52 protein-coding genes and 1 riboswitch (2 of these 53 only partly in view) are annotated in these 56,524 nt (G+C 57.8%); of the genes, 27 read left to right on the top strand and 25 right to left on the bottom strand.

The window, feature by feature from the left end; all coding sequences use genetic code 11:
• Together dkgA and MKZ79_RS09800 are read left to right on the top strand one after the other, a co-directional pair.
• Window positions 1-163, top strand: partial view of a 2,5-didehydrogluconate reductase DkgA gene (gene dkgA, locus MKZ79_RS09805; protein WP_336141598.1) — the final stretch only. 662 nt of this gene lie to the left of the window's left edge; 163 of the gene's 825 nt are visible here — the last part of the coding sequence; the start codon falls outside the window, past its left edge; the stop codon is at window positions 161-163.
• Between the two features lie 410 nt (window positions 164-573).
• On the top strand, window positions 574-843 hold the full coding sequence (locus MKZ79_RS09800; protein ID WP_125287220.1) for a DUF1471 domain-containing protein: 270 nt from the start codon (window positions 574-576) through the stop codon (window positions 841-843).
• A 117-nt stretch (window positions 844-960) separates the two neighbouring features.
• Here the strand turns inward: MKZ79_RS09800 and ftsP are convergent, their stop codons facing one another.
• From ftsP to parC, 3 genes are all read right to left on the bottom strand, one after another.
• Window positions 961-2,376, bottom strand: a complete 1,416-nt coding sequence (gene ftsP, locus MKZ79_RS09795) for a cell division protein FtsP (RefSeq protein WP_336141595.1) — start codon at window positions 2,374-2,376, stop codon at window positions 961-963.
• Between the two features lie 88 nt (window positions 2,377-2,464).
• Window positions 2,465-3,202 (bottom strand): 1-acylglycerol-3-phosphate O-acyltransferase, encoded by a 738-nt coding sequence (locus MKZ79_RS09790; RefSeq protein ID WP_336141592.1) that lies wholly within the window; start codon window positions 3,200-3,202, stop codon window positions 2,465-2,467.
• Between the two features lie 142 nt (window positions 3,203-3,344).
• Window positions 3,345-5,618: a DNA topoisomerase IV subunit A gene (gene parC / locus MKZ79_RS09785; protein ID WP_336141591.1), complete on the bottom strand. Its 2,274-nt coding sequence runs from the start codon at window positions 5,616-5,618 to the stop codon at window positions 3,345-3,347.
• A gap of 228 nt (window positions 5,619-5,846) precedes the next feature.
• On the opposite strand from parC, the gene MKZ79_RS09780 reads away from it, so the two are divergent.
• The 3 genes from MKZ79_RS09780 (at window position 5,847) to MKZ79_RS09770 (ending at window position 7,794) form a co-directional block, all read left to right on the top strand.
• A complete protein-coding gene (locus MKZ79_RS09780; protein WP_336141588.1) occupies window positions 5,847-6,425 on the top strand; it encodes an NAD(P)H-dependent oxidoreductase in 579 nt (192 codons plus the stop codon).
• Between the two features lie 32 nt (window positions 6,426-6,457).
• Window positions 6,458-6,772 carry a putative quinol monooxygenase gene (locus MKZ79_RS09775; protein ID WP_336141586.1) on the top strand — a complete coding sequence of 105 codons (315 nt, stop codon included), beginning with the start codon at window positions 6,458-6,460 and terminating at the stop codon, window positions 6,770-6,772.
• Window positions 6,773-6,873: 101 nt separating this feature from the next.
• Entirely contained in the window at window positions 6,874-7,794 is a 921-nt protein-coding gene (locus MKZ79_RS09770) for a nucleoside hydrolase (RefSeq protein ID WP_336141584.1), read from the top strand.
• On the opposite strand, the gene MKZ79_RS09765 is transcribed toward MKZ79_RS09770, so the two are convergent.
• On the bottom strand, window positions 7,791-8,687 hold the full coding sequence (locus MKZ79_RS09765) for a LysR substrate-binding domain-containing protein (RefSeq protein WP_336141583.1): 897 nt from the start codon (window positions 8,685-8,687) through the stop codon (window positions 7,791-7,793). The genes MKZ79_RS09770 and MKZ79_RS09765 overlap by 4 nt on opposite strands.
• Window positions 8,688-8,871: 184 nt before the next feature.
• On the opposite strand from MKZ79_RS09765, the gene MKZ79_RS09760 reads away from it, so the two are divergent.
• The 4 genes from MKZ79_RS09760 to MKZ79_RS09745 are packed head-to-tail and all read left to right on the top strand — an operon-like array spanning window position 8,872 to window position 12,807.
• A complete protein-coding gene (locus MKZ79_RS09760; protein WP_336141582.1) occupies window positions 8,872-9,621 on the top strand; it encodes an SDR family NAD(P)-dependent oxidoreductase in 750 nt (249 codons plus the stop codon).
• 29 nt (window positions 9,622-9,650) lie between these two features.
• The gene (locus tag MKZ79_RS09755; protein ID WP_336141581.1) at window positions 9,651-10,952 is read left to right on the top strand and encodes an MFS transporter; all 1,302 of its coding nucleotides are present in this window, start codon (window positions 9,651-9,653) and stop codon (window positions 10,950-10,952) included.
• A gap of 12 nt (window positions 10,953-10,964) precedes the next feature.
• A complete protein-coding gene (locus MKZ79_RS09750; protein ID WP_336141580.1) occupies window positions 10,965-11,798 on the top strand; it encodes a transketolase in 834 nt (277 codons plus the stop codon).
• A 1-nt stretch (window position 11,799) separates the two neighbouring features.
• On the top strand, window positions 11,800-12,807 hold the full coding sequence (locus tag MKZ79_RS09745) for a transketolase family protein (RefSeq protein ID WP_336141579.1): 1,008 nt from the start codon (window positions 11,800-11,802) through the stop codon (window positions 12,805-12,807).
• A 43-nt stretch (window positions 12,808-12,850) separates the two neighbouring features.
• Here the strand turns inward: MKZ79_RS09745 and parE are convergent, their stop codons facing one another.
• The 5 genes from parE to nudF are packed head-to-tail and all read right to left on the bottom strand — an operon-like array spanning window position 12,851 to window position 17,288.
• Window positions 12,851-14,746, bottom strand: a complete 1,896-nt coding sequence (parE, locus tag MKZ79_RS09740; RefSeq protein WP_336141578.1) for a DNA topoisomerase IV subunit B — start codon at window positions 14,744-14,746, stop codon at window positions 12,851-12,853.
• A 44-nt stretch (window positions 14,747-14,790) separates the two neighbouring features.
• The gene (yqiA, locus tag MKZ79_RS09735; RefSeq protein ID WP_336141577.1) at window positions 14,791-15,369 is read right to left on the bottom strand and encodes an esterase YqiA; all 579 of its coding nucleotides are present in this window, start codon (window positions 15,367-15,369) and stop codon (window positions 14,791-14,793) included.
• Window positions 15,369-16,193 (bottom strand): 3',5'-cyclic-AMP phosphodiesterase, encoded by an 825-nt coding sequence (cpdA, locus tag MKZ79_RS09730; RefSeq protein ID WP_336141576.1) that lies wholly within the window; start codon window positions 16,191-16,193, stop codon window positions 15,369-15,371. The genes yqiA and cpdA overlap by 1 nt, the downstream gene beginning before the upstream one ends.
• Before the next feature lie 37 nt (window positions 16,194-16,230).
• Complete coding sequence (locus tag MKZ79_RS09725) at window positions 16,231-16,656, bottom strand: DUF1249 family protein (protein WP_336141575.1); 426 nt, start codon at window positions 16,654-16,656, stop codon at window positions 16,231-16,233.
• Entirely contained in the window at window positions 16,653-17,288 is a 636-nt protein-coding gene (gene nudF, locus MKZ79_RS09720; protein ID WP_336141574.1) for an ADP-ribose diphosphatase, read from the bottom strand. Before nudF ends, MKZ79_RS09725 begins: the two co-directional genes overlap by 4 nt.
• A 210-nt stretch (window positions 17,289-17,498) precedes the next feature.
• Here nudF and tolC point away from each other — a divergent pair, with 210 nt between their 5' ends.
• The 3 genes from tolC to MKZ79_RS09705 all read left to right on the top strand — a co-directional run bounded on the left by tolC (window position 17,499) and on the right by MKZ79_RS09705 (window position 20,958).
• The gene (gene tolC / locus MKZ79_RS09715) at window positions 17,499-18,983 is read left to right on the top strand and encodes an outer membrane channel protein TolC (RefSeq protein WP_336141573.1); all 1,485 of its coding nucleotides are present in this window, start codon (window positions 17,499-17,501) and stop codon (window positions 18,981-18,983) included.
• A 143-nt stretch (window positions 18,984-19,126) separates the two neighbouring features.
• Window positions 19,127-19,795, top strand: a complete 669-nt coding sequence (locus tag MKZ79_RS09710; RefSeq protein ID WP_336141572.1) for a DUF1190 family protein — start codon at window positions 19,127-19,129, stop codon at window positions 19,793-19,795.
• 2 nt (window positions 19,796-19,797) lie between these two features.
• Complete coding sequence (locus tag MKZ79_RS09705) at window positions 19,798-20,958, top strand: glutathionylspermidine synthase family protein (RefSeq protein WP_336141571.1); 1,161 nt, start codon at window positions 19,798-19,800, stop codon at window positions 20,956-20,958.
• Window positions 20,959-20,969: 11 nt separating this feature from the next.
• Here the strand turns inward: MKZ79_RS09705 and ygiD are convergent, their stop codons facing one another.
• On the bottom strand, window positions 20,970-21,752 hold the full coding sequence (ygiD, locus tag MKZ79_RS09700) for a 4,5-DOPA dioxygenase extradiol (RefSeq protein ID WP_336141570.1): 783 nt from the start codon (window positions 21,750-21,752) through the stop codon (window positions 20,970-20,972).
• 192 nt (window positions 21,753-21,944) lie between these two features.
• Between ygiD and zupT the strand changes: the two genes are divergently transcribed.
• Window positions 21,945-22,709 carry a zinc transporter ZupT gene (gene zupT, locus MKZ79_RS09695; RefSeq protein WP_336141569.1) on the top strand — a complete coding sequence of 255 codons (765 nt, stop codon included), beginning with the start codon at window positions 21,945-21,947 and terminating at the stop codon, window positions 22,707-22,709.
• A gap of 84 nt (window positions 22,710-22,793) precedes the next feature.
• Here the strand turns inward: zupT and ribB are convergent, their stop codons facing one another.
• Window positions 22,794-23,450 (bottom strand): 3,4-dihydroxy-2-butanone-4-phosphate synthase, encoded by a 657-nt coding sequence (gene ribB, locus MKZ79_RS09690; RefSeq protein WP_336141568.1) that lies wholly within the window; start codon window positions 23,448-23,450, stop codon window positions 22,794-22,796.
• Window positions 23,451-23,557: 107 nt separating this feature from the next.
• Window positions 23,558-23,710: riboswitch (FMN riboswitch) on the bottom strand.
• A gap of 147 nt (window positions 23,711-23,857) precedes the next feature.
• Here ribB and ubiK point away from each other — a divergent pair.
• Window positions 23,858-24,145, top strand: coding sequence for a ubiquinone biosynthesis accessory factor UbiK (gene ubiK, locus MKZ79_RS09685; protein ID WP_336141567.1), 288 nt, complete (start codon window positions 23,858-23,860; stop codon window positions 24,143-24,145).
• A gap of 69 nt (window positions 24,146-24,214) precedes the next feature.
• Here the strand turns inward: ubiK and hldE are convergent, their stop codons facing one another.
• The 3 genes from hldE to MKZ79_RS09670 all read right to left on the bottom strand — a co-directional run bounded on the left by hldE (window position 24,215) and on the right by MKZ79_RS09670 (window position 29,878).
• The gene (gene hldE, locus MKZ79_RS09680) at window positions 24,215-25,642 is read right to left on the bottom strand and encodes a bifunctional D-glycero-beta-D-manno-heptose-7-phosphate kinase/D-glycero-beta-D-manno-heptose 1-phosphate adenylyltransferase HldE (protein WP_336141566.1); all 1,428 of its coding nucleotides are present in this window, start codon (window positions 25,640-25,642) and stop codon (window positions 24,215-24,217) included.
• 84 nt (window positions 25,643-25,726) lie between these two features.
• The gene (gene glnE, locus MKZ79_RS09675) at window positions 25,727-28,540 is read right to left on the bottom strand and encodes a bifunctional [glutamate--ammonia ligase]-adenylyl-L-tyrosine phosphorylase/[glutamate--ammonia-ligase] adenylyltransferase (RefSeq protein ID WP_336141565.1); all 2,814 of its coding nucleotides are present in this window, start codon (window positions 28,538-28,540) and stop codon (window positions 25,727-25,729) included.
• Window positions 28,541-28,576: 36 nt separating this feature from the next.
• Complete coding sequence (locus MKZ79_RS09670) at window positions 28,577-29,878, bottom strand: CYTH domain-containing protein (RefSeq protein WP_336141564.1); 1,302 nt, start codon at window positions 29,876-29,878, stop codon at window positions 28,577-28,579.
• Window positions 29,879-30,148: 270 nt separating this feature from the next.
• Here MKZ79_RS09670 and MKZ79_RS09665 point away from each other — a divergent pair, with 270 nt between their 5' ends.
• Both MKZ79_RS09665 and MKZ79_RS09660 read left to right on the top strand, forming a co-directional pair.
• Complete coding sequence (locus MKZ79_RS09665) at window positions 30,149-30,769, top strand: TIGR04211 family SH3 domain-containing protein (protein WP_336141563.1); 621 nt, start codon at window positions 30,149-30,151, stop codon at window positions 30,767-30,769.
• Between the two features lie 125 nt (window positions 30,770-30,894).
• Window positions 30,895-32,118, top strand: a complete 1,224-nt coding sequence (locus MKZ79_RS09660; RefSeq protein WP_336141562.1) for a multifunctional CCA addition/repair protein — start codon at window positions 30,895-30,897, stop codon at window positions 32,116-32,118.
• Between the two features lie 35 nt (window positions 32,119-32,153).
• Here the strand turns inward: MKZ79_RS09660 and bacA are convergent, their stop codons facing one another.
• Window positions 32,154-32,972, bottom strand: coding sequence for an undecaprenyl-diphosphate phosphatase (bacA, locus tag MKZ79_RS09655; protein ID WP_336141560.1), 819 nt, complete (start codon window positions 32,970-32,972; stop codon window positions 32,154-32,156).
• 144 nt (window positions 32,973-33,116) lie between these two features.
• Window positions 33,117-33,476 (bottom strand): bifunctional dihydroneopterin aldolase/7,8-dihydroneopterin epimerase, encoded by a 360-nt coding sequence (gene folB, locus MKZ79_RS09650; RefSeq protein WP_336141559.1) that lies wholly within the window; start codon window positions 33,474-33,476, stop codon window positions 33,117-33,119.
• 107 nt (window positions 33,477-33,583) lie between these two features.
• Between folB and plsY the strand changes: the two genes are divergently transcribed.
• On the top strand, window positions 33,584-34,180 hold the full coding sequence (gene plsY / locus MKZ79_RS09645; protein ID WP_336141558.1) for a glycerol-3-phosphate 1-O-acyltransferase PlsY: 597 nt from the start codon (window positions 33,584-33,586) through the stop codon (window positions 34,178-34,180).
• 129 nt (window positions 34,181-34,309) lie between these two features.
• A complete protein-coding gene (locus MKZ79_RS09640; protein WP_336141557.1) occupies window positions 34,310-34,597 on the top strand; it encodes a hypothetical protein in 288 nt (95 codons plus the stop codon).
• Between the two features lie 45 nt (window positions 34,598-34,642).
• Here the strand turns inward: MKZ79_RS09640 and tsaD are convergent, their stop codons facing one another.
• Window positions 34,643-35,665 (bottom strand): tRNA (adenosine(37)-N6)-threonylcarbamoyltransferase complex transferase subunit TsaD, encoded by a 1,023-nt coding sequence (tsaD, locus tag MKZ79_RS09635; protein WP_336141556.1) that lies wholly within the window; start codon window positions 35,663-35,665, stop codon window positions 34,643-34,645.
• Between the two features lie 303 nt (window positions 35,666-35,968).
• Here tsaD and rpsU point away from each other — a divergent pair, with 303 nt between their 5' ends.
• From rpsU to rpoD, 3 genes are all read left to right on the top strand, one after another.
• Window positions 35,969-36,184 carry a 30S ribosomal protein S21 gene (gene rpsU, locus MKZ79_RS09630; RefSeq protein ID WP_001144069.1) on the top strand — a complete coding sequence of 72 codons (216 nt, stop codon included), beginning with the start codon at window positions 35,969-35,971 and terminating at the stop codon, window positions 36,182-36,184.
• 105 nt (window positions 36,185-36,289) lie between these two features.
• A complete protein-coding gene (dnaG, locus tag MKZ79_RS09625) occupies window positions 36,290-38,035 on the top strand; it encodes a DNA primase (protein WP_336141555.1) in 1,746 nt (581 codons plus the stop codon).
• Window positions 38,036-38,253: 218 nt separating this feature from the next.
• Window positions 38,254-40,098 carry an RNA polymerase sigma factor RpoD gene (gene rpoD / locus MKZ79_RS09620; protein WP_336141554.1) on the top strand — a complete coding sequence of 615 codons (1,845 nt, stop codon included), beginning with the start codon at window positions 38,254-38,256 and terminating at the stop codon, window positions 40,096-40,098.
• A 134-nt stretch (window positions 40,099-40,232) separates the two neighbouring features.
• Here rpoD and MKZ79_RS09615 read toward each other — a convergent pair whose 3' ends face one another.
• The 3 genes from MKZ79_RS09615 to MKZ79_RS09605 all read right to left on the bottom strand — a co-directional run bounded on the left by MKZ79_RS09615 (window position 40,233) and on the right by MKZ79_RS09605 (window position 42,122).
• Window positions 40,233-40,385 carry a Hok/Gef family protein gene (locus MKZ79_RS09615; RefSeq protein WP_336141553.1) on the bottom strand — a complete coding sequence of 51 codons (153 nt, stop codon included), beginning with the start codon at window positions 40,383-40,385 and terminating at the stop codon, window positions 40,233-40,235.
• Window positions 40,386-40,625: 240 nt separating this feature from the next.
• Complete coding sequence (mug, locus tag MKZ79_RS09610) at window positions 40,626-41,150, bottom strand: G/U mismatch-specific DNA glycosylase (protein WP_336141552.1); 525 nt, start codon at window positions 41,148-41,150, stop codon at window positions 40,626-40,628.
• A gap of 54 nt (window positions 41,151-41,204) precedes the next feature.
• On the bottom strand, window positions 41,205-42,122 hold the full coding sequence (locus MKZ79_RS09605) for a LysR substrate-binding domain-containing protein (protein WP_336141551.1): 918 nt from the start codon (window positions 42,120-42,122) through the stop codon (window positions 41,205-41,207).
• A 130-nt stretch (window positions 42,123-42,252) separates the two neighbouring features.
• On the opposite strand from MKZ79_RS09605, the gene MKZ79_RS09600 reads away from it, so the two are divergent.
• Window positions 42,253-42,642, top strand: coding sequence for a tautomerase family protein (locus MKZ79_RS09600; protein WP_336141550.1), 390 nt, complete (start codon window positions 42,253-42,255; stop codon window positions 42,640-42,642).
• Between the two features lie 53 nt (window positions 42,643-42,695).
• On the opposite strand, the gene MKZ79_RS09595 is transcribed toward MKZ79_RS09600, so the two are convergent.
• On the bottom strand, window positions 42,696-43,847 hold the full coding sequence (locus MKZ79_RS09595) for a porin (protein WP_336141549.1): 1,152 nt from the start codon (window positions 43,845-43,847) through the stop codon (window positions 42,696-42,698).
• Window positions 43,848-44,344: 497 nt separating this feature from the next.
• Here MKZ79_RS09595 and opgB point away from each other — a divergent pair, with 497 nt between their 5' ends.
• The 5 genes from opgB to MKZ79_RS09570 all read left to right on the top strand — a co-directional run bounded on the left by opgB (window position 44,345) and on the right by MKZ79_RS09570 (window position 52,838).
• Window positions 44,345-46,636, top strand: a complete 2,292-nt coding sequence (opgB, locus tag MKZ79_RS09590) for a phosphatidylglycerol--membrane-oligosaccharide glycerophosphotransferase (RefSeq protein WP_336141548.1) — start codon at window positions 44,345-44,347, stop codon at window positions 46,634-46,636.
• Between the two features lie 182 nt (window positions 46,637-46,818).
• Window positions 46,819-48,381, top strand: coding sequence for a methyl-accepting chemotaxis protein (locus MKZ79_RS09585; RefSeq protein WP_336141547.1), 1,563 nt, complete (start codon window positions 46,819-46,821; stop codon window positions 48,379-48,381).
• An 88-nt stretch (window positions 48,382-48,469) separates the two neighbouring features.
• Complete coding sequence (gene ampH / locus MKZ79_RS09580) at window positions 48,470-49,657, top strand: D-alanyl-D-alanine-carboxypeptidase/endopeptidase AmpH (protein ID WP_336141546.1); 1,188 nt, start codon at window positions 48,470-48,472, stop codon at window positions 49,655-49,657.
• Between the two features lie 570 nt (window positions 49,658-50,227).
• The gene (gene fucO, locus MKZ79_RS09575; RefSeq protein ID WP_336142171.1) at window positions 50,228-51,379 is read left to right on the top strand and encodes a lactaldehyde reductase; all 1,152 of its coding nucleotides are present in this window, start codon (window positions 50,228-50,230) and stop codon (window positions 51,377-51,379) included.
• A 154-nt stretch (window positions 51,380-51,533) separates the two neighbouring features.
• Window positions 51,534-52,838, top strand: a complete 1,305-nt coding sequence (locus tag MKZ79_RS09570; protein ID WP_336141545.1) for an NAD(P)/FAD-dependent oxidoreductase — start codon at window positions 51,534-51,536, stop codon at window positions 52,836-52,838.
• Window positions 52,839-52,971: 133 nt separating this feature from the next.
• Here MKZ79_RS09570 and MKZ79_RS09565 read toward each other — a convergent pair whose 3' ends face one another.
• The 4 genes in view from MKZ79_RS09565 to MKZ79_RS09550 are tightly spaced (at most 35 nt apart) and all read right to left on the bottom strand, a layout consistent with a single transcriptional unit that may run on beyond the window.
• Complete coding sequence (locus tag MKZ79_RS09565; RefSeq protein ID WP_442897143.1) at window positions 52,972-54,198, bottom strand: amino acid deaminase; 1,227 nt, start codon at window positions 54,196-54,198, stop codon at window positions 52,972-52,974.
• Window positions 54,195-55,658: a sodium:solute symporter family protein gene (locus MKZ79_RS09560; protein WP_336141544.1), complete on the bottom strand. Its 1,464-nt coding sequence runs from the start codon at window positions 55,656-55,658 to the stop codon at window positions 54,195-54,197. The genes MKZ79_RS09565 and MKZ79_RS09560 overlap by 4 nt, the downstream gene beginning before the upstream one ends.
• 35 nt (window positions 55,659-55,693) lie before the next feature.
• Window positions 55,694-56,089, bottom strand: coding sequence for a RidA family protein (locus MKZ79_RS09555; protein WP_336141543.1), 396 nt, complete (start codon window positions 56,087-56,089; stop codon window positions 55,694-55,696).
• Window positions 56,090-56,097: 8 nt separating this feature from the next.
• Window positions 56,098-56,524: the final stretch of an N-acyl-D-amino-acid deacylase family protein gene (locus tag MKZ79_RS09550; RefSeq protein WP_336141542.1), read on the bottom strand. It continues 1,007 nt past the right edge of the window; only the last 427 of its 1,434 coding nucleotides appear in the window; the start codon falls outside the window, past its right edge; it ends in the stop codon at window positions 56,098-56,100.

The following is a 56,524-nucleotide window of genomic DNA, read 5'->3' as shown; positions in this document are numbered from 1 at the left end:
TCTGGACAGCGGCCTGGTAGTGATCCCGAAATCGGTCACGCCTTCGCGCATCGAAGAGAACTTTAAAGTGTTCGACTTCCGCCTGGAGAAACCGGAGATCAGCGAAATCGCCGCGCTGGATTCCGGCAACCGCCTGGGCCCGAATCCTGACGAACTGAACTAAAAAGGGTTGTCCGCCAGCGTTGAGCTGGCAGGACGCTCTGGCGCGCCGTAGCCCTTTCCGGCGCGCCTTTTATCGCTTCGCACCTTTTTTCTTTACCAGATGCCATATTAATTTAAACCTCGGGTAAACCGCCTTCATTATTATTTCTAAATAATGTTAATAACAATAATTAATTAACCTAAAAGCGAAGAATTTGTAAGACGCAGAAAGACGAACAAATACAGCCATATAAAATAAATATGATAATAAAACTTTACGCCTATTTTAAAAAATGACCTGACAATGACAATAACAATAGGTTTTGCTAATCAAAAAATCATTTCTTATTATCAAGAGCAGAATTACATCAGAGGGAAAATCAGTATACTAAGCCCGGTAATATTTCTGGTTAAAGCCAATGGAGAAGCATAATGAAAAAGATTATTTCAGCCGCGCTGCTGTTACTGATGACGGGTTCCGCTTTTGCTGCCCAGATTGTTCCCCGCAACGAGCTGGATAATTACGTGAAAAAAGAGCGCGTCTCTATTTCCAACGTAATGGGCGGCAAAGCCAAAGCGCTTGAGGCGCTGCGTGCGGAAGTGGATAAAAAAGGCGGCGAGTATATGTATATTACCTCGCTGGATCGTCCGGGTGATTCCAGCCACTGGCGCGGCACCGCTATCGTTCTTGAAAAGAAATAATCCCGCCTGAATAGTTTTTAAAACCGCATCTTACCTCTGCATTAATAAGCATCCGAATTCATTCTTATCGGATGCTTATTATTCCCAAAACCCTGGCCGCAAGACCAGGGTTTACCGCTATGGCGCCGGCTGCACCTGAAGCTGCCCTGCCGTACCGCGATCGGCCATCTCCAGCGTCTGGCTGTAGTAAACAAACGGAAAGTGATCCGAAGAAGCCTGCGTAAAGGAGACAAACAGCTCCACGCTGCCGTCCACCCATACCGTATCTTTCCAGCCGCGATCCTCCGCCATCGGCTGCGCGCCGTTGACGTTTTTAATCAGAAACATAACGCCCTGAATATGAAACGCCTGCGGCGTGTCAGCATGGATAATCCAGCGTTCAAAGCTGCCCTGCTGCGCCTGTACGTCAATGCGTCCCATATCCCACAGCGCGCCGTTGATGCCTGGCTCAGCGTCGCCCAGGCGGAATTCACGCGTGCGGCTTACGCCGCCCTCAATCACCTGATCGGCCAGCAGGCGCATCGGCAGCGTGTCGGTCACCAGCGGCAGCAGGCCGGTCGGCCGCAGCGTCAGTACCAGCGTCGAAGTCAGGATACTGGACGGTTCGAACAGCCCGCGCAGGCGATCGATAATGCCCGCCGCCTGGCCCGCCGTGATCGAGACTTCGTCGCCCTGGCTCATATCCACCAGCACTTCCCGCCGCTCGCCCGGCGCTAACGAGAGCTGCTGTACGGCGACGGGCGCAGGCAGAAAGCCCTGATCGCTGGCGATAACGTTGAAAGGGCGGTTGTCGCTCATCGCCAGCTGATAGCGGCGCGAGTTAGAGGCGTTAAGCAGTCGCAGCCGTACCCAGCCGCGTGACACCTCTATCCAGGGATTCTGCACGCCGTTCACCAGCAGCGTGTCGCCGACAAAGCCGCCGCTCGCTGGCGGACTGTAGTCCGGCGCGCCGAAGTTATCGATGCGTTTATCCTGAATAATCAGCGGAAAATCATCCACGCCGTAGTGGTTCGGCAGCGGCAACTTTTTGCTGACCTCATCTTCGACCAGCCACATGCCCGCCAGGCCGTTATAGACGTGCGGCGCCATGCGGTTCGGCGTATTGGCGTGATACCAGCAGGTCGCCGCTGCCTGACGGATTGGGATCACCGGCGCCCAGTCAACGCCTGGCGACATCATCCGCGCCGCGCCGCCGGCCAGCGCGCCCGGCACCTGAAGGCCGCTGACGGTCATCGCCACCGGTTCGTTCAGCCGGTTGCTGTAGATAAGCTTAACGTCGTCGCCGCTCCAGACCCGAACCGTCGGGCCAAGATAGAGGCCGTTGACGCCCCAGACCTGCGCCTTGCTGCCGCCGGTAAACGACCAGTGGCTGCGCTGCAGCGTTAAAAAGATGGGCTGTCCGCGACGGGACTCGATTAACGGCGGCACCGGTAAAGGATTACCTGGCCCGGCGGCGCGTACACTGACGGGGAGCGCACTGGCGCATAGCGCTATGCCCGATGCCTGAATAAACTGACGTCGACTGAAGGACATAAAAACTCCGTAACCCAAAATGCGGCCCGCCGGGCCGCTATCCATTTTTTATGTTTGATTGCCGTGTGCCGATCGCGAACCGATCGGGCTATTTTTCGCCTGCGGCCTCGCGCGCCGCCACTTCCGCATTCAGCTCGGCCAGTTTTTCCGCCATCATTTCGCGGCAGTGGGTTGCCAGTTTACGCACGGATTGATCGGCGAAAGCGGCGGTATCGACCGGCGGCAGCATCTCGACGATCACCAGACCGTTATGCAGACGATTGAGCCTGACTTTATCGTGCGTGTTGCTGACCACAATCGGGATAATCGGCACGCCAGCGGCCATCGCGGCGTGAAACGCGCCGGTTTTAAATGGCAGCAGTCCGCGTCCGCGACTGCGCGTGCCTTCCGGGAACATCCAGAAAGAAATTTTCTTCTTTTTGAACTGTTCAATCAGCTCGTTAATAGTGCCATGCGCTTTGCTACGGTTGTCGCGATCGATCAGCAGGTTGCCGGTCAGCCAGTAAAGCACGCCGAAGAAGGGGATCCACAACAGGCTTTTTTTGCCTACCGTTACGGTCGTCGGCTGCACGATTTTCGCCGCCGTAATCATATCGTAGTTGTTCTGGTGGTTGGCAATATAGATCGCGTTGGGATAGTTGTCTGCCTCACGCGGCTTGCGAATCTCCACCTTCAGGCCGAACAGCGGCGAAAGTCGGCCGAACAGATGGCCAAAGGTGGCCACGTGACGGGGATTACGGGGACTGAACAGACACCAGATGCAGCCGAACACGCAGACCAGAATTGAATAAACGATCGTCACGACGATCCGTAAAATTGACAGCATCACATCCTCATTATTGCCGGGCGACGGGCGGCCAGGCTGATGACCGCCCTGCCGCCGTCACAGGTTACGCCTTTAGCCGGCGCGCCGGGTGAGTATATCCTTAAATCCGCTAACGGTGCTGCTTTTCACCCGGCGGCGCGGCCTAATCCTCGCTTTCGCCGGCTGCAGGCCGATCGGGCGCGTCAACCTCAACCCGATCGATACGCTGCAGGCCGCGAGGCAGCAGCGTGCCGCGACGCCCACGCTCGGCACGGAATTTTTGCAGCTCTTCCGGCTTCAGCGTCAGCTTGCGTTTGCCCACGTGCAGCGTGATCGAAGCCTGCGGCGACAGCAGCAGCAGCCAGGCCAGCTTATCGTTGCCGGCAGCCGCTTCCGCAGCCGGAATCGACACGATTTTGTTGCCCTTGCCTTTGGAAAGCTGCGGCAGATCGCCAACCGGGAACATCAGCATTCTGCCCGCTGCGGTGATCGCCAGCAGCAGATCGTCCTCGTGGTGGATCGCCTGCGGCGTCAGTACTTTAGCGTTTTGCGGCAGCGTCAGCAGCGCTTTACCGGCGCGGTTGCGGGAAACCAGATCGCTGAAGGTGCAGACAAAGCCGTAGCCCGCGTCCGAAGCCATCAGCAGCTTCTGCTCGTCCGCTTCCATCAGCACCTGCTCGACTATCGCGCCCGGCGGTGGCGTCAGCTTGCCGGTGAGCGGTTCGCCCTGGCCGCGCGCCGAAGGCAGCGTCACCGGATCGAGCGTGTAGCTACGTCCCGTCGAGTCGATAAAGGCCACCGGCTGATTGCTCTTGCCGCGCGCTGCCGCGCGATAGCTGTCGCCCGCTTTATAGCTCAGGCCGCCCGGATCGATATCGTGGCCTTTGGCGCTGCGCACCCAGCCCATTTGCGACAGTACGATGGTGACCGGTTCGGAAGGCACCAGCTCATTTTCGCTGATCGCTTTCGCCTCTTCCCGCTCGCGCAGCGGCGAACGACGCTCGTCGCCATAGGCTTCGCTGTCCGCCTGCAGCTCTTTTTTCAGCAGCGTGTTCATTTTGCGCTCTGAAGCCAGAATGCCCTGTAAACGATCGCGCTCTTTTTCCAGTTCGTCCTGCTCGCCGCGAATTTTCATCTCTTCCAGCTTCGCGAGGTGGCGTAATTTCAGCTCCAGGATCGCTTCCGCCTGGGTTTCGCTGATGCCGAAGCGCGCGATCAGCACCTGTTTCGGCTCGTCCTCGCTGCGGATGATATGGATGACGTCATCGATGTTGAGGAAAGCGACCAGCAAACCTTCCAGGATATGCAGGCGCTTCAGCACCTTTTCCAGCCGGAAGTTGAGGCGGCGACGCACGGTATCGCGGCGGAACACCAGCCATTCGCTGATGATTTCCAACAGGTTTTTCACCGCCGGACGGTTATCCAGCCCGATCATATTCAGGTTGATGCGGTAGCTTTTTTCCAGGTCGGTGGTGGCGAACAGGTGGTTCATGACCTGATCCATATCCACACGGTTGGAACGCGGCACGATCACCAGCCGCGTCGGGCTTTCGTGATCCGATTCGTCGCGCAGATCCTCCACCATCGGCAGCTTTTTATTGCGCATCTGCGCGGCGATCTGCTCCAGCACGCGCGCGCCGGAAACCTGGTGCGGCAGCGCGGTGATCACCACGTCGCCATCTTCTTTCTTCCATACCGCGCGCATACGTACAGAGCCGCGGCCATTCTGGTAGATTTTACGGATTTCGGCACGCGGCGTGATGATCTCCGCCTCGGTCGGATAATCCGGGCCCTGCACGATATCCAGCAGCTCGTCCAGCGTGGTTTTCGGCGCGTCGATCAGCTTAATCGCCGCGTTGGCGACTTCGCGCAGGTTATGCGGCGGAATATCCGTCGCCATGCCGACCGCGATGCCGGTCGTGCCGTTCAGCAGAATATTAGGCAGACGCGCGGGCAGCATCGCCGGCTCCTGCAGGGTGCCGTCAAAGTTCGGCACGTAGTCCACGGTGCCCTGGCCCAGCTCGCTCAGCAGCAGCTCGGCGTATTTCGACAGGCGCGATTCGGTATAACGCATCGCCGCAAAGGATTTCGGATCGTCCGGCGCCCCCCAGTTCCCCTGGCCATCCACCAGCGGATAGCGATAGGAGAACGGCTGCGCCATCAGCACCATCGCCTCGTAACAGGCGCTGTCGCCGTGCGGATGATATTTACCCAGCACGTCGCCCACGGTGCGGGCCGACTTCTTGAATTTGGCGCTGTTGTTCAGACCCAGTTCCGACATCGCGTAGACGATGCGGCGCTGCACCGGCTTCAGGCCGTCGCCGATATACGGAAGCGCACGATCCATGATGACGTACATGGAATAGTTAAGGTAGGCCTCTTCCGTAAACTTATGCAGAGCGCGACGCTCTGCCCCATCCTGAGTCAAATCGCTCATTACTTTTTATTCCTCACATCATGGCGTCAAGGGCGCGCCACATCGGGGCCGTTTGGCGGGGATAGTACCTTATCCGGGCCGTCTCTGTCACAGATATCCGTGCCGGCGCCGGGCGCTTTTCGCGCGGCGATTATTGCTTCATATGCAAAAGTATTCTGCCCCAAAACTTATTTTTCAACGCCGGCTCCGCGCGTAAACTGCGCTCAGTTTTGAATAATGGAGAACACCATGCGCATTTTTATTATTGACGCCGGAAAAACCTTTGCCCATTCCAAAGGCGAACTGAACCATACGCTAACCGACGTGGCCGCCACTTTCCTGCGCGACGCCGGTCATCAGGTTGATATCACCATAGTGGACAACGGCTATGTCGTGGCCGATGAGATTGAAAAATATCTGGCTGCCGACGCGGTGATCTATCAAATGCCTGGCTGGTGGATGGGCGAACCCTGGATCCTGAAAAAGTATATCGACGAAGTCTTTACTGAAGGCCACGGCTCGCTGTACGCCAGCGATGGCCGCACTCGCTCCGACGCGTCGAAGAAGTATGGTTCCGGCGGGCTGATCCAGGGCAAAAAATATATGCTGTCGCTGACCTGGAACGCGCCGCTGGAGGCCTTTACCGATCCCGACCAGTTCTTTGAAGGCGTCGGCGTCGACGGTCTCTATCTGCATTTCCACAAGGCCAATCAGTTCCTGGGAATGGAAGCGCTGCCGACCTTTATCTGTAATGACGTGATCAAGCAACCGGATATTCCACGCGATATCGAGCGCTATCGGACTCATCTGAGCAAAATCTTTGCTTAACTGATAAGACGTTTATCGCAAAAGGAAACACCATGCTCACCGTTATTGCTGAAATTTGTGTCAGGCCTGGCCGCCGCAGCGCGGTTATGCAGGCGATTGAGAGAGTGATGCCGTTGGTGTTGAAAGAAGAAGGCTGCGGCAGCTACCGTATGCTGGTGGATCATCAGGCGCAGGTGCCGTGGAAGCAGAACTCGCCCGATTCAGTGTTTATGGTCGAACAGTGGGATTCCCTGCGGCATCTGGAGCAGCATCAGCAGGCCGCGCACATGGAGCAGCACCGCAGCCGCATCAAGGATGACGTGCTGGACGTGCGCATTTTTGTGCTGGAGCCGGCGTCGCAAAGTTAAGCGGTTGTACCCTGCGTCAGCGCTTTACTGGTCTGAAGGACGCGCGTTTTGCACTAGCGCTGAACGCGCGTCGCCTTCAGTCCGTTATCTGAGCGAGCCCAATGAAAAAGATCATTTTCGATACGGATATTGGCGTGGACGACGCCTTCGCGCTGGCCTGCGCGGCTAAAAGCCAGCAGATCCTCGGCATTACCACCGTATTCGGCAACGTAGCGGTTGGCCAGGCGGTAAAAAACGCCCGCCTTTTCGCGCAGCTTGTCGGCTGCGACGCGCCGGTTTTTCGCGGCTGTTCGCGCCCGCTGGCACTGTCGCCCTCCGCCAGCGCCGCGCCAGTCCACGGCGGCGACGGCCTGGGCGACGTGCTGGAAAATCCTTTTCCTGAAGAGGCGGACAGCGCCATCGACTTTATTATCAACAGCGTCAGAGCGCAGCCGCATGAAGTGACGCTGGTGGCTATCGGCCCGTTGACCAATATCGCCACGGCAATCAACCTGGCGCCGGATATTGTTCCGCTGGTGAAAGAGCTGGTTATTATGGGCGGCGCTTTCGGCACTAACGGCCATGCGGGCAACGTCACGCCGCACAGCGAGTTTAATATCTGGAAAGATCCGCACGCCGCCGACCAGGTGCTCTCTTCCGCCCTGCCGGTGACGGTTTTGCCGCTGGACGTCACGCACGAAGTCCTGATTAGCGGCGAAGATATCCGCTCGCTGAAGGTGCCGGTTTTAGAACAGATTTCCAGAGGCTATCTGCAATACAGTCTGGCGAAGGAAGGCTTTGAAGGTATGGCGCTGCACGATACGCTAGCGGTTTTATGGCTGACGTATCCCGATTTTTTTACCACGGTTAAAGCGCCGGTTCGCGTGGTGACGGAAGGTATTACGCTGGGGCAAACGCTGCGTAAGATCGGTGCGCTGGCTTCCCGCTTCGATCCCTACGCGGGCTGCCGCGAGCAAACCCTTTGCCTGGGCGTGCAGGCCGACAAGGTCAAAGCGGCTTTTCTGGCGATGCTGCAGGCTTAGCCTGCCAGCTGCTCGCCGCTCCACTGCAGGAAACTACTGACGTGGGGAAACTGCGCAAAGCCGCGCGGGTAAACCAGATGATGGGCGTTGACCGGCAGGCTACAGGATTCATCCAGCACTCTGACCAGCTTGCCGCTACGCAAATACTCCTCCGCCAGCAGCTCGCTTTCAAATACCACGCCGTGCCCCAGCATAGCCGCTTCCAGACTCATATAAGAACGATCGAAACGAAACAGCCAGTCTTTATCCGGCTGCGCTAACTGCATGGCGGCAAACCACTGCGGCCACTGAATTAAAGGCGATTCGGAAAGGATCAGCGCATGGTTAATTAATTCTTCCGCCGCGCTGACCGGGTATTTGGCTAAATAAGCGGGCGAAGCCAGCGCCGACATTTTTTCGTTGCGGATGGTTTTAATTTCAAATGACTGCCACTCCGGAAAACCGTGCCGCACCGCAATATCGATATTATCCCGGCTGAAAGATAAATTTTCATAGGAACAGGAGAGCGTTACCTGTAATTCCGGGTAGCGCTCACGGAATTTATGCAGGCGCGGCAGCAGCCAGAGCAGGCCAAAGCTGGGTGCACAGTGGATACGCAGCGCGCTGCGCGCATGTTGATTGCCGAGACGCGCGCTGGCCTGCGCCAGACCTAACAGTAACGGGCTGATTTCTTTCAGGTAGTTCTCACCGGCCAGCGTTAGCGCCATCCCTTTCGGCGAGCGGTTAAACAGAATGCAACCCAGATCTTTTTCCAGTTTGGCCAGCTGATGGCTGGCCGCTGACGGCGTGATATTCAACTCTTCCGCCGCGCGCGCCACGTTACCGTAATGCGCCACCTCTTCAAAAACCCGCAGCGACCTGATGGCCGGACAATATTTTGCATTCTTTTCCATGCGCGATCCTTAAATGAATTTTGTGATGCATGCCCATTTGTTAATTGCAGTTTTGTTAACTGCATCAAACCCGCAACTTCATTCAGCATCAAATGAATTTTTTTGCATTGCCAGTTTACCCGTTATTTCCAATTCTGACTGTGACCCTGCCTGACCACTAAAAAAGATTATTATGGAGTGGATTATGTTACTGAAAGAGAAAGTTGCGATTATTACGGGCGCCGCCTCCCGGCGCGGCATTGGTCGAGCCACCGCGGCCTGCTTCGCTCGCCACGGCGCTCGGGTAGTTATCCTGGATCTTGACGCCAGCGCGGCGCAAAACGCGGCCCGCGAGCTGGGCGAAGGCCATCTGGGCCTGGCGGCTAACGTGACCGATCCTGACGCCGTGCGCCAGGCGGTTGCGCGTGTAGTCAGCGAGTTTGGCCGCATCGACGTGCTGGTGAATAACGCCGGCATCACTCAGCCGGTAAAAACGCTGGAAATAGGCATTGAGGATTACAACCGCATCCTGGACGTTAATCTGCGCGGCACGCTGCTGATGTCGCAGGCGGTGATCCCAGTCATGCAGCAACAGGGCGGCGGCAGCATTGTTTGTCTCTCCTCCGTTTCCGCCCAGCGCGGCGGCGGCATCTTCGGCGGCCCGCACTACAGCGCGGCGAAAGCAGGCGTGCTGGGCCTGACTAAAGCGATGGCGCGTGAATTCGGCCCGGATCAGATCCGCGTCAACGCGCTGACGCCCGGCCTGATCCAGACCGATATTACCGGCGGACTGATGCAGGACGAGCGCCGCCACGCCATTATCGATGGCATTCCTCTTGGACGCCTGGGCGCAGCGGACGATGTGGCCAACGCCGCGCTGTTTCTCGCCAGCGAGTTGTCCAGCTATCTCACCGGCGTCACGCTGGATGTGAACGGCGGCATGCTGATTCACTAACCCGCCCAGTCACTCCGGGAGTAAATCCTATGACAACGCTGAATCTCAGCGCGGCCAGCAGCGCCGCGCGCGACGCAACCTATCGCAAAATCGCCTGGCGGCTGATGCCGTTTCTGATGCTTTGCTACCTTTGCGCCTATCTTGACCGGGTCAATGTCGGGTTCGCCAAGCTGCAGATGATGGACGACCTGGCCCTGAGTGAAACGGTTTACGGCCTGGGCGCAGGCATCTTTTTTATCGGCTATTTCTTTTTCGAAGTGCCGAGCAATCTGATCCTGCACCGTGTCGGCGCGCGGCGCTGGATCGCCCGTATCATGATCACCTGGGGCCTGATTTCCGGGCTGTTTGCCTTTGTGGAAACCGCCTGGCAATTCTATCTGCTGCGCTTTCTGCTTGGCGTAGCCGAAGCCGGGCTGGCGCCGGGGCTGCTGCTCTATCTTACCTACTGGTTTCCCGCCCAGCGCCGCGCCCGTATGACCGTGCTGTGGTTCGTCGCCATTCCGCTTTCGGGGATGATCGGCGGCCCGCTCTCCGGCTGGATTATGGCGACCTTTGCCGGTTTTCACGGCTGGGCAGGCTGGCAGTGGATGTTCGTGCTGGAGGCGATCCCTACGCTGCTGATGGGTCTGGTGGTGCTGAAGGTGTTGAAAGATCGGGTCGAACAGGCGCCCTGGCTGGATGACAGCGAAAAACGCATGGTGCGCGCCGATCTGGATGAGGACAACCAGTTGAAATCGCACCACGGCACCGTGAAGGCTTTCGTAGCCGACCGACGACTCTGGCTGCTGGCGCTGATCTATTTCTGCGTGGTGATGGGCCAGTACGCGCTGACCTTTTGGCTGCCGACGCTGATAAAAAACGCCGGCATCAGCGAACCGCTGCATATCGGCCTGCTGACCAGCCTGCCCTATCTTTGCGCCATCGTTTTTATGCTGATGGCGGGACGCAGCGGCGACCGACGTCGCGAACGGCGCTGGCATTTGATAGTGCCGATGTTTATCGGCGTAATCGGCCTGACGCTGGCTACGTTGCTGAGCCATAGCATCACGCTGTCGCTCTTTTTCCTCTGCGTGGCCGCCGCAGGCATTCTTTCCGCCTCTTCGCTGTTCTGGATGCTGCCAACCAATCTGCTTGGCGGCGCTTCGGCGGCGGCAGGCATCGCGGCGGTGAACTGCTTTGCCAACCTGGCGGGTTTCTTTTCGCCCTGGCTGATCGGATCGATCACTACTACCACCGGCTCGCCTGCTTCGGGCATCTACTTTATTGCCACGGTGTTGCTGCTCGGCGCGCTCTGCGTGCTGCGTATTCGCGCTGCGGACGTTAATCGTTAATCAGGAGGTCAGATGAACAGCCTTTCCGCCATACCCGCGCTCCGCCAGCGAGCCACCAATATTCGTCGCCACGCGCTGCTGATGGGCCAGGTACAGGGCCAGGGCTATATCGGCCAGGCGCTGGGCGCCGCCGATTTGCTCGCCGTCAGCTATTTTCACGCGCTTAACTTCCGGCCGGAAGAGCCGGAGTGGGAAGAGCGTGACCGCTTTTATCTCTCCATCGGCCACTATGCCATCGCGCTTTATGCCGCGCTGCTGGAAGCGGGCGTTATTCCCGAAGCCGAACGCGAAACCTATGGCAGCGATGAAAGCCGCCTGCCGATGTCCGGCATGGCCGCCTATACGCCCGGTATGGAAATTACCGGCGGCTCGCTGGGGCATGGCCTGGGCATCGCGGTCGGCGCCTGTCTGGGACTAAAAAGTAAAGGGTCGACTTCTTTCGTTTATAACCTGCTTTCCGATGGCGAGCTGAACGAGGGCTCGACCTGGGAAGCGGCGATGTCGGCTTCGCACTGGCGGCTGGATAACCTGATCGCCCTTATCGACGTGAATAATCAACAGGCGGACGGCCACAGCTCGGCGATCCTGGCTTTCGAGCCGATAGTCGACCGCTGGCGAGCCTTTGGCTGGCACACGCAGCGCGTGGACGGCAACGATATCGCCGCGCTGACCGCCGCTTTCGATACGGCGCGCGCCTGGGCTGAACCGCAGCCGCGCGTGATTATCTGCGACACCAAAATGGGCAAAGGCGTGCCTTTCCTGGAAACCCGCGAGAAAACGCACTTTATCCGCGTCGATGCCGACGAATGGGACAAAGCCCTCACCGCGCTTGAGCAAGGGGAATAAGATGACCACCGCAACCCAAAAACGGCTGACCACCTCGGCCATGATCGCCTCTATCGCCGCAGAAGGTCAGCCGACGCAGGCCGCGCCTTTCGGCCATGCGCTGGTGGAGCTGGCGCGTCAGCGTAAAGATATCGTCGGGCTGACCGCCGACCTGAGCAAATATACCGATCTGCATCTGTTCGCCGAAGCTTTCCCGACGCGTTTTTTCCAGATGGGCATGGCGGAGCAGCTGCTGATGAGCGCTGCAGCGGGCATGGCGCGCGAAGGCTTTACGCCTTTTGTCACCACCTATGCGGTGTTTGCTTCGCGACGAGCCTATGACTTTATCTGCATGGCGATTGCCGAAGAAAACCTGAATGTGAAAATCGCCTGCGCGCTGCCCGGCCTGACCACCGGCTATGGGCCAAGTCACCAGGCGACGGAGGATCTGGCGATCTTTCGCGGTATGCCCAATTTGACCATTATCGATCCCTGCGACGCGCTGGAGATAAGCCAGGCTACCTCGGCAATTGCTGAGCATCACGGCCCGGTTTATATGCGCCTGCTGCGCGGTAAGGTGCCGCTGGTGCTGGATAAATATGGCTATCAGTACCGGCACGGCAAAGCGCAACGGCTGCGTGGCGGCAAACATGCGGTGATTATCAGCAGCGGCCTGATGACCATGCGCGCGCTGGAAGCCGCAGAAGAGCTGGAAAAAAGAGGCATTGAGGTTGGCGTGGTGCATTCGCCGATGATTAAGCCGCTGGATGAAGAGACGATCCTGCGGGAAGCGGGAGAAGCCGTGGATCAAAACCGGCTGGTGATTACAGCAGAGAACCACTCCATTACCGGCGGTCTGGGCGAGGCGATAGCGGCAACGCTCATGCGCCACGGCGTAACGCCCAAATTCCGTCAGGTGGCGCTGCCGGACGAGTTTCTGGCTGCGGGCGCGCTGCCAACGCTGCACGATCGCTACGGTATTTCGACGGCGGCCATGGTCAGGCAGATTGCAAGCTGGCTGGAAGAGTAAGTAAAAGTTTCCGTAGCGCCGGCAGGCGCTACGGAATAGCCTGTTATACCTCGATCTCCGCCATATGGCCTTTTTCCTGCAGCCAGTTGCGGCGATCTTCCGAGCGCTTCTTCGCCAGCAGCATATCCATCACCGCCAGCGTCTGATCCACTTCGTCGTCATCAATGGTAAGCTGCACCAGACGACGGGTATTTGGGTCCAGCGTGGTTTCACGCAGCTGTAGCGGGTTCATCTCGCCCAGCCCTTTAAAGCGCTGCACGTTCGGCTTGCCCTTTTTGCGCTTCAACTGATCCAGAATCCCCGCTTTCTCTTCCTCATCCAGCGCGTACCAGACCTCTTTACCCAGATCGATGCGGTAGAGCGGCGGCATCGCCACATAGACGTGGCCATTTTTCACCAGCGAGCGGAAGTGGCGCACAAAGAGCGCGCAGAGCAGCGTGGCGATATGCAGGCCGTCGGAGTCCGCATCCGCCAGGATACAGATTTTGCCGTAGCGCAGCTGGCTCATATCTTCACTGTCGGGATCGATGCCGATAGCCACGGAAATATCGTGCACTTCCTGCGACGCCAGCACCTCGTCCGAAGAGACTTCCCAGGTATTGAGGATTTTCCCCTTCAGCGGCATGATCGCCTGGTATTCACGGTCGCGCGCCTGCTTGGCGGAGCCGCCCGCGGAATCCCCTTCCACCAGAAACAGCTCGGTGCGGTTTAAGTCCTGCGCGCTGCAGTCCGCCAGCTTGCCGGGCAGCGCCGGGCCGCTGGTGAGCTTTTTACGCACCACTTTCTTCGCCGCGCGCATACGCCGCTGGGCGCTGGAGATGGCCAGTTCGGCCAGCATTTCTGCCGCCTGGACGTTCTGGTTCAGCCACAGGCTGAAGGCGTCTTTCACCACACCGGAAACAAAGGCCGCGCACTGACGGGAAGAGAGACGCTCTTTAGTCTGGCCGGCGAACTGCGGATCCTGCATTTTCACTGACAGCACGTAGGCGCAGCGATCCCAGATATCTTCCGCCGACAGCTTGACGCCGCGCGGCAGGATATTGCGGTATTCGCAGAATTCGCGCATCGCGTCCAGCAGTCCCTGGCGCAGGCCGTTGACGTGCGTGCCGCCCTGCATGGTCGGGATCAGGTTGACGTAGCTTTCCGTCAGCAGCTCGCCGCCTTCCGGCAGCCACAGCAGCGCCCAGTCCACCGCTTCGATATCACCCGCGAAAGAGCCGACAAAGGGTTTTTCAGGCAGCGTCGGCAGGCCGTTGACCGCTTCCGCCAGATAGTCGGTCAGACCATCGGCGTAGCACCAGCTCTGCTCGGTGTTATTGACCTTGTCTTTAAACACGATCTCCACGCCCGGACAAAGCACCGCCTTCGCCTTCAGCAGATGGCTGAGGCGCGAAACGGAGAAGCGCGGGCTGTCGAAGAACGAGGCGTCAGGCCAGAAGCGCACGCGCGTGCCGGTGTTGCGCTTACCAACGGTGCCGGTGACGTGCAGATCCTGCACCTTGTCGCCATTCTCAAACGCCATTTCGTACACTTCGGCGTTACGGCGCACGGTGACTTCCACGCGCGTCGACAGGGCGTTGACCACCGAGATCCCCACGCCGTGCAGGCCGCCAGAGAACTGGTAGTTTTTGTTGGAGAATTTGCCGCCCGCGTGCAGACGACAGAAGATCAGCTCGACGGCCGGCACACCCTCTTCCGGATGGATATCGACCGGCATACCGCGACCGTCGTCAATGACCTCCAGCGACTGATCGGCGTGCAGGATCACTTCGACGCGTTTGGCGTGGCCCGCCAGCGCTTCATCCACGCTGTTATCGATCACTTCCTGACCTAAATGGTTAGGGCGCGAGGTGTCGGTGTACATGCCCGGACGACGGCGAACCGGTTCGAGGCCGCTGAGTACCTCAATAGAATCAGCGTTATAGCTGGACTGAGTCATGGTATCAATCTTGATAGTAAATGAGTGAGCCTCCACGTTCCGCTTCAGGCGCGCAGGCCCAGGAAGTCGAGGATCGGGGAGAAATGGCGTTCGAATCCGATAAAAGCATGATTTCCGCCCTCTTCAACCGTCTGGCGGCAGGCGCTGTAGTAACTTACAGCCTGGCGGTAATCGAGCACTTCATCGCCCGTTTGCTGCAGCAGCCAGAGCAAATCCGGCGACTCTAACGGGTCAATCTGCATTACTTTCAGATCGTAAATATGGCGAGACTCTAACACATATTGCTGCCCGGTGTAGGGGTTCTGATTCAGCCCCAGATAATCCGTGAGCAGCTCGAAAGGCCGCACCGCCGGATTGACCACCACCGCCGGCAAAGTGAAGCATTGTGAGAGCCAGGTCGCATAATAGCCGCCCAGCGAAGAGCCGACTATCCCTACGGCTTCGCCCGACAGCGTCATAATCAGGTTTTCCAGCATCAGCGCCGCATCCGCCGGATAGGGCGGCAGCTGCGGCACAATAACCTGAATCTCCGGATGACGCGCGGCCAGCCACTGCCGGAACTGCGTCGCCTTAGCCGACTGCGGCGAGCTGTTAAAACCGTGCAGATAGAGCAGCGTGGCCATCAGTAGCCTTCCGAATCGGGATCGGGACTGAAGGCGCGCGTCATCAGGCGCTCCACTTGCGTTTCCACCCGGCCATCCGCGTGGAGATCCAGCCAGCGCCAGCCTGGCGCCTCGGAGTCGATAGTGAAATTGGTGCAGTGTGGCCGAAACTGCACGCAGGTGGACGGCGTGGCCAGCAAGCGACGCCCGTTCCAGTCGAGATCCAGATCCTGATGAATATGTCCGCAAAGCAGCGTGGTCGCCAGCGGATAGCGCTGCAGCACCGCTTCCAGCATATGCGAATTGCGTAGGCTATGCTGGTCGAGCCAGGTACAGCCCGACGGCAGCGGATGGTGATGCAGCAGCACCAGCGTATAGCGATCCGGCGCTATCGCTAACGTTTTCTCCAGCCACTCCAGCTGATAGTCGCTCAGCTCGCCGTGCGGCACGCCGAACACCTGGCTGTCCAGCAGCACGATTTGCCAGTTATCGCCCAGCAGCACGTGCTTCTCGTCGGCGATCTTCGCCTCCGCCAGCGTATTGAACATCGCCGGCTGGAAGTCATGGTTACCCGGCAGCCAGACGCAAGGCGCGGGCAGACGCGCGATACCCTCAGCGAAGTGCCGATAGGCCTCGACGGAGTGATCCTGCGCCAGATCGCCTGTAGCGACGATCAAATTGTACGGCTCTTCACAGGCGGAAATCGCCTGCAGCACCGCATCAAAACTGGCCCAGGTATTCACGCCCAGCAGCGTTTCGTGTTTACCGGCGAAAAGGTGGGTATCCGTTATCTGCAGCACTCTTGCCCGGCCATTCGCCACAGGAAGTTTTAACAGGCTATCCAATCACAATCCTTAGGGTTAACGCCGTTGCGGCGAAGAATTACCACACCGGAACGGCCATGGCGCCATGTGCTAAACAATAGCGCAGCCAGTCCGCGAGAAACTGGTTTATCTGATGCTTTTCGTCACGCTGATGCAGCTTTTTATTCGGATAATCATAGCGTGCTTTGAAGCGATAGATCTGCTGTGTGGAACACACTTCCGCCACCATTGCATCGTGGTAGAGCCGCACGGACATGGCGGGCAGGCTCCAGTAGCTCACGGCGGGCGCAGTCTGTTTAATCTCCACCAGCGTAGTGTAACGCGTTGATTCCTCGATAGTCACCGTATAACTTGCGTTGTTGACCTGCAGGGTGACCGACTCGCCCGCCCGATCTTCTTTCGGCAGCAGCCGACGCAGCTGGGCGAAATTGGTTTCGCACAGCCGCATCATTTCAGGGAAATCAGGCACGTAGCGCTTTATCATTCGGTTTTCCACTCGTCTCGTAGTTTTTTATGATGCAGCTCCAGCCATTGCAGCGCGATGACAGAGGCCGCGTTGTCTATTTTCCCCTCTTCCACCCAGCGGTAAGCCTGTTCGCGGCTGACCACATGCACAAGAATATCCTCATTCTCTTCCTCCAGACCGTGGTTTCCCTGCGCCACGCTGGCATCCACTTCGCCCACCAGAATCTCCAGCCGCTCGCTGGTGCCGCCCGGGCTCGATAAATAGCTGAGCACCGGCTTAACGCGAGCGGGCTTGATCCCGGCTTCTTCCACCGCTTCGCGCCGGACGACATCTTCCGGCGTTTCGCCCGGCTCTATGATACCGGCCACTAATTCTAACAGCCAGGGCGTCGGGCTGCTGTCAAAAGCGGGAATGCGGATTTGTTCAATCAGTACCACCCGATCGCTTTTGGGATCGTAGGGCAGCAGCACGGCGGCGTGGCCGCGCTCGAAAACTTCTCTGGAGACTTCTTTGCTCATTTCACCGTTAAACAGGCGATGACGAAAACGGTAACGAGTGAGCGAAAAAAAACCTTTATAGCACGTTTCGCGTGCAATAATTTCTACATCGTTTTTTGTGAAAGTCACAGGAAAGTTGTTATCGCTGCTCACGGCTTGCTCCTCTGAAATGTTAACGGCGAAAGCGGGTAAAGCGCCGAAATCCGCTGAGAGTCTGGTTCTTAATGATTAATTTGAGTAAATTGTGGCAACATGGCACTTTCAGCCAACTTATCTCTTTCATGTACTCTGGTAGAATCGGCGATCATTTTTTTGGCTTAATAGCGCTACCATAGCAACATTGCTGCATAACAAGGAATGCAAATGAAGAAACTGCTCCCTTTACTTATCGGCCTGGGCCTGGGCGGCTTCAGCGTCGCCAGCCAGGCGGAGAACCTGCTGCAGATTTATCAGCAGGCCCGGTTGTCTAACCCCGATCTTCGCAGTTCTGCAGCCGATCGCGATGCCGCGTTTGAGAAAATCAACGAAGCCCGCAGCCCCTTACTGCCACAGTTAGGACTGGGTGCCGATTATACCTACAGCAACGGCTATCGCGACAGCAGCGGTCTGCACTCGAACACCACCAGCGGGTCGCTACAGCTGACGCAGACCATCTTCGATATGTCGAAGTGGCGCGCGTTGACGCTGCAGGAAAAAACGGCAGGCGTACAGGATGTCACCTACCAGACCGCGCAGCAGAACCTGATCCTCAATACCGCTACCGCTTATTTTAACGTATTAAACGCTATCGATACGCTTTCTTATATCGAAGCGCAGAAACAGTCGATCTACCGTCAACTGGATCAGACCACGCAGCGTTTTAACGTGGGCCTGGTGGCGATTACCGACGTGCAGAACGCGCGCGCGCAGTATGACAGCGTGCTCGCTAATGAAGTGACGGCGCGCAATAACCTGGATAACAATCTGGAGACGTTGCGTCAGGTTACAGGCAACTACTATTTGAGCCTGGCTTCGCTGAACGTGGATAATTTCAAAACGGTGAAACCGCAGCCGGTCAACGCGCTGCTGAAAGAGGCCGAGAGCCGCAACCTCAGTCTGCTTTCCGCTCGCCTGAACCAGGATCTGGCGCGCGAGCAGATTCGCCTCTCCGAGACCGGTCACTTGCCAACGCTGGATCTGACCGCGCAAACGGGCATGTCGAACAGCAAATATGGCGGCAGCCGCGCTAACAGCGCCGCCTATCAGGACAGCATTACCGGCAACAGCCAGGTTGGCCTGAGCTTCTCGCTGCCGCTCTATACCGGCGGATCCGTGACTTCACAGGTTAAACAGGCACAGTACGCCTATGTGGCCGCCAGCGAACAGCTGGAAAGCGCGCACCGTACCGCCGTGCAGACCGTGCGTTCATCCTTTAACAACGTTAATGCTTCTATCAGCAGCATCGGCGCCTATGAGCAGGCCGTGGTTTCCGCGCAAAGCTCGCTGGACGCGATGGAAGCGGGCTACCAGGTCGGCACCCGCACCATTGTTGACGTGCTGGATGCCACCACCACGCTTTACAACGCCAAGCAGCAGCTTGCCAACGCGCGTTACAGCTACATGATCAACGAGCTGAATATCAAATCCGCGCTGGGCACGCTTAACGAGCAGGATCTGCAGATGCTGAACGCTCGCCTGGGCAAAGAAGTGCCGACGTCGCCGGAAGCGGTGGCGCCGGAGAACACGCAGCAGGACGCGGCGGCAAACGGCGCGCAAACCGCTGCGCCGCCTGCCGTACAGCAGGCTGCGGCTTCCACGGCAGTTCACTCTTCCAAACCTGCGCACAGCGGCAATCCTTTCCGCAACTAAGCGTTTTGGGGCAGCCATGCTGCCCCTTTTAGTTTCAAACGTATAGCTACGTAAAGATCCCCTTCCCCACGCCGCTCATTGCTTCAATTTCCACCGCCGTTCCCCTATCCTAAGCATTACCTTTGGGCTCAGGACAGATCATCATGAAACGGACAAAAAAAATTAATCATGCCTCCTTTCGCAAAAGCTGGAGCGCACGTCACCTCACTCCGGTAGCGCTTGCGGTTACCGCTGTATTTATGCTGGCCGGTTGCGAGCAATCGGATGAAACCGTTTCGCTCTATCAGAACGCCGATGACTGCTCCGCGGCCAATCCGGGCAAAAGCGAACAGTGCGTCACGGCCTACAACAACGCCAAAAAAGAGGCGGAGAAAACCGCGCCGAAATACGCTACCCGTGAAGACTGCGTGGCGGAGTTCGGCGAAGGCCAGTGCCAGCAGGCACCTGCTCAGGCTGGCGTCGGCACCACTAACGCCGAATCACAGCAGAGCGGCAGCTTCTGGATGCCGCTGATGGCGGGCTATATGATGGGTCGCCTGATGGGCGGCGGCGCGGGCTTCGCTCAGCAGCCGCTGTTTAGCTCGCGCTCGCCGAACAGCCCGGCCAGAGGCCAGTTTGTCGACGCCAGCGGTAAAAGCTTCGGCGCCGCCACGCCGGGCCGTACCATGACCGTGCCGAAAACCGCGCTGGCGCCGAAACCGGCAACCACCAGCACCATCACGCGTGGCGGCTTCGGTGAGAGCGTCGCGAAGCAGTCCACCATGCAGCGCAGCAGCGCGCCGTCCGGCTCCAGCCGGTCTTTCGGAGGTTAAGCGTGCAGCGTCTGGCTATTGCAGAACGTCCCGACTGGCGCGAAAAGGCCACCGAATATGGCTTTCGCTTCCACACCATGCATGGCGAACCTTACTGGTGTGAAGATGCCTGGTATCAGTTCACGCTGCAGCAGATTGAGCAGCTGGAATCGGTAACCGCCGAGCTGCATCAGATGTGTTTGCAGGTGGTGGATAAAGTCGTCAACAGCGAAGCGCTGCTGGCTAAATTCCGCATCCCGAAACACACCTGGGATTTTGTACGCACCTCATGGAAAACCAGCCAGCCTTCGCTCTATTCGCGCCTGGATCTGGCCTGGGACGGCCGCACGGACGCCAAACTGCTGGAGAACAACGCGGACACGCCAACCTCGCTATACGAAGCGGCGTTTTTTCAGTGGATCTGGCTGGAAGATCAACTTAAAGCGGGCAAACTTCCCGCCGGCAGCGATCAGTTCAACAGCCTGCAGGAGAAGTTAATCGAGCGCTTCGCGGCGCTGCATCAGCAGCACGGCTTCAGCTGGCTGCATTTCGCCTGCTGCCGCGATACGGATGAGGATCGCGGTACGGTGCAGTATCTGCAGGATTGCGCTACGGAAGCGGGGCTGCCGAGCGAATTCCTCTATATTGACGAAATCGGCCTGGGCGAGAAAGGCCAGTTTACAGACGTGCATGACCAGGTGATCGGCAACCTTTTCAAACTCTATCCCTGGGAGTTTATGCTGCGCGAAACCTTCTCCACCAAGCTGGCGGATGCGGGCGTGCGCTGGCTGGAGCCGGCCTGGAAAAGCATTATTTCCAACAAGGCGCTGCTGCCGATGCTGTGGCAAATGTTTCCCAATCATCCCAATCTGCTGCCCGCTTACTTTGCCGAGGACAGCGTTCCGGCGATGGATAAGTACGTGGTTAAGCCGCTGTTTTCACGCGAGGGCGCGAACATCCGCATCGTAGAGAATGGCAAAGAGATCGCGCGCGTCGACGGGCCTTATGGCGAAGAAGGCATGATCGTGCAGCAGTTCCATCCGCTGCCCAGGTTTGGCGACAGCTATACGCTAATCGGCAGCTGGCTGATTGACGATCAACCTGCCGGGATCGGCCTGCGTGAAGATCGCGACCTGATCACCCAGGATCTTTCCCGTTTTTATCCGCATACGTTTATTGAGTAAGCGAGGACGGCTCAGCCCACCTGCACGGAAAGCATACTAATTGCGGCCATCTCCAGTCCGTCTGTCGGCACGGAGATGGCTTCACCAGGCTGCCGTGCGCCCAGCACATAAAGCAATGGCAGGTAGTGTTCCGGCGTCGGGTTTGCCAGCTTCGCCCCGTCATGCTGCATAAAATTCACCAGCGGATGCGCTTCCACCGCGCCTTCCCACGTCAGATTTTCACGCACGTAATCATTAAAAGAGTTCGCCCACGCATGAGGCTCGGCGCCGTCCGCCCAGCGCGCCATGCGCAGGTTGTGTACTACGTTGCCGCTGGCGACGATCATGTAGCCCTTCTCACGCAGCGCGGCCAGCTTGCGGCCCAGTTCAAAATGGTAAGCAGGCGGTTTGGTGCCGTCCACGCTAAGCTGCACCACAGGTATATCCGCCTGCGGGTACATTTTTATCAGCACGCCCCAGGAGCCGTGATCGAATCCCCATTCGCTATCCTGCTTCACCTCAATCGGCAAAAGCGCTTCCGCGATTTCCCGCGCCAGCGAAGGCGATCCGGGCGCCGGATAGCGGATGTCGAACAGCGCCTGTGGAAAATTGCCGAAGTCATGAATGGTGCGCGGTTTCTCCATCGCCGTTACCGCAGTGCCGCGCGTATACCAGTGAGCGGAGATGGCGATAATACCCTTTGACCTCGGCAGAGTTTGCCCTAGCCTGCGCCAGGTCTCGGTATAGCGATTTTCTTCCAGCACGTTCATCGGGCTGCCGTGGCCCAGAAAAAGTGCGGGCATTAAGTGATTCATTATGGTTCCCCTGAGTGACTGTACGCTGGCTAAGCTACGCCTTTTTTCGCGCCAGTGAACCCGGATAAGCGTGATGGAGATCGTCAGTAAATTTGATGAAGAAAAAAACATTTCCTGACGTTACTATCGCCCTTTCTCTGCTAATGTAATTTATAGCTTTGGCTATACTTTTCAGAAGAGGGAGAAACCATCGTGTCCGTGCCTTTACTGCTGACTCTGCTGGCTGGCGGCGCCACTTTTATCGGGGCTTTTCTGGGCATTATCGGCCAGAAACCTTCGCCGCGCGCGCTGGCTTTTGCGCTGGGTTTCGCCGCCGGTATTATGCTGCTGATTTCATTAATGGAGATGCTGCCCGCCGCGCTGGAAACGCCGGGTATGTCGCCTTTGATGGGCTACGGCATGTTTATCGCCGGTCTGCTCGGCTACTTCGTGTTGGATCGACTGCTGCCGCATCATCATCCGCAAGATTTAATGGGCGGAAAATCGCCGCGCAATCTGCGTCGTACCGCCATGCTGCTAACGCTCGGTATCAGCCTGCATAATTTTCCGGAAGGCATCGCCACCTTTGTCACCGCCAGCAGCGATCTGGAGCTGGGTATGGGGATCGCGCTGGCGGTGGCGATCCACAACATCCCCGAAGGACTGGCCGTCGCCGGGCCAATGTATGCCGCGACGGGATCGAAAAAGAAAGCGCTGTTCTGGGCCGGTTTGTCCGGCATAGCCGAAATCGCGGGCGGCCTTTGCGCTTTCCTGCTGATGGGGCCGTTGCTGTCACTGGTGATGATGGGCGCGGTGATGGCGGCCGTCGCGGGGATTATGGTGGCGCTTTCCGTAGACGAGCTGATGCCGCTGGCGCGCGATATCGCGCCAGACGTTAACCCCAGCTACGGCGTGCTGTGCGGCATGACGGTGATGGGATTAAGCCTGACGCTGCTGGAAAGCGCCGGCCTGAGCTAATCGCAGACGAAAAAAACCCCGGCTTGCCGGGGTTACAGAGTGCCGGCGACAAAGCCGGCCAGCATTTAGCCAGGAACGAGAAGCTCAGCTCGCCTGGCGCGTTTCGCGGCTGCGGCGGTAAGCCACCAGATCCTCGATGGTCACTACCGGCATCTCATGCTGTTTTGCAAACGCGATGGCTTCCGGCGCGTGCGCCATAGTGCCGTCGTCGTTGGTCAGCTCGCACAGTACGCCAGCAGGTTTGAAACCGGCCAGCGTCACCAGATCGATCGTGGCTTCCGTATGGCCGCCGCGCGTCAGCACGCCGCCGTCACGAGCGCGCAGAGGGAAAACGTGTCCGGGGCGGTTGAGATCGCCTGGTTTAGCGTCGTCGGCGATAGCGGCGCGAATAGTGGTGATGCGATCCGCGGCGGAAACGCCGGTAGTCACGCCTTCAGCCGCTTCGATAGTCACGGTGAAACCGGTGCCGAATGAGCTGGTGTTGTTCTCTACCATCATCGGCAGTTCCAGCTGGCGGCGGCGCTCTTCGGTCAGGCACAGGCAGACGATGCCGCTGCCGTGGCGGATGGTCAGCGCCATCTGTTCAACGGTCATGGTTTCCGCAGCGAAAATCATATCGCCTTCGTTTTCACGATCTTCGTCATCCAGCACCATTACGCCGCGACCGTTGCGCAAGGCGTCGATAGCGCGCTCCACACGCTCTTCAGGCGTGCCAAATTCAGAAAGAAGCGTCTGATTCATGGTAAATAATCCTTTGTGTTATATGGGTTACCAGAACCAGGGCGAGCTTAGGAGTGTCTTACAGCGACAAAAAAATAACGGCGTGGCAGGCATAGCCCGACAGGATACGTTACTCTCTCCCATCCGGACTTTAACCGTCGGCCCCGGAATTACACCGGATCTGCTGACCTTCAGACCAGGAAAGCCTGAAGCGCTCGCGGGCTTTCAGCCGTAGCCGATTTACCGCCGGTGGGGAATTTCGCCCCGCCCTGAGAATAAGCCTGTTTACTATAACGCCGAAAAAATAGCAGGGCAACGAACAAAACAGGCAAATCGTTAGCCATTTTGCCGCTTTGGCGTTTTTGGGTTTAACCTTTGGAGTTATGGCATTACACTTAACGAAACTTTGTCGCTATCAGGAAGCCGCCATGATTGACCCGAAAAAAATTGAACAACTTGCCCGTCAGGTTCATGACTCTATGCCAAAAGGGATCCGCGAGTTTGGCGACGACGTCGAGAAGAAAATCCGTCAGACTCTGCAGTCGCAGCTGAGCCGTTTGGATCTGGTTAATCGCGAAGAGTTCGACGTGCAGACGCAGGTGCTGCTGCGCACCCGCGAAAAACTGGCCGCGCTGGAGAGCCGTATCGCCGAGCTGGAAAGCCGCGGTGCGGACAACGCGCCGAAAGAAGTGCTGAAAACGGAAGATATGCAGTAAGGCTAAGCCGTTAAGAAAGGCGCCGCTCAACGGCGCCTTTTGCATTTATAAAAGGCGATCCTCAGCCACTCAGCTTTTGGTTTGGATCTTTTTAATGATGTTGCTGGTAGAGATACCGTCTTCAAAGTTCAGCACGCGAACCTCGCCGCCGTTTGCCCAAACCTCTTTACTGCCCGCAATCTCTTCCGGCTTGTAGTCGCCGCCTTTCACCAGCAGATCCGGCAGGATATCGGCGATCACGCGCTGCGGCGTATCCTCTTCAAACGCCACTACCCAGTCAACCGCTTCCAGCGCGCCCAGCACGATCATGCGGTTTTCCAGCGGATTCACCGGACGACTTTCGCCCTTGAGGCGTTTGGTGGAGGCGTCGCTGTTTACCGCGACGATCAGGCGATCGCCCAGCTTGCGCGCGTTGGCGAGATAGGAGACGTGGCCGGCGTGCAGAATATCGAAACAGCCGTTGGTCATGACGACTTTCTCGCCGCGACGGCGTGCCAGCGCCACTGCCTCTTTCAGCTGCGCTTCCGTCATCACGCCAAATCCGGCCTCAGGCCGCGCGCGAATGGCGTTCTCCAGCTCCACCGGCGAAACGGTCGAGGTGCCCAGCTTGCCAACCACGACGCCTGCAGCGGCGTTAGCCAGGAAGCAGCACTCTTCCAGCGTGTTACCCGCGGCCAGCGCGGCGGCCAGTACGCCGATAACCGTATCGCCCGCGCCGGTCACATCATAGACTTCCTGCGCCTGAGTCGGCAGATGCACCGGATCTTTGCCCGGCTGCAGCAGCGTCATGCCGTTTTCCGAACGCGTCACCAGCAGCGCCGACAGCTCGAACTGCTGCATCAGCGCCATGCCGCGCGCGACGATATCCGCTTCATCTTTGCACTTGCCCACCACGGCTTCGAACTCGGAGAGATTCGGCGTCAGGATGGTTGCGCCGCGATAGCGTTCAAAATCGGTACCTTTAGGATCGACCAGCACCGGCACGCCAGCCTCGCGGGCGATAGCGATAATGCTTTTTACGCTTTCCAGCGCGCCTTTGGCGTAATCTGAAAGCACCAGCGCGCCCGCAGCCGGCAGCGCCTGGCGGATCCGCTGATGCAGCGGCTCAACGTCGATACCTTCGAACCCTTCTTCAAAGTCCAGGCGGATCAGCTGCTGGTTGCGCGACAGCACGCGCAGCTTGGTAATAGTAGGATGCGTAGCGACAGCGACGAAATCACACTGTACGTTAACCCCGCTCAGCGTGTCGTTCAGCGCGCGCGCCGCGTCATCCACGCCGACCAGGCCGACCAGGCGGGAGCTGGCGCCGAGCGAGGCGATGTTCATCGCCACGTTGGCCGCGCCGCCGGGACGCTCTTCCACGTTGTCCACTTTCACCACCGGCACCGGGGCTTCAGGAGAGATACGGCTGGTTGGGCCATACCAGTAGCGATCCAGCATCACGTCGCCAACAACCAGAACACCCGCACGGTTAAAATCGGGCAGCGTCATTTTCATTCCAGATACTCCAGGCTGCAGTCAGTCCAAAAATAGTGCGCGCGATAATAGCACATGCCGTCTGTCCCGCACATTGCGCCAGCATCAAGCTTCCAGCCAGCGCTGCCAGCTGGCGTTGACCACGTTCTGCTCCGCGCTGAATGCTTCCGGCGCAAGCTGTCCGGGTAACGCCTGCAGCGCAAGGTGATGCAGCTCGTCGCGCAGGCTGACGTAAGCGCGGCTCAGCGCGTGCGCCTCTTCCTCGCTCATTTTGTCGTGCCGTGCCAGCAGCGCCAGAATACGTACGTTATCAGACCAGCGCGTCAGCTCCGGCTCCGTGGCGGCGTAGCGTAATACCAGATACTGCGTAATGAATTCGATATCGGTAATGCCGCCGCGATCCGCTTTGATATCCCAGCGCCCTTTATGCCGGTTTCCCAGGTGCGCGCGCATCTTCTCACGCATCTCCCGTACCTCGGTTTTCAGCTTTTCCGGCTCGCGCGGCAAACACAGAATACCGCGTCGAATATCGGTAAACCGCTGGCTCAGGGCCGCATCGCCAAAAACGATGCGCGCCCGCACCAGCGCCTGATGCTCCCAGGTCCAGGCTTCGTGGCGCTGATAGTCATCGAAAGCCGCGAAGGTGCTGACCAGCATCCCCGCCGCGCCGGATGGCCGCAGCCGCGCATCCACCTCATAAAGAATGCCGGATGAAGTGCGGGTGCTGAACAGATGCATAATGCGCTGCGCCAGCCGCAGATAGAACTGGCGGCCATCGATGCTGCGCTCGCCGTCCGTGACCGCTTCCGCCGGGCAGTCGTGCAGAAAGACCAGATCGAGATCCGAGCTGTAGCCCAACTCCCAGCCGCCCAGCTTGCCGTAGCCGATGACCGCGAAGCCGCGCGCCTGCGGATCTTCAAGATGCGAAGGCCGCCCGTAGCGCTGCACCATCATCTGCCAGGCCTGCTGCACCACCTGCTCAATAATGGCTTCTGCCAGCCAGGTAAGGTGATCGCTGACTTTCATCACCGGCAGCGTTCCGGCGATGTCGGCTGCGGCGATACGCAGATGCTGCGCCTGCTTGAACTGGCGCAATGCCTCCAGCTGCTGCTCTTCGTCCTCTTCCGGGATACGCAGCAGATACTGGCGCAGCTCGTCACGGTAGGCATCCGTGGCCGTAGGCTGATAGAGCGTCGACGGGTCCAGCAGCTCGTCCAGCAGCAGCGGATAGCGCGCCAGCTGGCTGGCTACCATTGGCGAAGCCGCGCAGAGGCGAATCAGGTGCTTCAGCGCGCCGGGATACTCTGTCAGCAGCTCCAGATAGGTGGTGCGCGTGACCACGCCCAGCAGCAGCGGCGTCAGGCGGCCCAGCGTGACGTCCGCATCCTCGCGCGGACAAACCTCGGCCAGCAGGCCCGGCATCAGCAGATCCAACGCCTGGCGACCACGCGGCCCGATGGTGCGTTTATCCACATCCTGGCGGAAATCGCCGATGACCCGTAGCAGGTTCTGCTGCGCGTCGCTGGCGAGATGAGGCACCAGCGCGGCCAGCTCCTGCAGCTCCAGGCGATCCTGCCAGAGCACGCCATACTCCGCGTCTTTATTGTCGCCCGCTTCCGGCGCGTCATCGCCGATCAGCTCATCGAAAATAGCGCGCACGGCGGCCATATGCGTTTCCAGCCGGTGATACATTTCCGGCCAGTCCGCCGCGCCCATCGCCCAGGCCAGTCTGGCGCGGTTCAGCTCATCCGTCGGCAGCGTTTGCGTCTGTTCGTCATTAATACTTTGCAGCAGGTTTTCCAGACGGCGTAAAAAGAGCCAGGCTTCGCGTAGTTGACCGGCCTGCTCGCCGGGCAGCAGATGCAGGTCGTCAATCGCCCGCAGCGTAGGTAAAAAGGCCCGCAGCTGTAGCGAGCGCTCACGTCCGCCACGGATTAGCTGAAACACCTGCACGATAAATTCCGTTTCGCGGATGCCGCCAGCGCCCAGCTTGATGTTGTCTTTCAGGCCGCGTCGCCGCACTTCCCTGGCGATCATGCTTTTCATATTGCGCAGCGACTGAATCACGCTGAAGTCTATATAACGACGATAGACGAAAGGCCGCAGCATCTGCTCCAGCTCCTGGCTCCAGCGATCGTCGGCGCCGCCCATCAGCCGCGCTTTCACCATGGCGTAACGTTCCCAGTCGCGTCCCTGCTCCTGATAGTAATCCTCCAGCGCGGCGAAGCTCAGCACCAGCGGCCCGCTGTCGCCGAACGGGCGCAGGCGCATATCCACCCGATAGACGAAGCCGTCCACGGTCGGCTGATCCAGCACTTTGATCAGCCGCTGGCCCAGTCGGGTAAAGAACTGCGCGTTGTCCAGCTCGCGACGGCCGCCTGTGGTGACGCCGTTTTCCGGCCAGGTAAAAATAAGATCGATATCCGAGGAGAAATTCAGCTCGCCGCCGCCCAGTTTGCCCATCCCCAGAATCAGTAACGGCTGCGGCTCGCCCTGCGCGTTGACCGGCGTGCCCAGCTCCAGGCAGCAGGCGTGCCAGAGCCAGTCCCGCGCCGCCACGATCAGCGTTTCCGCCAGCACGCTCAGCTGCCGTAGCGTCGCTTCCGTGGAGCTAAGCGCCAGCGCCTGCATCCAGGCGATCCGCGTCAGCATATGGCGACGAAACAGCCGCAGCTCGCGCATCAGCGTGGCTTCATCCGTCACCTGCTCTATCTCCTGCGCCAGCCACTCCGCATAGTGGCACCACTCTTCCGGCTCCGGCGCCCTTTGCAGAAGATCCTGTTGCCACTCCGGGTAGCGGGCCAGGTTATCGCTGATAAAGTCGCTGAAGGCCGCGGCGGCCCGCAGTGCAGGATCGTCGGTCGGAACCGGCAGCGCGGCCAGCAGTGGCGGCAGCGGCGTTAAAGAGAAAGACGACATAGTTAACTCCCTGTGTGCGGGCGGCGCGGGCCGAAATCAGGCGCCGCTGTTTTTCCAGAAAACAGGCTGCTTCAGCGCCTGTTGACGACAGGAGTCGACCCAGGCTTCCTGCTGTGTTTTGATCGCGTGAGCCAGCTGCTCCCATCCGCTCAGCCAGGCTTCTACCGCCGCTTCATCATAGGCACCCGCCAGCAGTCGCGCAGCGAGCAGCTGTCGGGTCAGGCGGGTCAGTTTGTCCTGATACTCGCTAAACTGACGCACATGGGCGAAAGTTTCTTTCAGATCGGCGGAGACGCGGCCCAGCATGATATCGCCGAAGCGTTTAAAAGAGCCCTGCAGCTTGCTGTCGGTTTTCGAATCGATAAAAGGACGCCAGCCTTCGCTTGCTATCCAGTCAGTAAGCGCTAACTGGGTTTGTAGCCAGAGCGGCGTAAAGCAGAGGGACGGCTGTGCTTTTTTCTCCGCCAGCACCTCTTCTAATTGCGTCAGCTTCTGGCGCAGATCGCTGCTGGCTTTACGCGGCACCAGGGTGCCGAAAAGAGAAAAGGCCTGACGCAGCGTTTCCAGCGCCTCGTGGATCTTGCGCAGCGCCGCCTTGTTGCCGCGCAGCCATAGCTCTTCGTGATACTGCCACTGGCTCAGCGCCAGCGTGAAGGCGGCAAGCATGCCCTCTTCAACCGTGGCTTTCGGCCTGGTTTTCAGCACCGGCAGCGGTCGCGGCTCTGCTTCCACATTTCCCTGCACCAGCGCGTAGCCGCGTGCGGCTTTGCTCAGGCTGCCCAGGCGTAGCTCGCCCATTTCCGCCAGCTCGGCGGCAAAGGCCAGCAGATCGGCGCGTTCGCCTTTTTTCAGCTCAAGCTCGACCTCATGCAGCGGTTCGCTCAGCTCGCCCGCCTGTACTTCGCCGCGATCGAACGCGACTTCAATCTCGCTACTCAGGTAAGTAACCACCCACTTTTCACGCATAAAGTGGGTGCTGAACAGCGGCTGCAGCTGCGCCTGTAAAGAGGAGAGATCAACCTCCTGCGGCCAGATTTCCGCCGGCAGGCGCTCGATGGCCAGCTCCGGCTTTTCCAGCGGCACGTTATATTCCGGCCGCTGATGCAGGCCGCCTACGCTTTGCCCTGCCGCTTTCAGCGTCATTTCATAGCTGTCGCCGAAACCGCGAATGCGCAGTCCCATATCCCAGCGACGCAGCTGGCGATCCGGCGTTTCAAAGTAGATGTTAGTGAGCTTTTGCGGCGCGCTGTGCTGGTTTGGCCAGGCAGCCAGACGAGCCGGTAACTTTTCGGCGCCTTCGGGCGTGGTAATGAACTTTAATTCGATTTCTATGGTCATATTTTCTTAATCAGATTAGCGGCACGGTCATAAAGGCTGAGTATACCCTGAGGAATCGCTTTTATTTATTGCGAAACCAAAAACCGCGAGACGGCGGACAACGTTCAGCCAGATATGACGAAAGAGTAATGTACAATCGTCCTGGTTGTCCCGTCTTTCCTGACGCTTTGCGCGTTGCGTCGAGTCCAGGATAGTTCTCATTCAGCTTTATGCGAGCCATCTCCAGACTGTGCCATTACTTTTTTCCGCACTCACAAAAAAAGATACCGAATGAAAAAAACGCATTTACTTGGCCTCACTTTACTGACTTTCAGCGTTGCCGGTTCGCTTCACGCCGAGGAGAAGCGCTATATTTCCGACGAACTCTCTACCTGGGTACGCAGCGGCCCCAGCGACAGCTACCGCCTGACGGGCACGCTGAACGCAGGCGAGGAAGTCACGCTGGTGCAAACCAATAATGAAACACATTATGGTCAAATTCGGGACGCCAACGGCCGCACATCCTGGATCCCGCTGGCGCAGCTGAGCCAACAGCCGAGCCTGCGCACTCGCGTGCCTCAGCTGGAGCAGCAGGTAAAAGATCTCACCGATAAGCTCGCTAATATTGACGGCAGCTGGAACCAGCGCACCGCAGAGATGCAGAAAAAAGTCGCGGGCAGCGATGACGTTATCAACGGTCTGAAGGCCGAAAATCAGAAATTGAGAAACGAGCTGATCGTCGCGCAGAAAAAAGTCAGCGCCGCCAACGTGCAGCTTGACGACAAGCAGCGCACCATCATTATGCAGTGGTTTATGTATGGCGGCGGCGTAGCCGGCATCGGGCTGCTGTTGGGTCTGCTGCTGCCGCACATGATCCCCAGCCGCAAGAAAAAAGATCGCTGGATGAGCTGACGCTTATCCGGAGCCTTTTGGCTTCATCCTTTCTCTTCGTCTACGCAGACCTGGCTCTCCATAACCCCGGGAGAGCTTCTACAATTCAGGTATAATGCCTGAAATTTTCAGCCCGGGAGTTCGTAGTGAAGAGTTACCTTGTCGGTGGCGCGGTACGCGATGCACTGTTAAATTTGCCGGTCAAAGACAAAGATTGGGTGGTGGTCGGCGCTTCACCCGCCGAAATGCTGGCGCAGGGTTTTCAGCAGGTCGGCCGCGATTTCCCCGTCTTTCTGCATCCTGACACGCAGCAGGAGTACGCGCTGGCGCGCACCGAACGTAAAAGCGGCAGCGGCTATACCGGTTTTGTCTGCTATGCCGCGCCCGACGTGACGCTTGAGCAGGATTTGCAGCGGCGCGATCTGACGATTAACGCTATCGCTCAGGATGATGAAGGCCGCTATTACGATCCTTACCAGGGGCGCGCAGATATCGAACAACGCAAGCTGCGCCACGTCTCCGCCGCTTTTAATGAAGATCCTCTGCGCGTGCTGCGCGTAGCGCGCTTTGCCGCCCGTTTCGCGCATCTGGGCTTTGTTATCGCCGATGAAACGCTTGAGCTGATGCGCTCGATGGCAGAGAGCGGCGAACTGAGCGAACTGACCCCCGAGCGCGTTTGGAAAGAGACGGAAAAGGCGCTGGAGACGCGTACGCCTCAGGTCTATTTTCAGACGCTGCGCGACTGCGGCGCGCTGGCCGTACTTTTTCCCGAGCTGGACAACCTTTACGGCGTACCGGCGCCGGCCAAATGGCATCCGGAGATCGATACCGGCGTGCACACGCTGATGACGCTGGCGATCGCCGCTGAGCTGAGCGAGGAAGTGGACGTGCGTTTCGCCACGCTGTTTCATGACGTCGGCAAGGGACTGACGCCGCCGGAGAAATGGCCCAGCCACCATGGCCACGGCCTGGCCGGCGTGCCGCTGGTGGAGCAGCTTTGTCAGCGGCTGCGCGTGCCGAACGCGATACGCGATTTAGCGCTGCTGGTCACTGAGTTTCATGACCTGGTGCATACCGTCGAACGGCAAAGCCCGGAAACGCTGATCGCCCTTTTCGACCGCATCGACGCCTGGCGCAAGCCGCACCGCGTCGAGCAGATTGCGCTGACCAGCGAAGCGGACGCGCGCGGACGCACGGGCTTTGAGAACAATCCTTATCCGCAAGGCGACTACCTGCGCAAGGCGTTTGCCATCGTGCAGAATGTGTCGACCAGAGAAGTAGTGGCTGCGGGTTATAAAGGTATCGAGGTCAGGGAAGAGCTTACGCGCAGGCGCATTGCCGCGCTGGAGGCCTGGCGAGCAGAGCCGTAGTAAAAAAGAGCCGGACTAAAGTCCGGCTTTTTTTATCAGACGAAAATCATGTATACCGCTGCGGCGACAATAAAGCGGTAGATAGCAAAAGGCACGAAAGAGATACGCTGGATCAGCTTCAGGAACACTTTAATGGCGACCAGCGCCACGATAAAGGCCGTGATAAAGCCAACCGCGAACATCGGCAGATCCGCCATCGACAGAAAGCCCAGGCTTTTATAGAGATCCAGTACCGTGGCGCCCATCATCATCGGCACAGCCAGGATAAAGGAGAACTCGGAAGCCGCGTAGCGACTTACGCCCATCAGCATACCGCCGGAGATGGTCGCACCGGAGCGGGAAAAACCCGGCCACAGCGCCAGACACTGAAAGCAGCCAATCATAAAGGCCTGACGATAGGTCATATCGTCAATCCCTACGGCTTTAGGCTGTTTAGGCTTCAGGAATTCCGCCGCCAGCAGCAGCACGCCGCCGACAACCAGCGCGTACATTACATTGATGGGGTTGAAGAGCGTTTTGATTTGATCGTGAAAAATCAAACCGATGACTACGGCAGGCACCATGCCAAGCAGGATATGAATCAGCGAGAGATGGCCCTTTCCGGTGCCTTCATGGGGAACTTTGCCAAAGTGAATGCCGATCAGACCAAACAGACGGCGCCAGAACATCACCACGACCGCTAAAATCGATCCCAGCTGGATAACTACTTCAAACGTTTCAGCTTTGTCACCCTCAAAGCCTAACAGATGACCGACAATGATCATGTGCCCGGTGGATGAAACGGGGAGAAACTCCGTTAACCCCTCGACAATCCCGAGGATTGCCGCCACCCATAGCTGATGAATATCTGCCATCAAATCTACCCCTATCCGAATTAAAGCCATTAAAAAGGCGGTCGCTGTACGCTACCGCCAAAATTCTGCCCGCAGAAAGGCGGGCCACTCCTCAAGACCACCATAATGTGGTTTGGTTTCATCGTGATGGCAATCACATTGCGCTTATTTCGGAATTGTCCCTCGTTCAATAATGACGCCAACCTGCCGCGCCTGCGCTACCGCGCCCGGTTTGCTTAGCTTGATGCGTATCCAGGGAGAATTGAAACGTTCCAGTAACAGCGAGGCCACCTCTTCCGCCACGCGTTCAACCAGCGCAAAGCGGCCGTTGGCGACATGGTCGATAATGGCGGCGGAAACGTCCGCATAGCTCAGGCAGTCGTTAACGTCGTCGCTCGCCGCGGCTTTGCTGTTATCCCAGGCCATTTCGACATCGAACACCAGTTTCTGCGAAATCGTCTGTTCCCAGTCGTAAACGCCAATGGTGGTGATGACCGACAGCTGCTCAATAAATACGATATCCATGATAGGGTTCTCTGTTTTTGCGGTTGCCGGATACCACTTCCGGCGGTTTATGCGTATTATCCACGGATGACGAGATCAAAACGACCCCTTCAAGACGGAACGGTGTTATGAGTGTATTCGCGCCCGGTATGATTATTTTCGCGTATCTGTGCGGCTCCATTTCCAGCGCGATTCTGGTTTGCCGGCTGTTCAGACTACCCGATCCGCGACAGAACGGCTCCGGCAATCCTGGCGCCACCAACGTGCTGCGACTCGGCGGGAAAGTGCCCGCACTGGCCGTACTGCTGTTTGATATCCTGAAAGGCATGCTGCCGGTCTGGCTGGCTTATCATTACGGCCTGACGCCTTTCTGGCTGGGACTGATCGCTATTGCCGCCTGTCTGGGCCATATCTATCCGGTATTTTTCCAGTTTAAAGGCGGAAAAGGCGTGGCGACGGCGTTTGGCGCCATCGCGCCGATTGGCTGGGATCTCACCGGCCTGATGACCGGTACCTGGCTGCTGACCGTGCTGTTAAGCGGCTATTCCTCGCTGGGCGCCATTGTCAGCGCGCTGATCGCCCCGTTCTACGTCTGGTGGTTTAAACCCGAGCTGACCTTCCCTGTCGCCATGCTCTCCTGCCTGGTGCTGCTGCGCCATCACGATAATATTCAGCGTCTGTGGCGTGGGCAGGAGTCAAAAATATGGAAAAAGAAACGTAAATAATTCCGGTTAACCTTTTGTTTTTAAAAGAACTTCCATATTGATTCCGCTGTATTAATTCAATAAGATACCTGGACTGCGCACACAGATGCGCAGCGTTGTCTTTAATTTATCTTCATACAAGGAAATGTAATGAAAGAATTAACACAGCAAGAAATTGGTCAGGTTAGCGGTGCCGGGATTATTCAGGATGCCCTGAGCAGCGTAGGCGGCTTCGTAGGCGAATCGCTGTACGGCGTCGTGTCTGGTATAGGTGTGGAACTGCCGCTGGTTGGCAACGTAAGCCTGGGGACAGTTTTACCCGATCTGGGCAAAAACATCGGCTCAACCTTAGGCAGCACGGCTGGAGGCATTATTGAAGGCACGATTGCCAAAATCCCGCTGATCGGCGGCTGGCTGAACGGTCTGCTGGGCAACTAAGCCGCTGTTCTGGCGCCATTGCCTGAGTGCAATGGCGCTTTTTAGTTATTCGTCCTGCAGCGGCGACAGCTCCGACAGCGGCCAGCGCGGCCGCACGCTGACGCTCAGGTCGCTACGGGTTCCCCCTTTCAGCCTGACCATTCCCGCATAGGCGATCATTGCGCCGTTATCGGTGCAAAACTCCGGCCTGGCGTAAAACACCTCTCCGCCGCGTGCGCGCATCACGTCCGCCATTCTGGCTCGTAACGTACGGTTGGCGCTGACGCCGCCCGCGATCACCAGCCGGGAAAAACCGGTCTGCTCCAGCGCGCGCCTGCATTTAATAATCAGCGTATCAACCACCGCATCTTCAAATGCGCGAGCCACGTCCGCACGCGTCTGTTGGTCATCGGCGTTTTCGCGAATAGTGTTGGCCGCGAACGTTTTCAGGCCGGAGAAGCTAAAGTCCAAACCTGGCCTGTCGGTCATCGGACGCGGAAAGACAAAGCGCTTCTCGACGCCCTGCTGCGCCATTTTCGACAGCATCGGCCCGCCGGGATAGTCCAGCCCCAGCAGCTTGGCCGTTTTATCAAAGGCTTCGCCCGCCGCATCGTCGACAGACTCGCCCAGCAGCTGATATTCGCCGATGCCGGTCACGCTGATGAGCTGCGTATGGCCGCCGGAAACCAGCAGCGCCACGAAAGGAAAATCGGGCGGATTATCCTCCAGCATCGGCGCCAGCAGATGGCCTTCCATATGATGCACCGGCACCGCCGGCACGTTCCAGGCGAAAGCCAGCGAGCGGCCGATTGTCGCACCAACCAGCAGCGCGCCGACCAGGCCCGGGCCTGCGGTATAGGCGACCGCGTCAATATCCTGCGCCCCGAGGCCCGCCTCTTTTAAAGCCGCCTGGATTAAGGGCACGGTTTTACGCACGTGATCGCGCGAGGCCAGTTCCGGCACCACGCCGCCATAATCGGCGTGCAGTTTAACCTGGCTGTAAAGTTGATTTGCGAGCAAGCCGGCCTTATCGTCATAAATCGCGATACCGGTTTCATCGCAGGAAGTTTCTATTCCGAGCACACGCATGGCATTTACCTCATTCTTGCGGCGCGCAGTGTAGCATGAAGCGGTCACGCGCTGCGGCAATTTTCCACGTTTCGCGGGTGACGCCCTGAAGAATAAGAAGAAAATTTCATCGTCACGCGCCCGCCATTAAGGTATACTCCCTGCCCTGAAAAAACCGGCAGCGGCACAGGCGCATCTGTTGGTGAGACATTATGCTATGGTGCTTTACAACGCAGCCTGTGTTGGAGTAAAATTCCGCACCATTTTGAAACAAGCTGGCATCGACGCCAGCAGCAAAACCGAATTTATCGAGGTGAGAGTTACATGCCGGTAATTAAAGTACGTGAAAACGAGCCATTTGACGTAGCACTGCGTCGCTTCAAGCGTTCTTGCGAGAAAGCAGGCGTTCTGGCTGAAGTTCGTCGTCGTGAGTTTTATGAAAAACCAACTACCGAACGTAAGCGCGCTAAAGCGTCTGCCGTTAAACGCCACGCGAAGAAACTGGCTCGCGAAAACGCACGCCGCACTCGTCTGTACTAATTATTGAGGGCTCGCCCTCAGGCTTCACAGACAAGTAGTAGTACACAAGGCCGTGCTTTCCGAAAGGAATGCGCGGCTTGTTCTCGTTTATGAGCTGACAGGCCTATGGCTGGACGAATTCCACGCGTATTTATTAATGACTTGCTGGCACGCACGGATATCGTGGATCTTATCGATGCGCGCGTAAAGCTGAAGAAGCAGGGCAAGAACTACCACGCGTGCTGTCCTTTCCATAACGAGAAGACGCCCTCTTTCACCGTCAACGGTGAAAAACAGTTTTATCACTGCTTCGGCTGCGGCGCACACGGCAACGCGATCGATTTTCTGATGAACTACGATCGGCTGGAGTTCGTTGAAAGCATTGAAGAGCTGGCGACGCTTTACGGCCTCGAAGTGCCTTACGAAAGCGGTTCCGGCCCTACTCAGCTTGAACGTCATCAGCGCCAGAGCCTCTATCAGCTGATGAGCGGCCTGAATGACTTCTATCAGCAGTCGCTTACGCAAAACCAGGCGGCCGGCGCGCGCGATTATCTTGCCAAACGCGGCCTTAGCGACGAGGTCATTCGTCATTTTTCGATCGGCTTCGCGCCTGCGGGCTGGGACAACGCCTTAAAACGTTTTGGCCGCAGCCAGGAAGATCGCCAGTCGCTGATCGATGCCGGTATGCTGGTCACTAACGACCAGGGCCGCAGTTACGATCGCTTTCGTGAACGCATTATGTTTCCTATTCACGATAAGCGTGGACGGGTTATTGGCTTTGGCGGCCGCGTCCTGGGCGACGCGTTACCCAAATACCTTAACTCGCCGGAAACGGATATTTTTCATAAAGGCCGCCAGCTGTATGGCCTGTATGAAGCGCAAAAGAAACATCCGGAACCCGCTAAGCTGTTGGTGGTGGAAGGCTACATGGACGTGGTGGCTCTGGCGCAGTTCGGCATCGACTATGCCGTGGCGTCGCTGGGCACCTCTACCACACCAGAGCATATCCAACTCCTTTTTCGCACCACCGACACGGTAATCTGCTGTTACGACGGCGACAGAGCGGGCCGAGAAGCGGCATGGCGCGCACTGGAAACCGCATTGCCTTACATGAATGACGGTCGTCAGCTACGCTTTATGTTTCTGCCTGATGGCGAAGACCCCGATACGCTGGTGCGCAAAGAGGGGAAAGAGGCGTTTGAAGCGCGGATGGAGCAGGCGATGCCGCTCTCCGCTTTTCTGTTCGATACGCTGCTGCCGCAGGTCGATCTGCGTTCTCCGGATGGCCGCGCGCAGCTCAGCACGCTGGCGCTGCCGCTGATTAGTCAGGTGCCTGGCGATACCCTGCGCATTTATTTGCGTCAGGAGCTGGGCAATAAGCTGGGTATTCTGGATGACAGCCAGCTGGAGAAACTGCTGCCGAAACAGAGCGAAAGCGCTAAGCTTCCTCAGCAGCCTCAGCTAAAACGCACAACCATGCGTATACTGATTGGATTGCTGATCCAGAATCCGGAACTGGCAACGCTGGTGCCTTCGCTGGAAGGGCTGAACAATTCAGAACTTGCTGGATTTCCGCTATTTGTGGAGTTAGTAAGTACCTGCGTCGCGCATCCTGGCCTGACTACCGGCCAGCTGTTGGAACTCTATCGCGGCACAAAATTTAGTCAAAGCCTTGAAACACTGGCCACCTGGAACCACATGATAGTAGAGGATGAGGTGGAAACCATGTTCAAGGACTCGCTGGCCAGTATGTATGACGCGGCGCTGGAGCGCAGGCTGGAAGAGCTGATAGCGCGAGACCGAACGCACGGGCTGAACGCCACTGAGCGCCGGGAATTCTGGACGCTGAGCCAGGCCCTGAAAAAATCGTAGCGGTTCGACTTAACAAATTATGGCGACGACCGGCGCTCCAGCGCCGACCGACGCAAACAGCATATCCGCGGCTTAAGTGCCGACAATCCGCCAGGTTGAGCCTGGCAGCCGCCACGATGGGCAGCGGCAATAATCCAACGCCCTCACTGTTATTGTTGGCTGCTTAAATTTAGCCGCCCAACACCAATCTAATTTAACAGAAGTGTGGATACCGTCTTATGGAGCAAAACCCGCAGTCACAGCTGAAGCTGCTTGTCACCCGTGGTAAGGAGCAAGGCTATCTGACCTATGCCGAGGTCAATGACCATCTGCCGGAAGATATCGTCGACTCCGATCAGATCGAAGACATCATCCAGATGATCAACGACATGGGCATACAGGTTGTGGAAGAAGCGCCTGATGCCGACGATCTGATGCTGAACGAAAATAGCAGCGATACGGATGAAGATGCTGCCGAAGCGGCTGCTCAGGTGCTCTCCAGCGTTGAATCGGAAATCGGACGTACCACCGATCCGGTACGCATGTACATGCGTGAGATGGGTACCGTCGAACTGCTGACGCGCGAGGGCGAAATCGATATCGCCAAGCGTATCGAAGACGGCATCAATCAGGTGCAGTGTTCCGTTGCCGAATATCCGGAGGCTATCACCTATCTGCTGGAGCAGTACGATCGCGTTGAAGCTGGCGAAGCCCGCCTTTCCGACATGATCACCGGCTTTGTCGATCCGAACGCGGAAGAAGAGATGGCACCTACGGCTACGCACGTGGGTTCTGAACTCTCTGAAGAAGAGCGCGACGACGACGAAGACGAGGACGAAGAGTCCGATGACGACAGCGCTGACGACGACAACAGCATCGATCCGGAGCTGGCGCGCGAGAAATTTACCGAACTGCGCACGCAGTACGAGAAAACGCGCACGGTGATCAAGGCTAAAGGCCGCAGCCACGCTGACGCCATTAGCGAAATCCAGAATCTTTCCGACGTCTTTAAGCAGTTCCGCCTGGTGCCGAAGCAGTTCGACTACCTGGTGAACAACATGCGTACCATGATGGATCGCGTTCGTACTCAGGAACGTATCATCATGAAGCTGTGTGTTGAAATCTGTAAGATGCCGAAAAAGAACTTCATTACGCTCTTTACCGGCAATGAAACCAGCGAAACCTGGTTCAATGCCGCGCTGGCGATGAACAAGCCGTGGTCCGAGAAGCTTAAGGACGTGCAGGAAGACGTTCAGCGTAGCCTGATGAAACTGGCGCAGATTGAAGAAGAAACCGGCCTGACCATCGAGCAGGTTAAAGACATCAACCGTCGTATGTCCATTGGCGAAGCGAAAGCGCGTCGCGCGAAGAAAGAGATGGTTGAGGCTAACCTGCGTCTGGTTATCTCTATCGCCAAGAAGTACACCAACCGCGGCCTGCAGTTCCTCGATCTGATTCAGGAAGGCAACATCGGCCTGATGAAGGCCGTTGATAAGTTTGAATACCGCCGTGGCTATAAGTTCTCGACTTACGCCACCTGGTGGATCCGTCAGGCTATTACCCGCTCTATCGCTGACCAGGCGCGCACCATCCGTATTCCGGTGCATATGATTGAGACGATTAACAAGCTCAACCGTATTTCCCGCCAGATGCTGCAGGAGATGGGTCGCGAACCGACGCCGGAAGAGCTGGCCGAGCGTATGCTGATGCCGGAAGATAAGATCCGCAAGGTGCTGAAGATCGCGAAAGAGCCAATCTCCATGGAAACGCCGATTGGCGACGATGAAGATTCACATCTGGGCGACTTTATCGAGGATACCACGCTGGAGCTGCCGCTGGATTCCGCGACCTCAGAGAGCCTGCGTTCGGCAACCCACGACGTGCTGGCCGGCCTGACCGCGCGTGAAGCGAAAGTCCTGCGTATGCGTTTCGGTATTGATATGAATACCGACCACACGCTGGAAGAAGTCGGCAAGCAGTTTGACGTTACGCGCGAGCGTATTCGTCAGATTGAAGCGAAGGCGCTGCGCAAGCTGCGTCATCCAAGCCGCTCCGAAGTGCTGCGCAGCTTCCTGGACGATTAATCCTGGTCGCGTAAAAAGCCCTGGCCTCGGCCGGGGCTTTTTTATGCGCGAAAATCACGTAGAGGGTAAGAGGGTGCTCGCGGATCTTCCATCAACAATACGCTGGCGAACATCCTGTCCGCCAGCGGGTCGCCTTACCCTGCGGTTTCGCAGGCTAAGCTGGCCGCAACCTCCGTATCGCCTTGTTTAACGTGCAGCTCACAGAGCGAACCACGTGTCAGCCAGATAACGGCTATCACCGTTATGCAGACCACGATTAAACAGAGAGCGAACATTTTTTGCGCCATCACTGGCCTCCTTTTCCGTTGCTTTACAGCGGGTAAAAGGCTACCTTTACATTGTCGGTGTAAGAGGTGGCCTCACTTTGACTTTTGTCAGGTGGGGCTTTTCTCTTTCTGTCCCGGTTACCCAGGACAAAAGATCCTGAGCACCCGTTGCGCAGTGTAGCGCGTTTTCCCGCCTGCCGCTGGCGCAGATGACTCTTGTTCGTGCTGGCTCTGATTTCTCTGCAACAACCATGAAAAGCTTCAGCTCGATCCTGGATCCAGCGCGAGCTTTAACGCGCTGTACGCCGCGGTCAGTTCCTCCTGCGAAGCGCGGTTTAGTCCGCTGGGATTGGGCAGCACCCAAACTTCCGTTTCGCCCAGCGTTTGCGGCTGCCTGCCCCACTCCACTTTACCGACGCCGAAAGCCTGCTTATAAGCCTGCTTGCCCAGCACCGCCAGCGCCTTCGGCTGATAGCGTAAGACCTTATCCACCAGCAGCCTGCCGCCCTTGCGCAGCTCCGTTGCAGAAAGCTCGGTGGCCTCGCGCGTCGCTCTTTCCACCAGCATAGTAATGCCGCATTGCGTATCCAGCAGCGCCAGCTCCTCTTCCGGCCGCAGCAGGCGTTGGGTAAAACCGGCCTGCCAGATAGTTTTCCAGAAACGGTTTCCCGCATGGGCAAAATGAAACCCTTTATGGGCTGACGATTTTCCGGGATTGATGCCGCAAAAAACGACTTTTAAACCCGGCGCGAGAATATCGCTGATGTTATGTTCCGCTGCTTCCATCTATTTGCTCCGCTGTATCAGGAAAAGAAGAGTAATTTAGCGCTCAGTCGCCTCTTACTGCTGCCCGAAAGCCTCACGCAGCCAGCGTACGAATACGTTTACCGCACGCGGAATTTGCGCTGCCCAGGGACGAACCACATAGAGATTCTGCGCAAAGGCGCCTGATGTGCGCCACTGCGGCAGCACTTCGACCAACCTGCCCTCGACAAGCGCGGCCTGCGCGCTAAAGTCTGGCAGCAGCGCGATGCCCAGCCCTTCCAGCGCGGCATCCCTGATCGATTCGCTGTTATTGGTGGCGAACGGGCCGCTAACGTTAACCACCACTTTTTCGCTGCTGCCGTCGCGGCAAAAAGTCCAGTGCGGCGTTTCCGTGCCGCGCGGATAGTAAAGGCACTGATGCTCGCTCAGCGCCTGTGGCGTCTGCGGCGTCCCCTGTTTACGCAAATAGGCTGGCGACGCCACCACCAGCGCACGAGTGGCGCACAGCGGCAGCGCAACATGCGTATCGGGCAGCGTATCGCTGTGGCGGATAGCCAGATCGAACCCTTCGCTGGCCAGCGAAACCAGCCGATCCGAAACTTCCAGCTGGACGCGAACCTGCGGATACTCGCGTAAAAAAGCAGTGATATGCGGCACCAGCTGCTGGCGGGCGAAAGCGACCGGCGCGGTCACGCGGATCAGGCCACGCAGCGGCCCGGCGGAATCGCGTACGCTGAAAAAGCTCTGCTCTATTCGGGCGAAAGGCGCGCGCAGCTCCTCCACCAATTTTTCGCCCGCGCTGGTCAGACGCAGCGTGCGCGTGGTTCTGATCACCAGCGGTACGCCCGCCTGTTGCTCAAGTTCTTTAATCTTCTGGCTCATGGCGGCCTTGCTGACCTCCAGCCTTTCCGCCGCACGGGTAAAGCTGCCCTGCTCTGCCAGCACGGTCAGCCAGTGCAGATGCGTCCATAACGCGTCGCTCTTAAGATCCATCGCTATTGTTCACTATAGTAAATAATCATTTTAACTATAGCGCTTTTTCCCGCCGGGTAATCTCTCTAAATTACATCCTGTAAGCCATATCGAACTCTCAGCCCGCAACCGATAAACAGAGGTGACAACTATGCCGTTACTGCAATTTGATGTAATTCAGGGGCGTTCCGAAGCGGAACTGAAAACATTGCTGGATGCCGCCCATCGTGCCGTGCTGACGGCGTTTAAAGTGCCGGCGCGCGACCGTTATCAGATTGTTCACGAAAACAAGGCTTATCAGATGGTGTTTGAAGACACTGGTCTGGGGCTGACGCGCACCGACAATCTGGTGATGGTACGGGTTTTCACCAGTCCACGCAGTGATGAGCAGAAGCAGTTTTTTATGGCGGAGCTTTGTCGCGAGCTGAAGGAGAGCTGCGGAATTTTGGGCAGCGATATTATGATTAGCTTTATCACTAACGGCAAAGGCGACTGGAGCTTTGGCAACGGCGTGGCGCAGTATATAACCGGCGATCTTTAAGGCTGTAAGGGTGGGCTGATACTCTCCCCGGCCGCAGCCGGGGAGAACAGAGATTAGAAGTCGTAACGCAGACGCACCAGGTTCATGTCGCCCAGGTTGTTGGTGCTTGAGGTAAACACGTGTTCGTAATCCACGCGGAAACCGTAGTCGAGCTGGAAAGTCACGCCTACGCCGTTATCGATACGCTGGAAATCACGACCGGTAACGTACTCCAGACGGTCGCCCATCACGTAAGGCATAAAGGTTTTCAGACCGTAGTTGCCGACCGGAATGGTGTAACCAGCCAGGTATTCGATACCCCAGGCATCGCCGGCAAAGTAGTTATGTACGTTCTTCTTCGTACTCAGCAGGTAATTCTGGTAGTAGCCGCCGCCGAACGAGAAAGTCCAGTTGTCCGGCTTCCAGCTCAGAGAGGTACCATAAATGTTCTGGTTCCAGGTTTTATCGTCGCCGGTGCCCGGATTACGCATATCTGCGCGGGTATAGTTCCACGCCGCGCCCCAGGTCAGCTCTTTGCTCAGATGATAATCCACGCCCAGCGAGCCGCCGCCCTGGCGCTTGTAGCGCAGGCCATCGCCCGGCAGATATTCGTTATCGGCAAACAGATAAGAAGCCAGCACGTCAGCGTCGCCGAAAGTATTCTTATACTTCAGCATCTTGCGTGAACGGTAAGATCCGTCGTAGTCGCCGTTGATCCCGTTGCCCGGCGCCTGTGCCAGCATATCGTAATCCCAGATATCGGTTTTCGCGCCGACCACGTCGTAATACACGCTGTTCTGCTGGCCGAAGGTCAGTTTACCCCAGGTTTTGCTCTGGAAACCGGTGTAGAGCATACGGCGGCTGGTATCATGCGCTTTGTTCGCATAATGGTTATCCCAGTCAAATACCGCAGGAATGTTTACACCCAGCTCGTAATAACCGACCCAGCTAACATCGTCAAACAGGTAGTAATCAGCCAGAAAACGGAAGCGCGTGCCGCCGTCAAAACCGTTGCGGCGATAGGCGTTTTTGCCGTCGTCGCCGGTCAGATTATTAAACTGTGGACGGATACTGCCGCCAACGGTGAAATTGAGGCGGCTCAGCGGATCGCCAGCCTGCGGATTCTGTTTAATCAGAGTAACTTCAGCGTGAGCGGCAAAAGAGGCTCCGCCCACAACCAGCGCCAGACCAACAGCCTGACTTAACACGCGCATTTTTGTTAACATTATGTAGCCCTGTAAAGCATCGCCAAGAAAAATTGAGAACGAAAAGTAAAAGAAATGTCACATAAAGCTAATTTTGCGCGCGATTATAGTCAGTGACTCGCTAAACGCACTATACAAAAAAAGCTTTTGTAAAGTTTCTTATATGCATTTGTTTTATTTGTGTTAATTAAAGATTCCCTCGCCTGTTGCTCCTTTCCCTGTGTCTGAATCGCGTTTTGCACATGCCTGAAAAGGTTTTCGGCAGCAAAGCCGGTAACCTTAATGAAATTATTCTTGCCTGCCCTGCTGGCTCTGTTAATCCCGCTTCCGGCAGACAGGCGCATGAAAAATGAATATTAAACAAAACCTAAACGAGAATTCATTGGCGTAGTCGCCGCGCTTTCTTATCAGCCGGGCGCTTATTGCCAGCATAAACAGGCTGCGTTAAATTGACAGATTCGCTACAAATTGATGAACAATACCGACAGGGACGGCTTTTTTCGGGGAAAATAAAAATAATGGAATTTCTTTCGCTGCTTCTCTTTGCCGCCTCAGCCGCGCTCTACAGCTGGAAGGCGCAAAAAACCAGGCTGGGCTTTTTCGCCATTGTTTTGCTGCTGGGGCTTTATCTCGTCCTGAACGCGACGCTGCTGGCAAGCAACTACTTTACCGGCGAAGGAATTAACGACGCGGTTATCTATACGCTCACCAACAGCCTCAGCGGCGCGGGCGTGAGTAAATATCTGCTGCCGGCAGGCGGTATGGCGCTGGTGCTGCTGGCGCTGTTTGGCCTGCTTGCCTGGCTATTGCGCCGCGGCGGCAAGCGCAGCGGCAGCGGTATCTATAGCCTGTTGGCGATCGTTCTGGCGCTGGCCTCCATTAAAACCACACCCGCTTATCAGCAGGTAGCCGACCTGGTGAAATCTCAGCTGGGCAAAGGCGACTCCGATTTTTACACGCACTATAAAGTGCCCGGCACGCAGCTCAGGGGCGATAAGCCCAATCTGGTTTATATCTACGCCGAAAGCCTGGAGCGTACTTACTTTAATGAAGAGGCTTTTCCCGATCTTGCGCCGGAGCTGAGCGCCATCAAAGCGGGCGCGCTGGATTTCAGCAATACCCAGCAACTTCCCGGTACCGAATATACGATTGCCGGCATGGTCGCCTCGCAGTGCGGCATTCCTCTGTTCGCGCCTTTCGACGGCAACGCTTCCAGTTCGCTCTCTACTTTTTATCCGCAGACTGTCTGCCTGGGCGATATCCTGAAAGCCGCCGGCTATCAAAACTATTTTTATCAGGGCGCCAGCCTGAGCTTTGCCGGTAAGGATCTGTTTCTCTCCTCACACGGGTTCGATCATCTGTATGGCTTTAACGAGCTGAAAAGCGTGGTGAAAGACCCGGCTTACCGTAACGACTGGGGCTGGTATGACGATACGGTGCTGGATACGGTTTTTGATAAATATGTCGAGCTGGCGCAGCAGAAAAAACCCTTCTCGCTGTTTGCCCTGACGGTGGACACGCATCATCCCGACGGTTTTATCTCACGCAGCTGCCAGCGCAAAAGCTACCTGTGGGAAGGCAGGCAAAATAAATCTTTTGCCGCCGTCGCCTGCAGTCAGGAGCATATTGCGCGCCTGATCGAGCGCATCCGCGCTACGCCGTGGTCTGACAATACGATAATCGTGGTCAGCTCCGATCATCTGGCGATGAACAATACCGCGTGGAAATACCTGAACCAGCACGATCGCAGCAATCTCTTCTTTATGCTGCGCGGCAATGCCGACGCGGGCAAAGTTATTTCGGTTAAACGCAGCACGCTGGATAACGGCGCGACGGTGTTGGACGCGATGGGCGGCGACAACTTTATCGGCCTGGGACGCAGCAGCCTTTCCGCACCTTCTCTGGCAGCCACCAACCTGAATATCAAAGAGAAAATCAACGAATGGAAGCCGGACATTATCAAGCTGTGGAACTTCCCGAAGGCGATTTCCAGTTATCAAATCGATACGGCTAAAAATACGTTCAGCTTCTCCGGCGTGCACTTCAAGCTGCCGCTGCTGCTCGCCGTCAAACCGGGCAAAATCGAACCGAAATTTGATGTCTATCTGGCGCCGCCGCTAAAACAGCAGCTTGCCGGTTTCGCGCCCGATGAGAAATTCGTCTGGATCGACAGCTGTTTTAAAATGGGCGACGTCTGGGATAAAAAGCTGACGCTTAACAGAGCGCTCTGCGTGGCCGACGGTACATTGAATTCGCCGCCGACGATTCAGGAAGTGAAACCCGGCGTGACGAAAGGCCACGTTGGCTTTCGTCAGGTCGGCGAGCAGAGTGAAGATCGCTATCAGCATAGCGTCACCCGGCTGCGCGTAGCGGATGACGAGGTGCGATACGCTGCCGACGCCATTCTGTTCGCTCTGCCCGGCCTGCCCGAGCAGGTGCAGAAAGTGACCGGTCTTTCCTATATCGAACCCTGGGGCGGCCGCTGGTCGGATGCCGGTTTGCAGCCTGCGGTCAGCGTTACCTGGCTGGAGCCGCTGCCGGAAAAATTCGCTCTGGTGCTGACGGCCCGCGCGTTCGGCGCCAACAGCCAACAACCTTTCACCGTAAAAATTGGCGATAGCGAGCACGCTTTCCGCCTGAGCAACGTCGACAGCACGGTCAGCATTCGCCTGACTAATCCGGGACGAGCGCGCACGCTCGAAATCAGAGCGCCCGCGCCGGAAACCACCGCCGAAGGCGCCGTCGCCGGCTTCACCGCTCGTCAGCTCGGTATCGGGCTAGTCAGCTTAAAAATCGAACCGGTTCAGTAAATCCGCTTTTCCCCGGCTGCTTCAGCCGGGGCCACTCCCGTTTTTTTCTTTTTCGCCCACGATTTATGCGCGATTACGCTCAGAATGCCGTCAAGTTTTTAGCCCTGCTGCCGATTTAACAGCCTTAGTAACGTTAGTTATCAACTTAAAGGCTCTCATTTAAACAGCAAGGAATCATCCGGATGACATCTTTAAAAAACTTAAAGGTCGGCGTGCGTCTTGGCGCAGCGTTTGGTCTGGTAATACTGTTATTAGTCGTGGTCAGCGTAACGGCGATTGTGAAAACCGGCAGCATTAACGGCTCGGTCGACCGCATCATTAACGATCGCTATATCAAAGTCAGGCTGGCTTTTGACGTGCGCGACGGCGTTAACGATCAGATTAAGTACCTGCGCGGCATGGTGATAGAGGCGGCGCATCCGGAAAGAAACCAGAAGCGTTATGGTCAGTTAGATAGCGTGACGCAGCAGACTAACCAGACGATAGAAAAGATTGCCAAACTGCAAACAACCGAGGTAGGCATTAAAAAAATTCAGGCGGTGAAAGAAGCCGCTCAGCAGTTTGAAGAGGCTAAAAAGACCTTGCTGGCGCTGATTCAGAGCGGCAATCAGGAAGTTGCCGCCGAATACGCGCTGATGAAAATGACGCCTGCGCAAACGGCCTACCTGGATATCGTCAAGCGTTTTGCCGATTCGCAGTCTACCCAGCTACAGGCTGAAGGCGCTAACGCCGTTACCGATGGCGCTACAGCGATCCGCATCACGCTGATTTGCTCCACGCTGGCAACGCTGCTGGCCGTGGTGCTGGGCTATTTCCTCACCCGTTCTATCGTTACGCCGCTGCGCGAAGCGGTACAGATTGCCGAGAACGTGGCGGCAGGCGATTTACGCACGGTTATCCGCGTTAACTCCACTGATGAAACGGGCCAGCTGATGCAGGCGCTGAAAACCATGAATGAAAATCTGCTGCGCATCGTCACCGAAGTGCGTTCCGGCACCGAGCTGATCGCTACCGCTTCCGGCGAAATTTCGCTGGGCAATATGGATCTCTCCTCGCGCACCGAACAGCAGGCCAGCTCGCTGGAGGAAACCGCCTCCGCAATGGAGCAGATGACCTCTACCGTGAAGCAGAATGCCGATAACGCGCGTCAGGCCAACGAGCTGGCGGCGCTGGCCTCGAAGGTGGCGGTACAGAGCGGTACGGCGGTCAATCAGGTGGTCAGCACGATGGAAGTCATCAACAACTCTTCGAAGAAGATTGTCGACATTATCAGCGTTATCGACGGCATCGCTTTCCAGACCAATATTCTGGCGCTTAACGCCGCGGTGGAAGCCGCTCGCGCAGGCGAACAGGGCCGAGGCTTCGCCGTAGTAGCTTCGGAAGTGCGCAACCTGGCGCAGCGTTCCGCCTCCGCCGCGAAAGAGATCGCGCAGCTAATCCAGGATTCCGTCAACAAGGTGGATGAAGGCGGCAAGCAGGTCGCCAAAGCGGGCAGCACTATGGAAGAAGTGCTGGCCAGCGTGAAAAGCGTGACGGAAATCATGGGAGAAATCTCTATTGCCAGCCATGAGCAAAGCACCGGCATCGATGAGATCAATATGGCGATTACCCAAATGGATCAGGTGACGCAGCAGAACGCGGCGCTGGTAAATGAATCCGCCGCCGCGGCGCAGTCGCTGCAGGAGCAGGCCGAGCAGCTTTCCCGCGCCATTGGCATTTTCAAAGTCAGTCAACACGCAGCCTGATGGCTGGCGGCGGCCCGGAAAAAAGAGGCCGCCGCTCTTTTTTCAGCTTTAAGAAAAAGATTAGTATAGGGGCACTTTTTCGCTCCCGATGGATGTACGCACGTTGAAACTTTTTCGCCTGCTGGCGCTTTGCGCCCTTTTCCCGCTCGGCGCGCTGGCCGCACGAACCTCTCCCGACCCTTTGCTGGCCTCGCAGATTGTCGATCGTTACGCACAGAACATTTTTTACAACACTAAGGCGACGGGCATGGCGATGGTGGCGATTGACGCCAATCAGCGTGTGTTCGCCAGTCTTGGCTCGGTGCGTCCGGGCAGCAGCGTCAGGCCGCAGAAAGACTCCGTTATTCGTATCGCTTCGCTGACCAAGCTGATGACCAGCGAGCTGCTGGTGAAGCTGTCGGAGAAAGGCGTGGTGCGCCTTGACGATCCGTTAAGCAAATATGCGCCGCCCGGCAGCTATGTGCCTGCCTACGCCGGGCAGACGATTCGGCTGATTAATCTGGCGACGCATACCAGCGGCCTGCCGCGCGAGCAGCCCGGCGGCAAACCGCATCGTCCGGTGTTTGTCTGGCCAACCGCCAGCCAGCGCTGGAGCTGGCTGAAAACCGCGCATCTGAAGGCCGCGCCCGGCACGCAGGCCGCCTATTCCAACCTGGCTTTCGATCTGCTCGGCGACGCGCTGGCTCGCGCGGCGGGCACCTCCTATCAGGCGCTGTTGCAGCGTGAAATTACGCGGCCGCTGGGCATGAAAGACACGACCTTTACGCCTTCTCCCGAACAGTGCTCACGCCTGATGGTGGCGGAAAAAGGCGCCAGTCCCTGCACCAACACGCTGGCGGCGATCGGCAGCGGCGGCGTCTATTCCACGCCGGACGATATGGGCCGCTGGATGCAGCAGTTCCTCTCTTCCGATGTTCATTCTCGCTCCGCGCAGGCTGACCGGGTACAGACCATGATCTATCAGCGCAGCCAGCTGACAAAAGTAGAAGGCATGGACGTGCCGGGCAAAGCCTCGGCGCTGGGCCTGGGCTGGGTCTATATGGCGCCGCAGGGCGGCCGTCCGGGCATTATTCAGAAAACCGGCGGCGGCGGCGGCTTTATTACCTATATGGCGATGGTGCCGCGCTATAGCGTTGGCGTGTTTATCGTGGTTACTCGTTCGCCGGAAACACGTTTTACGGCGATGAGCGATGGCGTCAACAACCTGCTTACCGAGCTTATCGGCAACACGCCGGACAGCGCGCAGCTCGCCGCTTCTATTATGGAAAGCGAGTAAACCATCCTGGCCGCGGCTCAGCATTTTTATGGTGGGAAGACCGCCATTTTTCCTGAGCGCGGCCTCTTCTCCGGCGCGAAAATTGATAAGCCGGGCGTTGATATCCGGCAGCAGGAACAGCTATGCAGCATGACACAGACCCGACGGGAAGAAAGCCGCGCGAGCCTCGGACGCCGCGGCAGCCACGCACGCCCAGAGAGACGCTGGAGCCACGGGAGCCACGGGAGCCACGAGAACCACGGGAGCCACGAGAACCGCGGCAACCCAGAACGCCGCGTAAGCCACGCGTCGCCCGAACACCGCGCTCATCTCAAGCCGTCGCGCACGCTTCGCCAACAACGGAAGCGAGTACGGAGAAAAATGCGGATAACCGAGGTTTGACCGCGCTTCACAGAGTGAAGCGGCTATTACAGAAAATCGTATATAACTCCCTGATTAAACATATATTCAGGCGCTGACTCGCCGCTACCTGATCTTAATCAATACCCCACCAGGCATTCATCCGCATATTTCCAGGCAGTGACAATAACGTCCGTAATTTCAAAAAAATTGAAACGACTGGAGAAGATGATGCTACAAAGAATGATCCTGAACGAAACCTCCTGGTTCGGCCCCGGCGCCATTTCGCAAATCGTCAATGAAGTTAATCAGCGCGGCCTGAAAAAAGCGCTGCTGGTAACCGATAAAACGCTGCTTAAAGCGGGCGTGATCGATAAGGTGACCACGTTGCTGGCTCAGCATCATCTGCCTTATGTCATCTATGACGAGGTTGTGCCTAATCCCACTATCGCGGTCATTACCAATGGCGTGGCGGCGTTTAAGGCCGCGCAGGCGGACTATCTGATCGCCATCGGCGGCGGCTCGCCTCAGGACACGGCCAAAGCGATCGGTATCATCATCAATAACCCGGAGTTCGCCGACGTTCGCAGCCTGGAAGGCTTCGCCGCGACGAAAAATCCCTGCGTGCCGATCATCGCCATTCCGACCACGGCCGGTACGGCGGCGGAAGTCACCATTAACTATGTGATTACCGATGAGGAAAACCGCCGTAAATTCGTCTGTATCGATCCGCACGATATTCCGGTGGTGGCGATAATCGACGCGGAGATGATGGCGAGTATGCCGCCTTCGCTCAAGGCCGCCACGGGTATTGACGCGCTGACCCATGCCATTGAAGGCTTTACCACTAAGGGCGCCTGGGAGCTGACCGACGCGCTGCATCTGAAAGCGATCCAGATTATCAACCGCTCGCTGCGCGCTTCCGTCGCGGGCGATAAGCAGGGCGTGGAAGATATGGCGCTGGGCCAGTACGTGGCCGGCATGGGCTTCTCTAACGTCGGTCTTGGCCTGGTGCACGGCATGGCGCATCCGCTGGGCGCTTTCTATAACGTGCCGCACGGCGTCGCCAACGCCATCATTCTGCCGCACGTCATGGCGTGGAATGCGGAGTTTACCGGAGAAAAATATCGCGATATCGCACGCGCGATGGGCGTGGCGAAGGTCTGTAGCATGAGCCTGAGCGAAGCGAGAGAAGCGGCCGTCGAAGCGGTTAAGCAGCTTTCCGCCGACGTCGGCATTCCTGCCCGCCTGCGCGATGTGGGCATGAAGGAAGAGGATATTCCTGCGCTGGCGCAGGCCGCGCTGGATGATGTCTGCACCGGCGGCAACCCGAGAGAAGCGACGCTGGCCGATATCGCCGAGCTTTACCGCAAAATTTACTGATCCGCCAGCATGCAGGCCATCGCGCCTGCCTGTTTTCTTCGCGTCTGAAGGCCGTTCGGCCGTTTCTGAATTGACGCACGACAAAAAATGCCGGACGAAAGCGATGTTACTCTTGCAGTTTTGCTACCGTCCGGCCAGTTCAGGGAAGATTATCGTGAAATACGCTTCAGTACCTTTTAACCAGAACAGCAACGGCTGGCTGCGCGAAGCGCCCGTCGTCAACCCCACGCTGCACGGCGACTGCAACGCGGACTGGGTTATTATCGGCGCGGGCTTTGCCGGTCTGGCGTTCGCGCGCCGTCTGGCAAGCCATCGTCCGGATTTGAAGATTGTGCTGGTTGACGCCGCCAGCGCTGCGGAAAGTTCCTCCGCCCGCAATTCCGGTTTCGCGATTGGGCTGCCGCATAATATCGGCAGCTCGACGGCGGAACTGAAAAAAGCGCAGGATTATCGATCCCTGCTGCAGGCCGGGATCGTCGAGCTGGAAAAGATCGTCGCGGATCGCAGGATCGAGTGCGAATGGGAAAAGGCCGGCAAATATCACTGCCAGGCCGATCCACGCAGCGAAAGCGTGCTGCAGGAGTACCGCGAAAATCTCGATTTAATGAATGAGCCGTATCAGATACTCGATCGCGAAGCGCTGGCGCAAAAGCTGGGCACCCACTTTTATCATAAGGGCATCTATACGCCGGGCGCCGTGCTGCTTAATCCGGCGGCTCTGGTTATCGGGCTGGCGGCGACGCTGCCGGAAAATGTTATCCTGCACGACAATACGCCGGTAATGGCCATTCACTACGGCAAAATGAACCGTATCCTGACGCCGTTCGGCACGCTTTCCGCGCCGAAAGTGATGCTGGCGACGGCCGCGCTCTCCAGCGAGCTTACGCCGGGCATCAGCAAGCAGGCGGCGATGGCGACCTTCGCCAGCCTGAGCGAGCCGCTGAGCAAGGAGCAGCAGCAGCGGCTGCCGGAGAGTAGCTGGGGCCTGACGCCGGTCAACGCCATCGCGGGCGCCACGCTGCGCTATACCCGAGATCGCCGCATTTTAATCCGCCAGCACGTTGTGCCTGCACTGCGTGGTTGCGTTACCGCCGCGCAAACTTATGCCGCTACCCAACTGCACAGAGCCACGTTCGACAAAATCTATCCGCAGCTTAAGGAAGTCAGGCTGGCTCACAGCTGGTCAGGCACCATCAGCGTGACCCGCAACGGCGCGCCGATCTGGGGCGCGATCAGCAACGCCGTCTATACCGCCAGCGGCTGCAATGGCGCGGGCGTATCCAAACAGACTATCGCCGGATTGCTGCTGGCGGATTACGCGCTGGGCTACAATAATCCGCTGATATCGACGATGCTGGCGCTGGGTCAGGCGAACTTTCTGCCGCCGTCGCCCCTGCTGGATGCAGCTATCGCCGGCTCGCTGCTTAAAGAGCGCTGGCTGGGCAGACGAGAGGCCTGATGCCGTACGGGTCTTGCCAGCCTTCAACCGGCGCATTGGCGTTTTCCCACGGGTTTATGACTTACAAAACTCCTGGCGTGAACGAAAAGAGGCGCCAGAAAGGGAAGAAGACGCGGCAAACGCCGCGCTTTCTTTAAAACGCCGTGGCCCACTCTTCCAGCACGTTATAGTTTTCATCCACCAGCAGCAGCTTCCGCCATTTGTCAAAGGTCAGACAGGGATGCGAAGTGCCGAAAATAAGCAGATCCCCGACCTGAATATCGCTCTCCGGCGCCTTCTGCAGAATAGCGTGCTGATCCATAATCGCTACGCTGTGCAGCTCGTTCGACCGCAGCGAAAGCGGTCTGCCCGCGCGATAGTGAGCAATCGGCTGCGGCAGCCCGGCGTCGAAGGCCGCGTCGCGCTTGCCGAAGTTCACCACCGCCAGCGTCTTCTCCGGCACCGACTGCACCAGCGCGGCCAGCTCCAGCGCGGGCTGCAGGCCGCCGCTCATTGCAGCCGCGACGCGATCCCGGTTCAGCAGCTCGCTCTGCGCCTCCCGGTAGATACCGTGGTCGAGAGTGATATAGCAGCCGGGCCGCAGCACGATGCGACAGCGCGGCGGCATTTCCGCCGCCAGCCAGACGTTGCAGACAACGTCGTACCAGACCGAACCCGCGCCGGTAAGGATAAATTCCTCTTCGACATAGCGCGCCATCCTGCACGCCACCTTCGCCGCGCCGCTAAGCAGCGCTTCAACCTGCGCCCGAGCGCCGTCGCCATGCAGCACGCCTTCATAGGTTTCCAGCCCGCGCAGCCGCAGCCCAGGCAGCTCGCTAACGGCCTGCGCCAGAGCAAGCGCCTCTTCCGCACTGCGACAGCCGCAGCGGCCATTCGGCAGGCCCAGCTCTACCAGCACGTCCAGCTTCTGCTGCCGCGCAGCGAAGAAAGCCGATAGCGCGCGAGCGTTCGCCAGCTCGTCCACACAGCAGAGAAAGTCGACCTCAGGGTAAGCCTGCTTCAGCCCGGCAGCCAGCCGCATATTCGCCTGCCCGACCAGCTGGTTAGGCATCAGCACGCGTCGGATGCCCGCCGTTATCGCCGCCTGCGCCTGCCAGACGTTGCCGACGCCAATAGCCCAGGCGCCCGCCGCCTGCTGCTGACGAAAGATTGCCGGCGTCATGGTAGTTTTGCCTTGCGGCGCCAGCGAGACGCCGCGCGCGTCGGCATAGCGCTGCATCCAGCGAATATTTTCTTCCAGCGCCTGCTGCCGGATCAGCGCGGCGGGCAGGCAGACATCTTCCCGCAGCACGTTGGGCAAGCCTTCCGGCGAGACGCTCATCGCCGCCGCTTTATGGGCGGCCTGGCTAAACCGATTCATTCACTCTCCTCCGGTATTGCCTGACCGCCTTCGCGCTCTTCGGTGATCATCTGCAGCACCTCCGCGCGTGAAAGCTTGTTCCGCGGCGCAACCAGCGTTGCTATCACCGCCACTATCAGGCTAACGCCCAGCGACGGCAGCACGGGATTGCCCAGCTTCGCCGACCAGTAAGGCGAGAGGATCACGCCCAGCGAAGTCAGGCTGCCGCCCAGCAGCGCCGCCAGGCAGCCCTGCCAGTTAAAGCGCTGCCAGAACTTACCCAGCAGCACGCTGACACACATGCCGGACATCACCGTAGAGATCATGCTGGTGATATAGCCGATGATGTCGTTGGAGAGCAGCGCGAAGATCAGCGCCAGCCCGATCACGCAGAGCAGAAACAGGCGCGACAGGCCGATGGCTTTCTCCGGCGGCGGCATTCTGCCGACGATCAGCGTATAAATATCGCGCAGGATAATCGACACGGCGGCGATAGCATCCGAGCTGCCGGATGAGAGATTGGCGGACATCCCGGCAATCAGCACCACCATCGCCAGCGCGTAAGGCAGCGCATTGGTAGCGTAGAGGAAGGCGAAGCCCGGATTATCCAGATTAGGGTTCATAACGTGCGTGGCCATGCCGATAATGGCGGGCAGAAAGGAGAACCCCATATAAAGCAGCCCGGTGATCACGAACGACTGGCGAATAGCACGGGTCGAGGCGGCGGAGTAGATGCGCTGGCGATAGGAAGGCGTTGCCAGCACGCCGATGCCGATAGCCACCGACAGCGAAATGGCGGGCAGCAGCCCCAGCTTGCCGATGCCGAACAGCGTAAAAGCCTGCGGATCGGTTTTGGCCACGATGGTTTCCCAGCCGCCGACGTGGCTGACGGCCAGCGTGGCCAGCACGATAAAGCCGAGAAACAGCACGATGGACTGCAGCGTGTCGATCCAGGATACCGCCTTATAGCCGCCGATGCCGACATAGAAGACAAAGCCAACGGCGATAATGAGCTTCGCGAGATTGATATCGATATCCGCCGCCCACGCCAGATAGAGGCCGCCGCCGAGGATATGCGCGCCCAGCCAGCCGATGGAGGCGAGGAAGATCAGCAGCGCCACCAGGTTTTTCACGATGCGGCTGCCGCCGGTGTAGTAACAGACCTCTTCGCTCATGGTCATAAAACGCAGCTTTCTTACCGGGCCGAACAGCCAGGCGGTAAGCAGCATTCCAACCGCGCCGCCGACGCCGTAAAGCATACCGGCCCAGCCATTGTTATAGCCGAAACTGACGGCGCCGATGCTGGAACCGGTGCCGACCATAGTGCCGACGGTCGATCCCAGCGTCAGCAGCATCGGCAGCTTTCTGCCGCCAAGAATAAAATCTTCGCCGGTCTTCTGCTGACGGGTGACGTACCAGCCGACCAGCATCATGGCGCAGGCGTAAAGCAGAAACCAGAGCAGGAAATTTTGATGTTCCATAACTTATCCTTGTAATGGCCCGTAGCTGGCGTTAATCAGGCTTTCATGCGCGGATTGAAGCAGGTCATATCCACTTCCACCATGCAGTCCACAACCAGATCGGCCACGCAGCAAACCCGTGCTGGCGGATGTGCAGAGAAGAACTCGCGGAAAACCCGGTTAAAAGACTGGAAATAGCGGGCATCGCTCAGGAAAACCTTCATATGCACGATGTCCTCTTTGCTGAAGCCGGCTTCCTCTACAATACGCAGGCAGTTCTCGATCGCCTGCCTGGACTGCGCCACGATGCCGCCGTCAATGATTTCGCCCTGCACCATCGGCGTCTGGCCGGAGACGTAAAGCCAGCCGTCCGCCGCTACCGCGCTGGCAAAAGGCAGCGCCTGACCGCCCGTTCCTTCAGACCCTTCTGTTCCGTAACGCTTAATCATCATTTTCTCCGTTATCTTTTGCTTAAGAACCTGCCGGCGCGCTGGCCGGTCATCTGTTGCTGCTGCCAGGTCAGCACACCGTTAACGAACACCCGATTGATGCCGATCGCCAGCTGCTTCGGCTGCTGAAAGCTGCCCGCTTCGTTGACGCGCTCAGCGTCAAAGAGCACCAGGTCGGCAAAATAGCCCTCTTTGATCAGTCCACGCTGGCGCAGGCCGAAGCGCGCTGCCGACATGCCGGTCATCTTGTGTACCGCCGTCGTCAGTGGGAACAGCTTCTCTTCGCGGCTGTAGTGGCCCAGTACCCGTGGAAAGGTGCCCCACAGCCGCGGATGCGGATTGGGATCGCACGGCAGCCCGTCGGAGCCAATCATCGAACAGGGATGGGAGAGCACGCGGCGCACGTCCTCTTCATGCATCTGAAAGTAGATGGCGCCC

Origin of the sequence: Erwinia sp. CGal63 (assembly GCF_037026505.1) — a bacterium.
Lineage (GTDB): Bacteria > Pseudomonadota > Gammaproteobacteria > Enterobacterales > Enterobacteriaceae > Erwinia.
The sequence above is the reverse complement of the archived record's forward strand: the minus strand, read 5'-3'. Positions and strand labels throughout refer to the sequence as shown.

Excerpts from the sequence above, each read along its gene's own strand:
- MKZ79_RS09800 (WP_125287220.1), top strand. The coding sequence starts at position 574 with ATGAAAAAGATTATTTCAGCCGCGCTGCTGTTACTGATGACGGGTTCC.
- ftsP (WP_336141595.1), bottom strand. The coding sequence starts at position 2,376 with ATGTCCTTCAGTCGACGTCAGTTTATTCAGGCATCGGGCATAGCGCTA.
- MKZ79_RS09790 (WP_336141592.1), bottom strand. The coding sequence starts at position 3,202 with ATGCTGTCAATTTTACGGATCGTCGTGACGATCGTTTATTCAATTCTG.
- parC (WP_336141591.1), bottom strand. The coding sequence starts at position 5,618 with ATGAGCGATTTGACTCAGGATGGGGCAGAGCGTCGCGCTCTGCATAAG.
- MKZ79_RS09780 (WP_336141588.1), top strand. The coding sequence starts at position 5,847 with ATGCGCATTTTTATTATTGACGCCGGAAAAACCTTTGCCCATTCCAAA.
- MKZ79_RS09775 (WP_336141586.1), top strand. The coding sequence starts at position 6,458 with ATGCTCACCGTTATTGCTGAAATTTGTGTCAGGCCTGGCCGCCGCAGC.
- MKZ79_RS09770 (WP_336141584.1), top strand. The coding sequence starts at position 6,874 with ATGAAAAAGATCATTTTCGATACGGATATTGGCGTGGACGACGCCTTC.
- MKZ79_RS09765 (WP_336141583.1), bottom strand. The coding sequence starts at position 8,687 with ATGGAAAAGAATGCAAAATATTGTCCGGCCATCAGGTCGCTGCGGGTT.
- MKZ79_RS09760 (WP_336141582.1), top strand. The coding sequence starts at position 8,872 with ATGTTACTGAAAGAGAAAGTTGCGATTATTACGGGCGCCGCCTCCCGG.
- MKZ79_RS09755 (WP_336141581.1), top strand. The coding sequence starts at position 9,651 with ATGACAACGCTGAATCTCAGCGCGGCCAGCAGCGCCGCGCGCGACGCA.
- MKZ79_RS09750 (WP_336141580.1), top strand. The coding sequence starts at position 10,965 with ATGAACAGCCTTTCCGCCATACCCGCGCTCCGCCAGCGAGCCACCAAT.
- MKZ79_RS09745 (WP_336141579.1), top strand. The coding sequence starts at position 11,800 with ATGACCACCGCAACCCAAAAACGGCTGACCACCTCGGCCATGATCGCC.
- parE (WP_336141578.1), bottom strand. The coding sequence starts at position 14,746 with ATGACTCAGTCCAGCTATAACGCTGATTCTATTGAGGTACTCAGCGGC.
- yqiA (WP_336141577.1), bottom strand. The coding sequence starts at position 15,369 with ATGGCCACGCTGCTCTATCTGCACGGTTTTAACAGCTCGCCGCAGTCG.
- MKZ79_RS09725 (WP_336141575.1), bottom strand. The coding sequence starts at position 16,656 with ATGATAAAGCGCTACGTGCCTGATTTCCCTGAAATGATGCGGCTGTGC.
- tolC (WP_336141573.1), top strand. The coding sequence starts at position 17,499 with ATGAAGAAACTGCTCCCTTTACTTATCGGCCTGGGCCTGGGCGGCTTC.
- MKZ79_RS09710 (WP_336141572.1), top strand. The coding sequence starts at position 19,127 with ATGAAACGGACAAAAAAAATTAATCATGCCTCCTTTCGCAAAAGCTGG.
- ygiD (WP_336141570.1), bottom strand. The coding sequence starts at position 21,752 with ATGAATCACTTAATGCCCGCACTTTTTCTGGGCCACGGCAGCCCGATG.
- ribB (WP_336141568.1), bottom strand. The coding sequence starts at position 23,450 with ATGAATCAGACGCTTCTTTCTGAATTTGGCACGCCTGAAGAGCGTGTG.
- ubiK (WP_336141567.1), top strand. The coding sequence starts at position 23,858 with ATGATTGACCCGAAAAAAATTGAACAACTTGCCCGTCAGGTTCATGAC.
- hldE (WP_336141566.1), bottom strand. The coding sequence starts at position 25,642 with ATGAAAATGACGCTGCCCGATTTTAACCGTGCGGGTGTTCTGGTTGTT.
- glnE (WP_336141565.1), bottom strand. The coding sequence starts at position 28,540 with ATGTCGTCTTTCTCTTTAACGCCGCTGCCGCCACTGCTGGCCGCGCTG.
- MKZ79_RS09670 (WP_336141564.1), bottom strand. The coding sequence starts at position 29,878 with ATGACCATAGAAATCGAATTAAAGTTCATTACCACGCCCGAAGGCGCC.
- MKZ79_RS09665 (WP_336141563.1), top strand. The coding sequence starts at position 30,149 with ATGAAAAAAACGCATTTACTTGGCCTCACTTTACTGACTTTCAGCGTT.
- bacA (WP_336141560.1), bottom strand. The coding sequence starts at position 32,972 with ATGGCAGATATTCATCAGCTATGGGTGGCGGCAATCCTCGGGATTGTC.
- folB (WP_336141559.1), bottom strand. The coding sequence starts at position 33,476 with ATGGATATCGTATTTATTGAGCAGCTGTCGGTCATCACCACCATTGGC.
- plsY (WP_336141558.1), top strand. The coding sequence starts at position 33,584 with ATGAGTGTATTCGCGCCCGGTATGATTATTTTCGCGTATCTGTGCGGC.
- MKZ79_RS09640 (WP_336141557.1), top strand. The coding sequence starts at position 34,310 with ATGAAAGAATTAACACAGCAAGAAATTGGTCAGGTTAGCGGTGCCGGG.
- tsaD (WP_336141556.1), bottom strand. The coding sequence starts at position 35,665 with ATGCGTGTGCTCGGAATAGAAACTTCCTGCGATGAAACCGGTATCGCG.
- rpsU (WP_001144069.1), top strand. The coding sequence starts at position 35,969 with ATGCCGGTAATTAAAGTACGTGAAAACGAGCCATTTGACGTAGCACTG.
- dnaG (WP_336141555.1), top strand. The coding sequence starts at position 36,290 with ATGGCTGGACGAATTCCACGCGTATTTATTAATGACTTGCTGGCACGC.
- rpoD (WP_336141554.1), top strand. The coding sequence starts at position 38,254 with ATGGAGCAAAACCCGCAGTCACAGCTGAAGCTGCTTGTCACCCGTGGT.
- MKZ79_RS09615 (WP_336141553.1), bottom strand. The coding sequence starts at position 40,385 with ATGGCGCAAAAAATGTTCGCTCTCTGTTTAATCGTGGTCTGCATAACG.
- mug (WP_336141552.1), bottom strand. The coding sequence starts at position 41,150 with ATGGAAGCAGCGGAACATAACATCAGCGATATTCTCGCGCCGGGTTTA.
- MKZ79_RS09605 (WP_336141551.1), bottom strand. The coding sequence starts at position 42,122 with ATGGATCTTAAGAGCGACGCGTTATGGACGCATCTGCACTGGCTGACC.
- MKZ79_RS09600 (WP_336141550.1), top strand. The coding sequence starts at position 42,253 with ATGCCGTTACTGCAATTTGATGTAATTCAGGGGCGTTCCGAAGCGGAA.
- MKZ79_RS09595 (WP_336141549.1), bottom strand. The coding sequence starts at position 43,847 with ATGTTAACAAAAATGCGCGTGTTAAGTCAGGCTGTTGGTCTGGCGCTG.
- opgB (WP_336141548.1), top strand. The coding sequence starts at position 44,345 with ATGGAATTTCTTTCGCTGCTTCTCTTTGCCGCCTCAGCCGCGCTCTAC.
- MKZ79_RS09585 (WP_336141547.1), top strand. The coding sequence starts at position 46,819 with ATGACATCTTTAAAAAACTTAAAGGTCGGCGTGCGTCTTGGCGCAGCG.
- ampH (WP_336141546.1), top strand. The coding sequence starts at position 48,470 with ATGGATGTACGCACGTTGAAACTTTTTCGCCTGCTGGCGCTTTGCGCC.
- fucO (WP_336142171.1), top strand. The coding sequence starts at position 50,228 with ATGCTACAAAGAATGATCCTGAACGAAACCTCCTGGTTCGGCCCCGGC.
- MKZ79_RS09565 (WP_442897143.1), bottom strand. The coding sequence starts at position 54,198 with ATGAATCGGTTTAGCCAGGCCGCCCATAAAGCGGCGGCGATGAGCGTC.
- MKZ79_RS09560 (WP_336141544.1), bottom strand. The coding sequence starts at position 55,658 with ATGGAACATCAAAATTTCCTGCTCTGGTTTCTGCTTTACGCCTGCGCC.
- MKZ79_RS09555 (WP_336141543.1), bottom strand. The coding sequence starts at position 56,089 with ATGATGATTAAGCGTTACGGAACAGAAGGGTCTGAAGGAACGGGCGGT.